Origin of the sequence: Mesorhizobium sp. B2-4-12, assembly GCF_006441575.1 — a bacterium.
GTDB lineage: Bacteria > Pseudomonadota > Alphaproteobacteria > Rhizobiales > Rhizobiaceae > Mesorhizobium.
This window is the reverse complement of the sequence record NZ_VFVC01000029.1, coordinates 1-57,076: the sequence shown is the minus strand read 5'-3', so window position 1 is coordinate 57,076 and position 57,076 is coordinate 1. Positions and strand designations below refer to the sequence as shown.

Below are 57,076 nucleotides of genomic sequence, written 5' to 3'. Positions count from 1 at the left end.
CGCGACATGCTACAGTCGCGCATCGACATCGCCGTGACGTTCGACCTCGGTCTCGACGCAAGTTTCCTGCGTCGCCCGCTCACATCCGTTCAACCCCACGCCCTGATGCGGATCGATGATCCCTTGGCTGACTTGCGGGAAGTCAGTCTCAAGGACCTCAGCCAACGCGCTTTGATCCTCTTCGAAGAAGGGCTGTCGGTTCGGCACGTCCTGGGCCTCTTCAGACGGATCGGTGCGGAGCCGGTCGTCCATCACAGAGTGCGGGCGCTAGAGGTCATGCGCAGCCTGGCCGCTCATGGCGAGGGCATTGGCATCGCCTATTCGGGCCCGCTGGGCGGATCCGCTTATGACGGAGAGCCGCTTGCCAGCGTTCCGATTACCGAGGATTTCGCCTGGGAGCCAATCATTCTCGCTCGCTCGCTCGACGGGGCGAAGAGCGCGATCGTGCATCCGGCTTCGCAAGCCATCGTTGACGCGTTTGACCATGCATGAGCAGGCCCTGCCCAATGCCTTCTATCGTCACTGCCTTGATGAGGTTCGCCAAGCGTCAGCTTGTCTTCTCAGATCGTTCGGGCAAGATCTTTCCCGGGTTCATGATGTTCTTCGGATCGATCGCAGCCTTGATGGCCGCCATCACGTCCAGCGCCGGGCCCATCTCGCGCTCCATGTAGGAGCGTTTGCCCTGCCCCACGCCGTGCTCGCCCGTACAGGTTCCTTCCATGGAAAGAGCGAGCTCGTTCAACCAGCCGATATAGGATTTGGCGGCGGCCCGCTCTGCCGGGTTCTGCGGATCGATGAGGATCAAATTGTGGAAATTGCCGTCACCGACATGGCCGGCAATCGGGGCAAGCAACCCCAGCGATTGCGCCCTCTCGGTCGCCGCGCCGATGCATTCGGCCAATCGCGAGATCGGCACGCATACATCGGTGCTGATACCCTTGGCGCCGGGCCGTAGACCCAGGACCGCCCAGAACAGGTCATGGCGCGCCTTCCACAGCCGCCTCCGTTCCTGCGGATCGGTCGTCCAGTCCAGAGCGGTGGCGCCGAACTCACGCGCGACCTCGCCAAAACGCACCGATAATTCGGCGACAGTGTCAGGTGTGCCGTGGAACTCGGCCAGCAACAATGGCATCTCCGGAAGGCTCAATTGCGAGTAGGCGTTGACCGCTTTGACCGTGGCTGCGTCCAACAGTTCGATCCGTGCAAAGGGGAGGCCGAATTGGAGTCCGCCGATGACGGCGTTGCTCGCATCTTCGACGGTTGGGAAGGAGCAGCGAGCCGCCGACACCGCCTCCGGAATGCCGCGTAACCGAATCGTCAGCTCCGTGATGATGCCGAGCGTGCCTTCGGAACCGACCAGCAGCCTCGTCAGATCGTAGCCTGCCGCACTCTTGCGCGCCCTGTGGCCGGTGCGGATCACCCGGCCATTCGGCATCACGGCCTGAAGCGACAGGACCGCGTCCTTCATCGTCCCATAGAGCACGGCTGTCGTACCCGAAGCACGGGTGGCGGCCATGCCGCCTAACGTTGCATCGGCACCAGGGTCTAGTGGGAAGAAAAGGCCAGTATCGCGCAGATAGTCGTTGAGGCGGCTGCGTGTCACGCCTGGCTGGACGACGCAGTCCATGTCTTCGGCATTGACCGAAAGAATGCGGTCCATCCGCGTCAGGTCGACGGAAATACCGCCGCTTGGTGCATTGACCTGACCTTCGAGCGAACTGCCCGCACCGAAGGGAATGATGGGCACGCCGGCGCCGCCACAAAGCGTGACGATATCCGCCACCTCCTCGGTGCTCTCGGCAAAGACCACGCCATCCGGGGGCTGGTTCTCGATCCAGGTGGCCGTGGAACCGTGTTGAGCACAGATGGCCGTACCGGTCTGGAAACGATCCGCAAACCGGTCGCGCATGGTTTGCTCGAACGCGTTGGGAAGGGTGGTTTGTCTCGACATGGCGCTCAACTGATTGTTAGTCCGCAGCCTGCTGGAAGGCTCTGGAATGGATCGAGGGACCACGGTTTGCGGCCGTGAAAAAATATCCTGTCGGGGTCATGATGGGCGACAAGGTAGCCGACCCGCGGGCGCCGGTGGATGGCTGTCCCGCGCCGCTTGCCTCATCTCGACATCCACGCCGCCGCCGCTGTGAGCAGGGCCTGGGTATCTGCGGCCGTCCCCGTTGTGACACGCACCCCCTCGCCATGAAAACAGCGCACCGCTATGCCGGCCGCATGCAAGTGAAGGGTCAGCGCCCCCGCCTCCTCGCCGACCGCCAGCCATACAAAATTGGCTTTCGAGAGCGCAACCTGGAACCCAAGAGCTGCGAGACCTTCAGACATGCGCCGTCTCTGCTCAACGCTGGCCGTTATTCGCGCCGTTACCACGTCCCCCTCGGCAAGCGCGGCAAGTGCCGCCGCCTGCGCGGTCATCGGCAACGGAAAGGGCGGCGCAACCGTGTTCGCCGCGGCAACGATACTGCGATCCGCGAGGCAGTAGCCGACCCGCATGCCGGCAAGCCCCCAAGCCTTGGAAAAGGTGCGCAGCACGACCAGGTTTCGATGTCGGGAAAGACGTCGCGCGGGAGAGGATGCAACCATGCCCGCCTCGTCGGCATAGTCGGCATAAGCCTCATCGAGGATAACGAGCGTTTGCGCGGGTATGGCATCCAGCAAAGCCTCCAATTCAGCCGGCCCAAGCATGGTGCCGGTCGGATTGTTGGGATTGCAGATGATCACCACTCGCGCCTGGGACCTGCAGGCGTGGAGGATCGCTGCCATGTCTAACCGATGGTCGCTGTCCAGCGGCACTTCCAGGAGGCGCGCCCCCGCTCCGCCGACAATGATCGGATAAGCCTCGTAGGAGCGCCAGGCGGTGATGACCCTGTCGCCCGGGTCGCAAAATGCTCGGACGAGCTGGTCCAGCATGGTGACCGAGCCCGCGGATACCGCAATCATGTCGGAGGGCAAGCCATGCCGGCTTGCCAACGCTTCCACCAGCATTTCGCCACGCAGGTCCGGATAGCGGTGTGCACCCGCCATTGCCCTTGCCACGGCGGCCTGAATGGCGGCGCTGGGTGGGTCCGGCGCCTCATTGGAGCCGAGCCTGTGCGCAAAAACGACGCCTTGCCCCGCCCGCCCCCGACCGTAGCTCGGCAATCCCGCCAGCCGGCCGCTAGGCCTAGGGGCCTCAGATCCCTGATCGCCAACGGCAAAGATTGGCTCCCACATGACGACATCCATTGCACATAGTTGTATAGGTGACTTAGATATCTTTCACTTGCCCTGCAACTGTCAAGACGGGTGAGCGTCGCCTCCGAGAGCACTAACTAGCGACCAAAGGACATGCGCGCGGCAAGACTGAAGCGAGAGCCCGGATGCAGGAAGCGTGCGCTGGATGCAATCATACCGCGCGACCATGTGCGGCGGCGCAGCAGAAGCAAGGGCTCTCCCTGCTTCATTTCGAGCAACTCACAGTTGAACTCGTCAACCAGGACGGCCTGGATGATATGCTCGACCTCCTCCAGGGGAGCAACGGCCATCAGATGAACATAGGGCGTTATTTTTGTGAAGTCTTGCTCCAGATAGTCCGGAGAAAACTGCGGGTTTACGTATCTGTCTTCAATCTGCAGCGGCCTTCCATTCTCTCTATGAACCAACAGCGAATGAAATACCGTGGTGCCTGGCACCACATTCAGTTCCGTCGCGATATTAAGGTCGCTATCGACCTCCTCCATCTTGATGACATCAGTCGTATGGCGATTGCCGCGCGCTTCGATCTCGGACTGTATGTTGCGCAATTCCATGAGCGTGGATTGACCCTGGCGGGCGGCGACGAAAGTGCCGGCACCCTGTCGGCGCACAAGAATGCCTTCGGCGGAGAGATCCCGCATGGCAATATGGATTGTCATGCGGGAGGCGCCCAACTGCTCTGAAAGACGCGATTCAGACGGGATTCGATAGCCTTCCTGCCATTCCCCCGAATTAACTTTCTCCAAAACATGGTTGCGCACCCGCTGCCCCAGCGAAACTCCGATCTCGCCATTGCCGTGGGTCAATTCCTTCTCGGTCCTAGTCGTCGTCTTGCTCATGTCGCCACTTGCCGATGCGTTTGAGATCGAATGTGTCCACATATTAGTACAAGTTGATCATCTGTGTCAGAATAAAACTGGCCTCCCGCTATGATCGCGCTTGACAAGGCTGATTCTGGAAAGTTGTATATATTGCTATAGGTGTCTTGCCTCTGACGTGCGGCCGGAGTGAAGGATTCGATGGAAAGATCGATAGGTAAACTTTGTCTTCGCCTGCGGCACAAGGGCAAACGCCTGGAACCAGAGAGCTTGAGGCCGGGAACATCGTGCGCCTACCGAAGAGTGAGGCGTTAGCGACGGTCAGCCGCCTTCACCGGTCAAAAACTGCGAGCTTCAAGACGGCATCAACAGGGGAGATAAACGCATGCGCAATGAACATTCTAGTCGAGCTCGGTTCGCCTCGAGCATCGCGGCGGCTTTGTTTTTGGCTGGATCGATACTTGCGGGCTCGGCTCACGCCGAAAGCGCTATCTCAACCAAAATGGATCCGAAGCTCAACGCCATGCTCCCGGCCAAGCTGAAAGACGCCGGAACGATCAGGGTCGCCAGCAACGTCGAATATCCACCATTCGAATATTACGACACGGACAACACCACCATCATCGGTCTCGACAAGGATCTGGCGGAAGCAATCGGCCAGAAGCTCGGGGTCAAGCTGGAATTCGAGAATATGAGCTTCGACGCCATTATTCCCGCGCTTGCGGCCAAGCGCTACGACATGGCGATGTCGGCGATGACCGACACCGACGAACGTCGCAAGAAGGTCGATTTCGTCGACTATTTCACCTCCGGTGGAGGCTTCCTGGTCAAGAAGGGCAATCCCAAGAACGTCCACAGCCTCGCCGATATCTGCGGCGTCACCGCCGCCATCGACAAGGGCACCACGGAAATCGAGGATGCCAAGAAGGCTTCCGAGGATTGCGTGAAGGCCGGCAAGGCGGAAGTCAATGCCAAGGTCCTGCCCGGCACCAGCAAGATCGTCCTGGCGTTGCAGTCGGGCCGGGCCGATGTTGCCATGATAGACACCTCCGCGGGCGCCTATATTTCGCAACAGCACAAGGGCGCCTTCGAGGTGCCAGGCACTTCCTATGCGCCGCGGCCCTACGGGCTGGTGCTGCCGAAGGAGTCCGACGAGCTGACCAAGGTATTGCAGGCCACCGTGCAGGCGCTGATCGATGAAGGCACCTACGGCAAGATCCTGGCGAAATGGGGCCAGGAGGTCGGCGCCATCAAGCAGGCCACGATAAACGACGGCAAGTAAGGGGCCACCCGGCAGCCAAAATCCTGGGAGTTCGCCATGTCCATCAAGGAGACCGGTTCTACGGAAATGGGCGGCGATCCCACGATCGACCTGGTAATCAGGCCGGCCCGGCACCCATGGCGCTGGGTGGCCGTCGCCTTCGTAGCGCTGCTTGCGGCCTTGACGGTGCACACGTTCTTCACCAATCCCCGCTTCGAATGGTCCGTGGTGGGGCAATACTTTACCTCCGACACGATCCTGCTGGGAGTGCGGCGCACGCTCGAGCTCACGGCCATCGCCATGGTGATGGGCGTCGTGCTCGGCGTGATGCTCGCCGTCATGCGGCTATCCCCCAACCCGGTCCTGTCGGGCTCCTCATGGCTGTTCGTGTGGTTCTTCCGTGGCTCGCCGCTGCTGGTGCAACTGCTGTTGTGGTACAACCTCTCGGCGCTGTTTCCGAACATTTCGCTCGGCATTCCTTTCTTCGGTCCGGACTTCGTCCAGCTTGACGCCAACGCGCTCATCACCCCCTATATCGCGGCCATCCTTGGCCTCGGCTTGAACGAGGCCGCCTACAGCGCCGAGATCATCCGGGCGGGCATCATCTCCATCGACCATGGCCAGACTGAAGCGGCCCAGTCGATCGGCATGTCGCGTTGGCGGCTCTTGCGGCGTGTTGTGCTGCCGCAGGCGATGCGCGTCATCATCCCGCCGCTCGGCAACGACACCATCAACATGCTCAAGATGTCGGCGCTGGTCAGCATCATCGCCGTGCCGGAACTGCTCTTCGCGGCGCAGACAATCTATACGCGCACGTTCGAGACGATCCCCCTGCTGATGGTCGCGGTGATCTGGTACCTGATCATCGTCTCGGTGCTCAGCGTCATCCAATATTACATAGAGCGTCACTACGCCCGCGGCAGCAGCCGCAACCTCCCTGCCACGCCATGGCAAAGCATCGGCTCCTTTCTCGGGCTATTACGCGCCCGTCCACTCGCGGCCAGCGAGAAAAGGAGGCCGTCATGACCCTTCAGACAAGGCCACAGAGCAAGCTGATGGTGCAGGCGACAGGGATAAGAAAATCCTTCGGCTCTCTAGAGGTTCTCAAGGGGATAAACCTGTCCGTTTCGAACGGTCAAGTGACATGTCTGCTCGGTCAGTCCGGTTCGGGTAAAAGCACCTTTCTGCGTTGCATCAACCACCTCGAGCGTATCGACCATGGCCGCATCCGAGTGGACGGCGAACTGATCGGCTATAGGGAGCACAATGGCTACCTGCAGGAAATGCACGAGCATGAGATAGTGCGCCAGCGCATCCACATCGGCATGGTGTTTCAGCACTTCAACCTGTTCCCGCACATGACTGTTCTCCAAAATATCATGGAGGGACCAGTCGGAGTGAAGCGGCAAGCACGCGAGGAAGTGAAAGAACATGCGCATGCCATCCTGAAGCGGGTCGGTCTCGTTGAAAAGGTCGACGCTTATCCCCGCCAGCTTTCGGGCGGCCAGCAGCAACGCGTGGCGATCGCGCGCGCCCTCGCCATGCAGCCCAAACTCATCCTCTTCGACGAGCCGACCAGCGCACTAGACCCGGAACTGGTATCGGACGTGCTCGATGTGATGCGCGATCTGGCGGAGAGCGGCATGACGATGATCGTGGTGACCCACGAGATCGGCTTTGCTCGCGAGGTGGCTGATCGCATCGTCTTCATGGCGGGCGGCGAGATCATCGAGGAAGGAAGGCCAGCGGACGTGCTCGGCAACCCCTCTCATCCTCAGACGCAATCCTTTCTCGCCAAAGTGCTTGCTTAGGTAGAGGCTTGTAGCAGACCTTTGAGCAATTCACTCCGACACCGACCGTGGCACTCAGGATGGTGAGATAGCCATATCGGCTTCGCCACATGATCGGCTTCGAAACACAGAAACTTTCTTCAGGCGATAAGGTTGCTTCGGCCGTTTTTTTAGGATGTCATGATGGCGCATATGGCGCACGAACTCGTCCACAAATACGATATTCAAGTGGACGAGGCGCGTCGCGGGTCGTTGAAAGTCCCGCCCGGCCAGGCCAGCACCATGGTCTGACGGCGAGATTCCGACTGGCTACAAACAGGCGTCCCCACAGCTTGCGTCCAGGCAAAGAACAGGAGCAGGACGATGAAATCGCGCAGGTCGAGAATCTCGGTCAAGTGCCTTTTCCCGATCCCAGCGTGCTTGCGCTGCCGCAAGGATGGTCTCGGTTTCCGCCAGCCCGGCTTCCACGCGGGTCTGTCTGTCGGCCACTTCGATGCCGATCGCTGCCTCGCGGCCAATGATACCGCACCTTGAGCGCCTGGCGGCGGCGCAGGATGTCCTCGACCTCGGCCGGCTTGAGATCCGGACGCAGCTGGTCCAGTTGTTTGTGACAGGTTTATGACGCACAATGCGAAGCGACGCTGCGCCGAGGACACTATGCAGGAAACGGAACTGAAGCTCGAGCTTTCGCGGTCGGGTGCGGGATCGCTCCTCAAGAAAAATCCGTTCGGAGCCTCGCCCACCATTCTCCAGCAAAGATCGATCTATTTCGACACCCCGGGAAGGGACCTGTCCAAGCGCGGCCTGTCGCTTCGCATTCGCAAATCGGGAAATGAACGGATACAAACCGTCAAAGCCAGCAATGACGCCGCGGCCGGATCGTTCGCACGCGAGGAATGGGAGCGGCCGGTCGCCGACGATATTCCGGTGCTTGACGATCCGCAGATCCGAGGCCTGCTTGCGGAGGCTGGCCCAAGGCTGGCGCCCTTGTTCGAGGTTCATGTCAAACGGCATCGTTGGAATGTGACGGACAGCGGCGCCACAGTCGAAGTCGCCTTGGATCTTGGCAAGGTCGTTGCAGCCGATCGCGAGGCGCCGGTCTGCGAGATCGAGTTGGAAAAGAAGGTAGGCTCGCCGAAGGCGCTGTTTGCGCTCGCCCGGAAAGTCGACCTGATCACGCCGGCGCATCTCGGGGTGCTGAGCAAAGCAGAACGGGGTTATCGTCTGCTTGACTCGGCGCCGGGTGCTGTGAAATCGGCGGCGACCCCGCTCTCGTCCGAGATGAGCGCGGCAACGGCTTTCGCGCGTATCGCCGCAGCCTGTCTCAGACAGTTTCGTCTGAATGAAACGGCGCTGGGCTGGTCCCACGATGCAGAGGCCCTGCACCAGGCTCGTGTGTCGCTGCGACGGCTGCGATCTCTGTTTTCGATCTGCAAGTCCCTGTTCGACGACAGCCGTTTCGACCACCTGCGGGAAGAATTTAAATGGCTTACCTCGGAACTTGGCGATGCGCGCAATATTGACGTGATGATCGACCGCGCTTCGAGCGAGGCTCTTTCAAGCCGTCTTCAAGATGCGCGCGACGACGCCTATGTGGCGGTCGAAGCATCGCTCTCCTCGGTGCGCGCCCGCTCGTTGATGATCGATGCCATCGAGTGGATCTCCATCAGAGACTGGCGAACCCAATCGGACGAGCAGTCGTTAAGCGATTTCGCCTCGAGTGTCTTTGATAAATTTTGGAAAAAGGTGGCGAAGGGCGGCAACAACCTCATTGATGCCGATGACGAGACCCGCCACAAAGTGCGCATTGCCGCAAAGAAACTGCGCTACGCGGCGGAGTTCTTTGAACCCCTTTACAACAGCAAGGCGGAAGTCAAACGCCATCGACGATTCATCGAGGCGATGAAGAGCCTGCAGGATCAGCTCGGCAACCTCAACGATATCGCCACCGCCCCCGATTTGCTGGCAGCGCTGGAGCTTTCGGATGTGGCCGGTGCGAAGGATCTCTTCAGCGCCGAGGAGAAATCCAAGCTTCTCGATGACGCCGCGGAAGCACACGACACCTTTGTCAACACTAGGCGCTTCTGGCGTTGAGGCAGCATGCAGAGCGACGAAGCTGCAGCACCGGCTAGCCCGGACAACATGCTAGTTGGCGGATGTCAGCCAACCCACATCCTATGACCTCGTATGGTCTGGCGAACCTATGAGCGAAGCAGCTAGGGTTCGGAACGAAAGCGACCGTCGCGCCGCCTAGCACCGCGCCTAAGGCACTGCGCTCGACAACATTAGAACGATGCCGACCGCTATCATTAGCAGGCCTGGCCAGTTGCGCGAGAAGCCGAGAAACCCGAACCCACGCCGTCGCGGTTCGAGAGTTGGGCCAGGCGTTGCCAGCCTTGAGGCCGACCGGTCGGCTGGAGTGCCGAGCGGTGCCAAATTGCTGAGCCGGCCGTATGAGAGTGCCGCGCCTGCCATGTAGACAATGCCGGCGACGATGAGTAGCGCACCGATGAGAATGACAGTCAATTTTCATCCTCCTCTGTTTAGCTTTCCAAGCCTGGCCCGCATATGAATGAAAACGGTCGTGACGGCTGTCAGTTCCGGCAGGAGCGCCTTATCGGCTTGGACGTGTCGCCTGAATCGAACGGAACGGGCCCGGTGAACGCCGGAGGTCTGCCGTGGGGAACAAAGCTAGGCTGATCATTGAAGCCGTGTCGGAGGAATCATTGGCCGAGGCGGATTACTACGCCAGAAAGTGCGGCATCCCTCTTGAAGACGCGTTGCGGACCATTGAAGGTGCCTACAGTTCCAAGCCTGACAAGAGCAAGAAACCAAAGCGCGGCAAGCGCAGCAGGCACTGATCAGGGCCGGCCGTCCTTTTTGGGCAATCAGTAGTGCGCGACGCACCTGCGAAGCAGTTGTTACCGCTGTGCCCCAAGAAGCAGCCGACCAATGATCGGTCATAGCCTCAAGGAGCAGACGCCAGCCCTGACCCGTTCGTGTCATCTGCGATCAGGCAAGTCCGTCCCTATCCGCAGACGCTCCATATAGGCTCGATAGGCAAAGCTGCGGTCACGCTTCTTGCCGGTCGTTTCGACGAGAATGCCAGCTTCAGCCAGCACTTCGATCGCGCGGGTTGGCGTTGACTTACTTGCATCAATCATCTTCGCCGCCCCCGCGTCTCTCACAATGCTGCTTTCAGTGCCAGAAATTTCGAACATGAACCTGTTTTCCGTAAAATGTCCGATTTCCGGCTCATTTCAGATCAAAGCGCACATGTTAGCTGGGTTTCCGCTGCGCCTTTCGATCAAGAATATAATTGCGAAAGCAGTTCTGCATTTCTTTGAAGGACCTGAAGCCAAGGCGCGGAACGAGGCGAGACAGGGTTGTCGTGGAGACGTTGCACCGGCGTGCGATCGAGGCCGACTTCTCGAAGGCGACGTAGTCCGGCTCTGCAAACATCATACGGGTGACAGTTTCCAATTCGTCGGAAGGATGAGTTCCCGCTTGGCAATCAGCGTTTTGAGTTCATCGAGCGTCGGCGCCCTGGTGTTGCGAACCACGACTTGTCCGGCATCCGCTCGTGATGAAATGGGTAGCCCCAAAGGCATTGTTTCACCGTTTTGCTGCTTGCATGAAGCTGTCGAACTCGGCATCCCCAATCGAAACGGTATGTTCGTAACCGGGGTACCGGCCGGAATCGACGTCGGCCTTGTATTCCCTGAAGGCCGCAACGCGCTCGTCCTGGATCTTTTGCAGCTCCGGGCTGAGGTTTCGGTATACCTTTCCGTGCCGCGGCTTGTGGTTCTTGCCGTAGCCGCAGACATCTTCGGTGAACAGATACTGCGCATCCGCATATCTGCCGGCACCCATACCGAGCATGACCAGCGATGAGTTTTCGGTCAGGAATTTCGCAACGCGGTCGGGCACGACTTCCAACTCCGCCCCGAAGACGCCGATCTCCTCCAGTCTCTTCGTATGTCGCCAGAGGCGGAGCGCTTCGTCCGCCGTCTTGCCGACCGCTCGCCAACCCGTCCAGGTGATGTAGGAAGGGATCAGGCCGATATGGCCGACGACAGGGAGGTGGTTGTCGCAAAGCGCCTTCTGGATATCGTAGGACGCGGCACAGTAGAAGGCGTCGCCTCCGATGCCGGCAAAGTGGAAGGCCGCACGCAGATAGTCCTCCGCCGTCGCGAGCGGACGGCCGGCAAAACTGCCCCAGCCGCCATAAGGCAGACCGACCTGCACGAAACAGTTGCCGGCTGCATCCCGCATTTCCTGATCGAAATACCGGCCTTCGATCGAAAGCATGTGAATGCCCGCTGCCGCTGCTGCCGCGGCTTCGTCGGGCGTGCTGACGAAGAGCATGGAGATCTTCTTTCCATTCCGCTTCATCTTTCGGATGTCCTCGACATGAGGACGGTTGTGATACATGCCCATGGTCAGCCTCCCCTATAGTTCATCGCTCACCGTGAACGCCCGCCGGAAAGCGTCCAGCGCCGCCCCGGGATCGTGTTGGGCAAACGCTTCCAGACCCACTGGCCCGCGATACCCCATGTCGAACAGGGCTCTTGCGATGTAGGGCCAGTTCATCTCGCCCGTTCCCGGCTCGCAACGACCCGGGTTGTCGGCCACCTGCACCTCGCCGATGAACGGCAGGCACTTCTCGCACCAGCGCACGATATCGCCTTCGCCGATCTGCGTGTGATAGAGGTCGAGATTGATCCGCAGTTGGGGTCTGTTGATCGACGACACCAATGCCAGCACCGATGCCGTCGAGCCAAACGGGCAGCCAGGGTGGTCGAGCAGGTTCAGATTTTCGAGCGTGAAGACGACACCTTCGGCCTCGGCCATGTCGCAGATGCGGTTCAACGTGTCCCGCGCCTTCAGCCACATCGGACCGGTCTCGACGTCGGTCTTGACGATGGGAATGCCACCCTCGCCGAGCCCGGTGCCGTGCAGGTTCAACCGGGCAATGCCGAGGCGCTTTCCAACCCTTGCGGTCTCGAGCGCCGATTTCAGGAGAATGTCGGCGCCCTCTTCGTCGGCGAGCCGTCCTTCGAGATAGCCGTTCATGATCGTGAAGGTTGCGCCTGTCTTCTCGAGCGCCGCGAGGTCATGGTCCGGCCAATTCCACAATCCGACGCCGAAACCCATTTCATGCAGCCGCGCGACGCGCCAAGCCATCGGACGATCGCGCCAAAGCATTTCGGCGCAGGCTGCCAGTTGGAACGGTTGGCTCATGACGGCTCAAACCTCGACCATGACGCGGCCGTTCTCGACCTTCGTCTTGTAAATCCTGAGGTTCTCGCAGGCCGGTGGCGTCTCTACCTCGCCGGTCGTGAAATCGAAAACGGAAGCGTGCTTGGGGCACTCCACCGTGTTGCCCATGACCAGGCCGTCGGCAAGGTGGATCGCCTCGTGCGTGCACAGTCCGTCAGTGCAGTAATATTCATCGGCGTCGTTGCGGAAGATTGCGAAGGCCCGGCCGCCATTGTCGAACCGCCTGGCTTCCTCGGCTTCGATGTCATCGGCGGCGCATGCGTCGACCCAGGGCATTGAGTGTCTCCTCAGATATTTTGTGGTTTGAAGTCCGCGGGGGCTGATGGCATCACGCCCTGGAGCAGCGCGACGGACTTCTCCAGCCCCTCGAGCGAATTGAGAAGTACGTCCTCGTGCTCGATGGAAAGCCAGCCGTCATAGCCAGCCATCTTGAGCCGATAGCAGAACTGCCGCCACCACTCCTGGCCATGGCCGAACCCAAGCGTGATGTAGCTCCAGGAGCGGGCCGGAATGTCCATGAGGCTGCCATTCTCGAGCAGCGAGGTCGTGGCCTGAACGGGCCGGTTGAGCATCGTATCCTTGGCGTGAACATGGTACACGGCCTCGCCCAGCGCCTCGGCGGCGGCGAGTGGGTCGGCGCCCATCCAGAACAGGTGCGAGGGGTCGAGATTGGCGCCCACGACAGGCCCGACCGCTTCTCGCAATTTCAGAAGCGAGGGCACGTTGTATACGCACTGATTGCCGTGCAGTTCGAGTGCGATGCGCTCGACACCGTTTTCCTTCGCCAGCGCCACTATCTCGGACCAGAACGGGATCAGCCTGTCTTCCCATTGATATCTGAGAATGGTCTGCGTTTCCGGCGGCCAGGAGGAGACGACCCAGTTTGGCAGGCTGTCGCTGGCGCTACCGGCCGGCAGACCGCTCATCGTGCAGACGGTGCGGATGCCCATTTCGCCGGCGACGCGGATCGTGTCTTTCAACCCCTCGCCCTGGGACGGATCGGTCGGATGCAGCGGATTGCCGTTCGCGTTCAGGCTGATGATCTCCAGCCCGCGTTCCTCGAACGCTCCGGCGAACCGCTTCTGGGCTTCCCTGTCGCCCAGCATGGACGACAGCCGGAAATGCGGGGCGGTCGACCAGCCACAGGTGTTCACCTCGATGCCGGATACCCCCATGCGCCGGGCATGATCGAGCACGGCGTCGAACGGCAGGTTGCCGAGACTGTCTGAAACGAAACCCAGCTTCACGCGTAGAACTCCGGCTTTGCAATCATCTGGATGGGTGTGTGACGGGCCTCCCTCAGCGCCACCACGCCAGCCTCGGCAACGACGGCGGCGCAATAGCCGTCCCAGCAATCCGAGGCGATCGCGGGGAACTCGCCAGTCATCACGAAGCGAAGGAAGTCGCGGTTCTGGCGGCGATAGGCGTCGTAATAGCGGGTCCGCCAGTCTGCGTCGTAGCTTGTGTTTTGGGTGAGCGCGGACTCGGTGCGGGTGTACGCAACATTATTCGTCGCAACGGCTCCCCGCTCGCCGATCAGCTCGGCACGGACGTCATAGCCATAGGCTGCGTTGTTGTTGATCTCGATGTTGACGAGCTGGCCGTCCACCGTTTCCAGCACCATCACGACGGGCGCGACCCGCGCGTCCGAGCGTCTCGGCTGAAATGCGGAAATAGAGGCATATTCCGTCCCCAGCACGTAACGCACGACGTCGAATTCGTGCGGGGCGGAATTGGTAATAGCCATCGCACCGGTGAAATCGGCTGCAGGCGTTTCAACATTGCGGTGGAAATTATGCATCATCAGCGCCCGGCCGAGGTGGCCATCATCCAGTGCCCGCTTCATCTCCTGGTAGGAACGATCGTAACGCCGCATGAAGCCGAGCTGGACGAACTTCGCCCCCGCCTTCTGTTCGGCTTCCATCACCGCGACGCAGTCAGCCGAGGCTTGTGACAGGGGCTTTTCGCACAGCACCCGCTTGCCGGCGGCGATGCAGGCCATCGCAAGCGGCGCATGCGTGAAATCGGGACTCGCAATGATGACGGCGTCGACGTCTTGCCGCGCGATGGCGTTCTTGGGGTCGGTCGCAATGTCGAAGGCCCCGCACGCATCGGCGACGCGGCGAGCGCGCTGCTCATCCATGTCGCAAACCAATTGAAGGGTTGCGCCGGGCAGTTCCTCCGCGACTACCTTGGCATGATCCGCGCCCATCAAGCCGGCGCCGATTACTGCAATACGAACTGTCATTTCTGTCCTGTTTTTGCTTTCGAGTTTACGGGGCCGCGACAAGCGGCGAGATGAAGCCGAGCCGGACTGGATAGCCTCCCAAGGAGGTCTAGTAAGCGGCTGGGACCTCCAGCACCTGCGGGGACGGCGGATGCCCCTCATGGGTCTCCATGTAACCCTCAACCTGCGCTTCGAGGTCAGCCATGGTCTCGCCGCCAGCCATCAGATCTGTGATCTCCTCGCGGGACTTTTCGCCCTTGCGGAAATCGGCGGCGATGGCGCCACGGATCAGCACTGCGAAATGATCGCCGACAGCCATGGCGTGCATGACCTGGTGAGTAATGAAGACCACCGCCAGGCCGCGCCTCTTGGCCTCGTTGACGATACGCAGCACGTGCGAGGCCTGCTTGACGCCGAGCGCGGCGGTCGGCTCGTCCAGGATCAGCACACGCGCTCCAAAATACACGGCGCGGGCAATGGCGAGCGACTGGCGCTCGCCGCCCGACAGGCCCCCAACCAAGCGGTCACCGTCATCAATACGGGTGATGCCGAAATCCCGCACCGCTTTCACCGCGATTTCGTTGGCGCGCTTGCGGTCGTAGATCCTGAACGGTCCCCAACCTTTGGTCGGCTCGACCCCAACAAAGAAAGACCGCCCTATGCTCATCAGCGGGAACGTGCCGCCGAACTGGTGCACCGTGGCAATACCCCGCCCCTGCGCGTCACTCGGTCCGACGAAAGTTACTGGCTGACGGTCCATCAGTATCTGCCCGCTGGTGGGCTTATGGACACCAGCCAAGGTCTTGATGAGGGTCGACTTGCCGGCTCCGTTATCGCCGAGCAGACAAAGCACCTCGCCCGCACGCACCTTGAGCGAAATATCGTGCAGGACGTCGATTGGGCCGAAGGATTTGTTGACGTTCTTCAGTTCGAGAATGGCAGGTTTGTCGTTCATGGCGTGCTCAGCCCTTCATATCGCGCCCGGTGTGATTGATGCTGCCGACTAGCCAGGCTGTTCATCGAAACCCTATCCTTGGCCAACCATGTGACCGCGGGCTTGGACTGCTCTAACAACTCATTTCTCATGGGTTTGCTGGCTCCCGCGGCAGGCTTCGCTTGCTCCGCGGCCTGAAGTACAGAGCCAGGTCACGGAACGACTGGTTCATCAGCACGGCTATCAGGAGCATCACGCCGATGATCAGGTTCGACCAGTTTCGGTCGATCTGCGTAAAGTAGATGCCCTGGCTGACAATGGCGAAGGTGATGGTGCCAACGAAAATGCCGAGGACGGACCCGAAGCCGCCGGTCAGCAGGACGCCGCCCACCACCACGGAGACGATGGCGTTGAAGATGAAGTTCATGCCGCCGGAGACTTGGGCGGAATTGAACAGGATCGCCTGGCAGATGCCAACGAACGTTGCACTGACAGCGGACAACACAAACAGCGCAATGGTCATGCGGTCTGTCGGAATGCCAGCATTGCGGGCGCTGACACGGTCGCCGCCCATTGCAAAAAGCCAGTTGCCGTAGCGGGTTTTGTGCAGGACGAAACCCATGATTGTGGCGAATGCCACCCACCAAATGATGATGACTTGGTGACTGCCGCCGATCAGCTGGCCGAACAGGAATTTGGCCCAGTCCGGCGCGGTCACGGCAACACTGGCATTGCCGGTCAGAAGCACCGACGCACTGAGCACCACCCCTTGCATGGCGACCAGCGTGGCCAGGGTAATGATAAGCGAGGGCACGGAGGTACGTATCGTCAGCAGGCCGTTGACCAGGCCGACCGCCACGCCTATCGCCAGCGCTCCTGCTATTCCGACCGATATGGGCAGCCCGTAATAGCCAGTGAGGATGGCAGTGGTCATCGAACCCGCCGGGATCAGTGCGCCGATGGAGATGTCGAGCTCGCCTGAGATCATCAACAGGCCGACGGGAATGGCGACAATGCCGAGATTGGCCGCGAAATTGACCCAACTCGCCGCGCCAACGAGTGTGCCCAGATTGGCGCCGCCGAACAAAACGAAGAACAGCACCACGCCGATGAGACTGAGGATCGACCCGGCTTCCGGACGCCGCAACAAGGATCTGATTGCGTCCATCATGACCGCCCTCCCTTCTTCGACGAATAGCTGAGCGCGAGTTGCCGGAAGGTGTCGTTGGTCACCACCGCAATCAGGAGGAGCACGCCGATGATGACGCTTCCAACATTGGGGTCCAAACTCGTGAAGTAGATGCCCTGGTTCACGATCGAGAAGGTGAGAGTGCCGAACACGATGCCAACGACCGAGCCGAAGCCACCGGTGAGCAAAACGCCGCCGATGACCACGCACATGATGGAATTGAAGATGAAGGACTGGCCCGCCAGAACCTGCGCACTCTGATAGACCATCACCTCGCTGACGCCGACGAAAGCGGCGCTGAAGCCGGACAGCATGAAAAGGCCGATGCTCAGGCGCTTGGTTGGGACGCCGACATTGCGCGCGCTCTCCTTGTCGCCGCCGAGCGCATAGATCCAGTTGCCTATCGGCGAGATGTGCAACAGCCAGAACAGGCCAACCACGAACACCACCCACCACAGGATCGTGACCTGGAACATGCCACCGAGATAATCACCGAGGATTTCCTTGGTGAACGGATCCGGCACAAGCGAGACCCCGGTACTGCCAGCGATCTTGACGGTGAGACCCAGCGTCAGACCCATCGTGCCGAACATGGTGCCGATGGTGATTATCAGGGATGGGATGGACGTTCTCGTAACGAGCAGGCCGTTGAGGAGGCCGACGGCGAGACCGAGTCCGAGCGCGGCCGTTATGCCAAGCCAGTCGGGGAGCCCATAGTGACCGGAGATGATGGCAGCGGTCAGCGATGCCGCCGGGATCACGGCGCCGACCGAGATATCTAATTCGCCAGCGATCATCAGCAACCCTATCGGCAGCGCGATGATGCCGATCTCGGAAGCGATGTTCAACCAACTCGCCGCGCCGGCTGCTGACATAAAGCCGCTTCCGCCGAACACGCCGAAGAAAAGAAGAACAGCGATCATGCCGAGAAACGAGCCCGACTCTGGTCGTCGCGCCAGGCGGCCGAATGCCAGTCCGGACTGCGGGCGGTCAATCGCCGGCGTTGATGTGGACGTCACGGGATGTGCCATTAGGGTAATCCGCGAGCTTACGGCCAGCCTTGATGTCGCCGCCGCAGAGAGAGGAAAAAGGGCCGCCGCCGCAAACGCGAAAGCGGCCCAGGCGGGAGGATTATCGCGTCCCGGCCTTCACGCCAGCGATGGTGGCGTCGACATTTGCCTTGTCGATGATGCCTGGTCCCGTAAGGATCTCGCGGGTGGGCACCGACAAACCATAGTTGACGTGGCCATTCAGGATCGCAACGGCCAGGTATCCCTGCAGGTAGCCTTGCTGATCGATCGCGCAGGCCTGCTTGCCATCCTTGATGTTGTTCAGGATGGTTTCGTCAAAGTTCATGCCGCAGAGTTGCACTTTCCCGACCTTGCCGGCCTGCGTAAGACCGTTCATGGCGGAGTTGGCGTCGACGTTGCCGATCGTAAAGACAGCGTTCACATCCTGGTGCTGCAGCAGATAGGCTTTCACCGCCTGCGCGACGGCCGTGGCCGAGCCGAAGGATGTAGCAGGCAATGGCAGGACGTCGGCTTCGCCGCCGCCATTGGTCATGCCTTCCTTGAAACCGCCGCAGAAGGCCTCGATGTTGGCGGCGCCTGGCAGCGTGTTGATGCAGACGCCCTTCTTGTTGCCGCCCTTGGCAAGGTACTCGCCAGCCGCGACACCGCCCTTGTAATCGTCCGAGCCGACATAGTTCATGGCGCCAAGACGATCGGCCGCTTTCAGCCCGCCGGCATTGTAGATGAGCAGCGGAATGCCAGCATCCCTGACAGCCTTGAACGCAGGGTCCATCGCTTCCGGCACCCAGTCCGGGCCGACAATGGCGTCCGCCTTCTGGTCGATGGCTTGGCGGATCAGTTCGGCGGCGTCGACGCCTAGATTGTCGTAGTTCTGCGGCCCGAGCCAAGTGACCTTGCCACCCTGAGCCTCGACCACCTTGCCGGCGTCTTCGGCGCCGCGCTTGACGATCGACCAGAACGGATCGTCGGGCTTGCCGCCGACGACGAAGATGTTGGCGGCAAGCGTCGCGCCGGTGCTGAAGCCGACCAGCACCGCTGTCGACACAAGCATCTTGAAAAGCTTCATGGTTTTTCCTCCCAGATTAACCCGTAGGGTTTCGACAAAAGTCTTCCTGTTCCAGGCCCGCTCCTCACGGACTCAGCCGAAACAGCGCTTGGTTTCGTTATTCGGCCGGCATTCCAGACGCTGGATCGCCGCGGCCTTCCTGTCGGCTCCGTACCTTTTCCTTTTTCTTGCGAAAGCGGGTCTTCATGACTTCGTCGGCTTCCTTACTTCCGTCGTGCCAAGTGCCGAACAGCTTATCGAGGGGCACAAGCCCGTCGCCGCCGTAATTCACCTCGAAGTATTTGTGGTGCAGGTAATGCACGTAAGAATGGCTATCGAGATTGATCTTGTCGGTGATTTCAAACGTCTCGAAGCCGAGATGGCCGTTGACCGCGCCGAAGCCCGCTCCATGCAGCGTGAAATAGGCGCAGACCGGGTTGGACGGGATCAACAGGTGCAGCCAGGCTTCGGCATGATAGAGGAAGCCCTCAACCGGATGCATCGACAGCGACGACCACGGGCTCGGATTGATCGAATTGTGGTGGACCGAGTGCACCCATTTGTAGAGCGGAGGCCAATGGATCGCCCGGTGCAGGAAGAAGAAATAGACCTCATGCACGGCAGGCGCGATAAGCACCAGGAACGACAGGTAAAGCCAGTTCGTGGTCCATGGCAGCCAGACCGCCCAGCTGTTGGCATAGACCCACAACATCACGATCTCGACTACCGTCCACAGTGGTATGGTGACGAAAAACGAGCGGGCGAAATTGTCGATGTTCTGGCTTTGAAACCAGAACACATCGGACGGCGCGTCCGAGGGAAACTTTGGATTGTACTTGAAGCGGTTCTGTTGTTTGCGCTGGACATAGTAGCGCAGCTCGAAGAAGCCGTAGAAAAGAAAAATCCCAGCGGCGTTGAGGCCGTATAGCCAAAGGTAGTTTAGCAGCGAAAGGCTCGCGAGGCTCTGCCAGCTCGGGATCAGCAGGTTGACCCAAATGAGCGACGTGGCGAGGTGGAAGGTATTCCACGGCCAGAAGAATTCAGGAATCCAGGCCAAGACCTTTTTCGCATTGAACGGACGGTGCCAGATCGGTGCCGGCGCGGCGCGCAGGTGCGGGGCCCAATTGCCGCGCTTGTCGCGTGTTCCATACTGAAGGTCATCCATCATAACAGCGCCTCCTCGCCCGGTTCATTCTGGGGTTCGGACCCCGCCCCAGGGCTCAGCCGATCGAGCCCCTATTCGGCGCAATTCATATCGGAGGGTTGATATTCGGAGAAGCTAGAAATAATATCAAAATTGCATTTGTATCATTTAGCTTCAATCATGATGATACAGCCAAGGGACGGGTTTGGTGAAGCGGCCGACAATCCAAGATCTGGCTACCGCGGCAGGCGTATCGGTGGCGACTGTGAACAGAATTTTGGGTGGCACCGTTTCCGTGCGGCCGAAAACTATCCAACGCGTCCAGAGCGCTGCGGAAGAAATTGGCTTTTACGGGATCGGCGCAATCGACGATCGGGCCCGTAAAATATCGCCGCATTACCGATTGGGTTTCCTGCTCCAGCAGTCGACCCGTGACCTCTACCAGTTGTTCGGGAAGAAGATCGTTACCGCCTGTCGCGAGCGTCGGGACGAGGTCATCGACCCTGTCGTCGACTTCGTCGATATTTTGACGCCGGATACTATTTCGAACCGCCTTATCGCGCTCGGCGAGAAATGCGACGCCGTCGCGGTGGTCGCGGCGGATCACCCGATCATTGGCCAAGCCATCCGTTCCCTGAAGGAGATGGGAAAACCAGTTGTTTCCTACATCACGGATCAGTCGGCGCCTGAAAGGGCGGCCTATGTGGGCACGGACAACTGGAAGCTGGGGCGTACAGCTGCATTTTTGATTGCCCAAACCACCCACGGTCCTGGTCGAATTGCGGTTTTCATTGGCAACCATCGATATCAGTGCCAGGACGTCTCAGACGCCAGCTTCCGTTCGTATTTGCGCGAACACGCTCCACGGCTCACGGTGGAGGAAAGCCGCCCAACCCACGAGGAATCGAATGAGGCTTACCGAATGGTCGCCGAGTTGCTTAAGACAACCGCCGATCTCGTGGGAATTCTGATCGTCGGCGGCGGAATTACCGGTGTCCTTCGTGCATTGAGAGAGGTCCCTTCGGAAAGGCGTTCGGGCATCAGGGTAGTATGCCGCGACATTGGTCCTGAGACTCGCAGGGGATTGTCGGAAGGGTTAATCACTGCAGCTCTCTGTCACCCGCTTGAGGCGACCTCCGCCCTTCTCGTGCAGACCATGATCGATGTCAGCGGACCACAAGCACCGCTCGCAACTCTTCAACGGTCCATACCGTTCGAAATAGTCACGCCGGAGAATATCTGAGGGTGGCTGCTAGGTCACACTCGGACATCTGATTAGGAGTCTGCTTTCAGGTGACTGGCGGCTTCTGGCCTGAGAGGTCCATGTCCGGACGTTCAGATCTTAAGGCTTGAGGCTGGAACCGGTCCAGTTGGAGATACATAGGGAACAACCGTGCAATGGTTGAATTGTCGACGAAAGCACCGGACTATCCGAGAGTTTGGCTCGCCAGAGCATAGGTCTTCGGCGTAGCCGAGCCGCCGACGGAGAAATCGGCGAGGCGTTTGCCCAGCGACATGGTCAGCACCGTATCGAAGACCGGCATTCCGGCGTTCGAGAGAAAGGCGGCGAACTCGCCGCTGTCCATGTGGGTGTCGACCCGAAGGAAAGACCCCGAATGGTCGGCGACGTGCGGCCGCACGATAGCTACGGCGTCGGTATCGCTTTCGGCCACGACCGGTCCCACCACGTGGCCGCGCCCGAACGGCCGGCAGAGCGCGAAGGCGCTCAGCCTGTCGCCCTTGAAAAGCCCATAGCCGGCCGAATGCGCGAAGAGCATTTCAATAAGCCGCGTCCGCTTCACGCCAAAGCCGGCCGCGTCGAGCGCGATCCCTGCCGGAATATCGCTTGCCGCCAAAGCCCGGATGTCGCCGCGCGCGCCCGGCTCACTATCCGTTGTTGGTATGCGGGCTATGCCCTGGCATTGATAGACGGTCTTCTCAGGCTGGAAGTCGAGCGAAAGGTAGAGCCGCCTTGCCGCCCTGGTCGCGTTGAGGCGCAGGTCGCGCCCTGCGACCTTCTCGAAGACCCGCTGCATCAGCCATTGCCCCGCACCGAGCGTCTGCAGTCGCGGCGAGGTGATGACCATTCCAACGGTCGCGAAATCGGCGCCATGCGCGAACCACATGGCCGAGCCCAGAACACGGCCAATCTCATCAAGCGCCACGAGCCCTTGCCCCACTTCGCGCAGGAACTGCCAGTCTTCGGCTCGGTGCGGCCATCCCACGGATAGGGAGTGCGCGTGCAACCGGTCGAGTTCGATGCCCTCGATGTCGCCGATGCGCATCAAGAAGGCATCGATTTTGAAACTTCCGGACGGCTTCAATTTCATGCCTCAGAACGATTGCATAACGGGTGACACACAATGGCCGCCCGCCCCTGCCAACGCTAGACAACCAGGTCGATACGATTTGCTCGAAAGGCGCGCGCCAACGCAAGATTCGACTGAAACATTTCCGCTTTCAGCACGCAATCGCGAAAGAAGCCGCACATGCTGTTCCAAGTTGTTGCAGCATACGGTCGACGGCACCCATCCGGCGCAACCGAAATCCGTTGAGGGCTGGAATGGACGTCTTTGATATCCTCGACCGTCTCATCGCCTTTCCATCGGTCGCTGGCAAACCCAACGGTGATATCGCCGGCTGGATCGAAACCTATCTCATGGAACATGGGACGCAGGTCACCGTCCTCCCCGGACCGGAAGGCGATCGTTCCAATCTTTTCGCGACGATCGGCCCTGCTGATGCCCCCGGCTACATACTGTCCGGCCACATGGACGTCGTCCCCGCCGCCGAGCCGCAATGGACCTCGGCCCCTTTCGCGCTGCGGCAGGAGGGCGAAAGGCTCTACGGACGCGGCACCACCGACATGAAAGGGTTTCTTGCCGCGGTGCTCGCGGCTGTGCCTGCACTGACGGGACTGCGCCTCGCCAGGCCGATCCATCTCGCCTTCTCCTATGACGAGGAGGTGGGGTGCCGCGGCGTACCGCATCTGATTGCCCGCCTGCCTGCCCTTTGCGCGAAGCCGCTCGGCGTCATCGTCGGCGAGCCGAGCGCCATGCGCGCCGTGTGCACCCACAAGGGCAAGGCCGCCGCCCGCGTGACGATCAACGGGCGCTCCGGCCATTCCTCGCGGCCCGATCTCGGGCTCAACGCTATCCATGCCATGGCCGAGGCGCTGAGCGCGGCCGTGAGCGAAGCCGAGCGGTTGACGCATGGTCCGTTCGACCCTGCCTTCGAGCCGCCCTACTCCTCGCTGCAGGCGGGCGTGGTGGCAGGCGGACAGTCAGTCAACATCATTCCAGACACCTGCACTTTGGACCTGGAGGCGCGCGCCATACCCGGCGTCGATCCGGCCAGCCTGCTTGCGCCCGTCAAAGCGCAGGCAGAGGTTCTTACGGCCGACGGCTTCCGGGTCGAATGGACGCCGATCAGCGCCTATCCGGCGCTATCGCTTCCGCGAGACGCGGCGCTGGCGACCCTGATGGGCGAGTTGACCGGCGAAGCGCCGCTCGGCGCCGTCAGCTACGGCACGGAGGCCGGCCTGTACCAAGCCGCCGGCTTGGACGCGATCATCTGCGGCCCAGGCGACATTGGCCGCGCCCACAAGCCGGACGAGTACATCCTTGCGAGCGAACTCGCCGCCTGCCAGCGATTGATCGGGGCGCTGGGCACGCGCTGCGCGTCGTGACGAGGCAACCACGATGACATTCCTGTTCAATTCCGATGCGCGCCGCGGTGCCGTCTTCGCCGAGGCGTTCGCGGGGGAACTACCGGACGTCCCCTTCACGATCGATGCCGCAACAGTCGATCCCGACGCCGTGCGTTACCTGATCAGCTGGACCGTGCCGGACAACCTCGCCCGCTACAGGAACCTGGAAATCCTGTTTTCCATCGGCGCCGGCGTCGACCAGTTTCGCCTCGATGCGGTGCCTCAAAACGTGAAGGTCGTGCGTATGATCGAGGAAGGCATCGCGCGCATGATGCAGGAATATGTGACGCTGGCCGTGCTCGCGCTCCACCGCAACCTGCCGGCCTATCTGGCGCAGCAGCGCGCCGGCCAGTGGAACGATATCGCGCAACTTCAGGCCCGGTCGCGCCGGGTCGGCGTGCTCGGCCTCGGACAGCTTGGCCAGGCCGTCCTGGACAGGTTGAAGCCCTTCGGATTCCCGCTTGCCGGCTGGAGCCGCTCGCCGCGACGGATCGAGGGCGTTACCTGTAATCATGGCGAGCTCGGGCTGGAACAGATGCTCGCGGCCAGCGACATACTGGTCTGCCTGCTGCCGCTGACCGAGGAGACGCGTGGGTTCCTCAATGCCGACCTGTTCGCGAGATTGCCCAAGGGCGCGGCTCTCGTCCACACTGGGCGCGGACCGCAGCTCGACCATAAAGCGCTTGTCGCCGCGCTGGACAGCGGCCATCTGTCGTCGGCGATGATTGACGTGACGGATCCCGAGCCGCTGTCCGCTGGCCATCCGTTCTGGTCGCATCCGAAGATCATCCTGACCCCGCATGTCGCCAGCGTCACCCAGCCCGCGACTGCCGCGCGCGCCGTAATCGACAACATCAGGCGCCACCGCGCCGGACTCGATCCCATCGGGCTCGTCGACCGCTCGCGCGGCTATTAAAACCTCAACTGGAAGGACTATACCTTGCTCCTGCTCAAGACCGTCGACACCAATCCAGCCTTTTCACCGCGCGAATCCAAGGCGTTGCCCGAACGGCTGATTGCCGGCAATCCCGCCTTCAAGACCTGGGCACAGGACGTGGCCAGGGACGACCTCGTCCATACCGGCATCTGGGAGGCGACGCCTGGGGAGACGCGCTCGATCAAGGGGGAGACCTTCGAGTTCTGTCACATCCTCTCCGGCATGGTCGAAATCACCCCCGACGGCGGCAAGCCGGTGACCTACCGCGCCGGCGACAGCTTTGTGATGAAGCCTGGCTTCACCGGAGTTTGGAAGACCATCGAAACGGTGCGCAAGATCTACGTAACCGTGGGGTAGAGGGCGTGGGCGACAGGCGCCGACCTGCGCGGAAGATTTTGCCGTCCCCCGCGCCCAGCACGCAACATTCGTCGGCGACGGGCCGCCGAACAGCGCAAGCTGCGTGCTGGCACGCGCTACGCTCCGGTCAATGCAGGAAAGTGGTCGCCCATGAGCCTAAGCTTCGATCCGGATACAGTTCCCTTCCCCGTTGGGCATTTCATTGGCGGAGAGCTGATCGCGGCCGAGGGTGCGATCGAGATGCGCCGACCGTCCGACGGCAAGTCATACACCGCCTGCCCCATTGCCGGCAGCGACATCGTCGCCCGCGCGGTAGAGAGCGCCAAAGCCGCACTGAAGTCCAGCAACTGGGGCGGCATTCGGCCTCGCGAACGCACCAAGGCGCTCCAGGCCTGGGCAGACCTGATCGAGGTGGAAGCCGAAACGCTCGCCAGGATCGAGGCCATGAGCTCGACCCGGCCCGTGGGACAGCTCATCGCCGGCGACATCGCCGTCACCGCCGAGCAGATCCGCTTCTTCGCCGAGTTCGCCGACAAGGAAGGCAGCGAGCTCGTGCCGACCGACGATGCCAGCCTCGGCATGATCATGAGCGAACCCTATGGCGTGGTCGGCGCGATCACACCGTGGAACTTTCCCATTTCCATGGCCGGCTGGAAGCTCGGCCCGGCGCTGGCCGCCGGCAATGCCGTCGTGCTGAAGCCCTCCGAGATGACGCCCTTCTCGGCAGTCTACATGGCGCAGCTCGCCGTCAGAGCAGGCTTGCCGGCCGGGCTCATAAACATCGTGCTCGGCGACGGCCCGACGACCGGCACGGTGCTCACCGGCCATCCAGAGATCGCCAAGGTCAGCTTCACCGGCTCGACCCGCGCCGGCTCGGCCATCATGGAGAATGTCGCGCGCACCGGCGTCAAGCCGATGACGCTGGAGCTCGGCGGCAAAAGCCCGCAGCTCGTCTTTGCGGATGCCGATCTCGACAAGGCGGCGACAGCGATCGCCGGCAGCGTCACCTTCAACGCCGGCCAGGCCTGCGTCGCCGGCACGCGCCTGATTGTCGAGAAGACCGTTGCGGACAGGCTGACGGCCGCGATTCTGGAGCGGATGAAGGCGGTGCGCCCGGGCCCTACCTGGGACGAGGCGACGCACTATTCGCCCATTATCTCAGACAGGCAACGGACACGTGTCGATGGCATCGTGCGGGCCGCCATCGAGGCCGGCGGCGAATGCCTGACCGGCGGCGGGGCGATGGAGAACCCCGGCTATTTCTACGAGCCGACGCTGATTGCCAATGTCGACCAGGCCAATCCGGCGATCGTCGAGGAGATCTTCGGTCCGGTCCTGACCGTCCAGACCTTCGAGACCGAGGACGAGGCGCTGGCGCTCTCCAGCCATCCGACCTACGGCTTGGCTTCCGGCCTGTTCACCGCCGACCTGTCCCGCACGATCCGCATCGCGCGCAAGCTCGAAGCGGGCACCGTCTGGGTCAACCGCTACAGCCGCTCGCGCGACCACATCCTGCCGACCGGCGGCTACAAACGCTCCGGCATCGGCAAGGACCTTGGCCGCGAGGCCTATCTCGCCAATCGCAGGACCAAAAGCGTCCTGGTCAGCCTCTAGAGAGATGCCGATGAAGTCCTATTCGATCGCCCTGATCCCCGGTGACGGCATCGGCAGCGATGTGACCGCCGCCGCGTGGACGGTGCTGGAAACGGTGGCCACGCAGTCCGGCTTTGCGCTAGGGGCAACCGAATTTCCCTGGTCCTGCAAATTCTACAAGGAAACCGGCCGCATGATGCCGGCGGATGGCATTGAGACCCTGCGCGGCTTCGACGCCATCCTGCTCGGCGCGGTCGGCTGGCCGGCGGAGGTGCCGGATTCCGTCTCGCTCCACGGCCTGCTGCTGCCAATCCGCAAGGCATTCGTGCAGTACGCCAACATACGGCCGCACCGCCTGCTTCCCGGCGTCACGGGACCGTTACGGGCGGAAAACTTTGACATCCTGTGCATCCGCGAGAACACCGAAGGCGAATATTCCGGCGCCGGCGGGCGCGTGCATCAAGGCACTGCGGACGAGGTCGCCGTAGAGACCTCGATCTTCACCCGCGCCGGCGTGGAGCGCATCCTTCGCTTCGGCTTCGAGCAGGCACGGGCACGGCGGGGCAAGCTTGCGTCCGTCACCAAATCCAATGCGCAGAAATATTCTATGGTGTTCTGGGACGAGATCACGCGAAAGCTCGCCGCGGAATACTCCGACGTCGCCGTGACCAGCTATCATGTCGATGCGCTTGCCGCGCGCATGATCATGGCACCGGAAAGTCTGGACGTGGTCGTCGCGTCCAATCTCTTCGGTGACATCCTGACCGATATCGGCGCAGCGATCCAGGGCGGGCTGGGCTACGCCGCCTCCGCCAACATCAACCCCGACCGCTCGGCGCCATCCATGTTCGAGCCGGTGCACGGCTCCGCGCCTGACATCGCCCATCTCGGCATCGCCAATCCGATCGCCGCCATCTGGTCCGGCGCCATGATGCTCGATCATCTCGGCGAAAAGGCTGCGGGCGGCCGTGTCATGAAGGCGCTCGAGGCGACGACCGCCAGAGGCATCGGCACCATTGCCGGCAAGGACCGGACGGAGGCCATCACGGCCACCGTCATCGCGGCACTCACCTGATTGCAAGGTCGATTTCGATGAAAAACTTGAAGGACAAAACTCTTTTCCGCCAGGCAGGCCTGATCGGTGGCGAATGGGTCGGGGCCGGCTCCGGCAGAACGGTCGATGTCGTCGATCCGGCGACGCAGACCGCGATCGGCGCGGTGCCCGACATGGCCGGCTCCGAGACCCGCGCGGCCATTGACGCGGCGGCTTCCGCCTATCGGGATTGGCGGAAAAAGACCAACGCCGAACGCGCTGGCCTCCTGGAAGCTTGGCACGGCCTGATGCTCACCCATCTGGACGATCTGGCACTGATCCTGACAACGGAACAGGGCAAGCCACTGGATGAGGCCAGGGGCGAGATTCGTTATGGCGCATCCTTCGTCAAATGGTTCGCCGAGGAGGCGCGCCGCATCAACGGCCACACCATCCCGGCGCCAACATCCGACCGCCGCATCATCGTGTTGAAGGAACCGGTCGGGGTGTGCGGCATCATCACGCCGTGGAATTTCCCGAATGCGATGATCACCCGCAAGGTCGCGCCGGCGCTCGCTGCCGGCTGCACCGTGATCGTCAAGCCGTCCGAGTTCACGCCCTATTCGGCGCTGGCGCTCGGCGTGCTCGCCGAACGGGCGGGCATTCCCGCCGGGGTCATCAATATCGTCACCGGCATGCCGGCCGAGATCGGCAACGAGATCATGGCGAACGAGACCGTGCGCAAGATCTCCTTCACCGGCTCGACGCGAGTCGGCTCGCTGCTGATGCGCGGGGCGGCCGACAGCGTGAAGCGGCTCAGCCTGGAGCTCGGCGGCAATGCGCCCTTCATCGTCTTCGACGACGCCGACCTCGACCTCGCCGTCGAGGGCGCGCTCGCCTCGAAGTTCCGCAATGGCGGTCAGACCTGCGTTTGCGCCAACCGCATCCTCGTCCAGGCCGGCGTCTACGAAACTTTCGCCGCGAGGCTTTCCGCCCGCGTCAACGCCATGACAGTCGGGCCAGGCACACAGCCCGGCGTCACCATCGGGCCGATGATCAACATGGCAGCGGTCGAGAAGATCAACCGGCACGTCGAGGACGCGCTCGCCAAAGGCGCCGCAATCGTCACGACGAGCCCGGCACTGCCGGAGGGAGCTCAGTATGTCGCGCCGCTGGTGCTGACGGGCGCGACAAAGGATATGCAGCTCGCCGGCGAGGAGACCTTTGGTCCGGTCGCGCCGCTTTTCCGCTTCGAGACGGAAGAGGAGGCAATCGCGCTGGCCAACGGCACGCCCTATGGGCTTGCCTCCTACTTCTACACCGAAAACCTGCAACGCGCCTGGCGTGTCGGCGAGGCACTGGAGTTCGGCATGGTCGGGCTCAACACCGGCTCGGTGTCGATGGAGGTGGCACCCTTCGGCGGCGTCAAGCAGTCCGGCCTCGGGCGCGAGGGGGCACAGGCCGGCATCGAGGAATATCTCGAGATGAAGAGCTTCCATATCGGCGGGCTGGGCTGAGGCCCGGCCGCGCCGGATTGCTGATTACCGTATCCGGTCGAGCGCCTTGTAGTAGAGCCCGACCATCGGCAGGAACCAGGGCTTGCCCGAGTAGCCTGGAATAGATGGCCACTCGAGCCCCCTCATCGGATTGCGGTCCTCGCGGCCAAGCATGGCGTCGGCCAGGATCATGCCGAGATGGGTGGAAAGCTGCGCGCCGTGGCCGGAATAGCCCATCGCGTACCAGGCTCCGTCCTGGTAGCCGGCGCGCGGGAAACGGTCCTTGGTCATATCGACCAGCCCGCCCCAGCAATAGTCGATCTCGATCTTGGCGAGTTGCGGGAAAATCGCGGCGAGGCCCGCCTGCAATATCTGTCCGCTCTTGGCGTCGGAGCGCTGGTCGGATGTCGCCGAAAAGCGCGCGCGGCCGCCGAAGATCAGGCGCTTGTCCGGCGAAAGCCGGAAATAGTTGCCGATGTTCATCGAGGTCACGCATGTCCGGTTGCCAGGCATGGTCGCTGCGATCTCGGCATCGCTCAACGGTCTGGTGGCGATTATGAAGCTGCCGACGGAGATGATCCTGCGGCGGAAATAGCCGAAATTCGGCGTGGTGTAGGCCCCGGTCGCCACCAGCAAATTGTCGGCGCTGATCCGGCCGCGGGAGGTGGTGATCTGATGCCTGTTGCCGGCCTGCTTGCGGTCAGTCACCACTGCGTTCTCGTGGATGACGGCGCCGTGGCGGACGGCGGCCGTGGCGAGGCCGGCCACATAGCGGCCCATATGCATCATGGCGCTCTTCTTCGACAGCATCGCGCCATGGAAGGGAGAGCCGATCTCGGACTTGAGATCGGTCGCCGACAGCAGCGCCGTGTCCGGATCCACCTCGGCATGAATGGCTTCGAAGTTGCGCGCGATCGCTTCGAAATGCTGCGGCTTGGAGGCGAGTTTCAGCTTGCCGGCGCGGCGGAAATTGCAATCGATGCCTTCCTCGGCGACCAGCGCCTCGATAGTGTCGATGGAACTGTCCAGCGCGCGGTAAAGTGCGATCGCCCGTTCCTTGCCGAGCTCCGCCTTGGCCGAAAGGTAGCTATGCGCAAGGCCGTTGTTCAGGTGCCCGCCATTGCGCCCCGACGCGCCCCAGCCCACCCGCTCCGCTTCCAGCACTGCCACCTTCGCGCCCGCCTTCGCCAGATGGCGCGCGGCGGCGAGACCGGTGAAGCCGCCGCCGACGATGGCGGCGTCGTAGTGCCCCTGGACCGGGCCTTGCGCGCCGCCGGAAAAGACTGGGGCGGTATCGTGCCAGTAGGAGACCAACTTCATCGGCATCCTGCCTGTCTCAAAGCCCGACCACGCTCGGAAGACTCGAAATATCGGCGATCTCGACATAGCCGTAATACGGGTTGGCCGGTTCGTGGCCGCGATTGACCCAGACCTTGTTCTTGATGCCGAGGTCGTGTGCCGACATCAGGTCGTAGCGGAACGACGACGAACAGTGAAGCACCTCTTCCGGGCCGCAGCCCAGCATGTCGAACATATACTCGAACGTCCTGAAGCGGGGTTTGTAGGCCTGCGCCTGTTCGGCCGTGTAGACGGTATGGAATGGCGCGCCGAGCTTTTCGACATTGGACATGATCTGCGCGTCCATGGCGTTGGAGAGGATGACCAGCGGGATTTCCTTGGCGACCTTCGCCAAGCCGGCCGGGACGTCAGGATGCGGCCCCCAGGTCGGGACGCGCTCATAGACCATTCTGGCGTCCTCGGCGCTGAAGGCGACGCCGTTGCGCTTGCAGGCGCGTTCGAGCGCGTTGTGGACGACATCGGCATAGGGCTTCCAGTCACCCATGATCTCGTCGAGCCGGTAGGCCGCGAAGTTCTTGATGAACTCCTGCATGCGCGGTTCGTCGAGACGGCTGCCGTAGAGATCGCGCGCCGCTTCCGCCATCTGGAAGAAGGTCAACGTGCCGTAGCAGTCGAAGGTGATGTATTTGGGCCTGAAGGAAGCCATGTCCGTCGATCTCCGGTGGAAGCACATCCGCATTCGGGATGCCTGATCATATGCCGGCACACGGCGAGTCACCTGACCGAAATGAACCTCCCGAAAGCAGAAAGTTCCGTATCCGCCATCCCGTTTGGCACGCTGTAGCATCTTGCCTGGCGATGGCAGCGCGGTTTCGTGGCGTGGCGCGTTCGCTTCGGATGGCGCCGGCACAAGATGCGGCGCGCCCGTCGCGCTACGGCGAAAGATACTGCCAAAGCCGAGGTCTTCAGACGATCTGCTGCGCGCCGATGGCCGAAACTTGGCATCAGACGAAAGGACGCTCAATGCAGCAGGGCGAGATCGAACTCCAGGCCTTCCGGCCCGACCACATCGAGGGCGCGGTGGCGCTTTCCCGCCAGGAGAAATGGCCGCATCGGCAGCAGGACTGGCAGATGGCTCTGCAGCTTTCGAGCGGCGCGGTCGCGCTCGACGACCAGGGCCGCGTCGCCGGAACCATCCTGGTCACGCCCTACGGCAAGGACTGCGCCATGATCAACATGGTGATCGTCGACAGGAACGCGCGGGGCAAGGGGCTCGGGCGCCGTCTCATGGAGCAAGCCTTCACCCTCGCGGGCGAACGTCCGCTGCGGCTCGTCGCGACGACCGACGGCATGCCTCTTTATCAGAAGCTGGGCTTCGTGCCCTCCGGCACCATCATGCAGCATCAGGGCAAGGTCACCAAGCTTGAGGCGCCCGACGGCGTGGACGCAGCAAGCGCCGATAACCTGCCGGAAATCAAGGCGCTGGACCGCGGTGCCTATGGCGCCGACCGTGAAGCCCTGATCGATGCGCTGGCCGAGCGCGGCCAATTCGCCGTGATCCGCCGCAACGGGGCCATCGAGGCCTATGCCGCGATCCGACCGTTCGGACGCGGCGAGGTGATCGGTCCGGTCATCGCGGGAAGTGCTGACGCCGCGAAGGCCCTGATCGCGTTCTTCGCCGCGACCCGCCCCGGCGCCTTCCTGCGTGTCGATACCGACAGCAGGACCGGCATTGCCGGCTGGCTCGAGGAAATCGGCCTCGCCCATGTCGGCGGCGGGGTGGCCATGGACCGTCCGCCCAAGAAAGATTCTGGACAGTCCAGGCCAAAAATTTTCGCCCTCGCCAACCAGGCGCTTGGCTAGTCCGGAGGACAACAATGCTCGCCAATTCCCTGATCGAACTCGACCGCGCCCATCTCATCCATCCGGTCGCCTCCTATCGCGGCCATGAGGCGGTCGGCGTACGCGTGCTGAAATCGGCCAAGGGCGTCACCGTGACCGATGCGTCCGGCCGGCAACTTCTCGACGGTTTCGCGGGATTGTGGTGCGTCAACGCCGGCTATGGCCACGACAGCATCGTCGAGGCGGCAGCCCGGCAGATGCGCGAACTCCCCTACGCCACCGCCTATTTCGATCTCGGCTCGGAGCCGGCCATCCGGCTCGCCTCGGAACTGGCCGAGCGCGCCCCAGGCGACCTCAACCACGTCTATTTCACGCTCGGGGGGTCGGACGCGGTCGACAGCACGATCCGTTTCGTCCGCTACTACTGGAATGCCAGGGGCGAGCCGAAACGCGATCAGTTCATTTCCATCGAGCAGGGTTATCACGGCTCGTCGGTGGTCGGCGCGGGCCTGACCGCCCTGCCCGCCTTTCATGCCGGCTTCGGCATTCCCTTCGAATGGCAGCACAAGATCCCTTCCCCCTATCCCTACCGCAACCCGGTCGGCGAGGACGGCAACGCGATCATCGCCGCATCGCTCGCCGCACTGAGGGCCAAGATCGAGGATCTCGGGCCGGAGCGGGTCGCCGCCTTCTATGCCGAGCCGATCCAGGGCTCGGGCGGCGTCATCGTCCCGCCGAAAGGCTGGATCAAGGCCATGCGCGAACTCTGCCGGGAGTACGGCGTCCTGTTCATCGCCGATGAGGTGATCACCGGCTTCGGCCGCACCGGGCCCCTGTTTGCCTGCACGGACGAGGACATCGTTCCCGATTTCATGACGACCGCGAAGGGCCTGACCTCGGGCTATGTTCCGATGGGCGCGGTGTTCATGGCCGACCATGTCTACGAGGTCATCGCCGATGGCGCGGGCGCCTCGGCGGTCGGCCACGGCTATACCTATTCCGCCCACCCGGTCAGCGCCGCCGTCGCCCTCGAAGTTTTGAAGCTCTACGAAGACGGTCTTCTGGAGAACGGCATCAAGGCCGGCGCCCGCCTGATGGCTGGCCTGTGGGGCTTGCGCGATCACCCGTTGGTCGGCGATGTGCGCGGTCGCGGCATGCTCGCGGCGATCGAACTGGTCGTCGACAAAGAGAAGAAGACGCCGCTTCCGGCGTCGGCCATGCCGGCGCGGCGGGTCTTCGACAGGGCATGGGACAACGGCCTCATCATCCGTGCGTTTGCGCATGGGGTTATCGGCTATGCACCCCCGCTGTGCTGCACAGACAGCGACATCGACGTGATCGTCGAGCGCACGCGCCGAACGCTCGACCAGACGCTCGAGGACCCGGATGTTCGCCAGGCCCTGCCATGACGAGCAGCGAATATTTCGTGTCTCGAAATATCGCCGGGGCAGATGATTTCGCAATTTTGTGCCGCCCCCTTACGCCTTTTCGGCGAATCCAGCGCGGGGGAAGTGCCAGACTGCTCTTAAGACAAGGCCAGAAGACCCGAATTTCCGGGCCTTTGAAAAGGCCGACGCCCCGGACAGCACGGAATTTTGTTCTGTTCAGCACGATTAATTCGGCCGCGCGCAGAGGAGAGCCAGTCTTGGCCAGGGGCTTCAGCGAATTCAAATATATGACCTTCGACGTTGTCGGCACGCTGATCGACTTCGAAGGCGGCATTACGACCTGCATGGCCGGGATTGCCGCCGAGGCCGGCGTTGCCATCGATGGCGAAGCCGCGCTGGCTCTGTACCGGCAGGCTCGCTACATGCCCGATGCGGGCCTGTTTCCCGACGATCTCGTGCGTGTCTACATGGTTATCGCGCCACAGCTCGGCCTGCCGGCCGAGGAGAAATATGGCGTCCGGCTGCGGGACTCCGCCAGTGCCTGGCGAGGTTTCCCCGACAGCGCGGCGGCATTGGCCGAGCTTGCGAAGTCACACAAGCTGATTGCCATGACCAATGCCCGGCGCTGGGCGCTCGATCATTTCGAGAAGCAGCTCGGATCACCCTTCTTCGCCACCTTCACGGCCGACGATACCGGCACGGAAAAACCCGACCCTGCTTTCTTCCAGAAGGTCTTCGATTTCGTGGCCTCTCGCGGCGACAGCAGGGACGACATCCTGCATGTGGCGCAAAGCCAGTATCACGACATCGGCATCTCCCGGGCGCTCGGCATGACCAATTGCTGGATCGAGCGCCGGCACGCCCAGAAGGGCTATGGCGGCACGATCGAGCCCGAGCGCTTCACCGTACCAGACCACCACTTCACCTCGATGGCCTCCCTTGCAGCGGCCGTTCGGGAAAGCCTGAAGGAACGAACCTGAGCCAAAGCTCGGAAAGCCGCAGCAAGACGAGCATCCTGACCAAACAAACAGAAAGGGGAATGAACATGACCGACAAGATCACGAACTGGACCAGCGCAGACGATGCCATGGTCGAAAATGCCATTCGGCGGGGTGCAAGCCGCCGCGAACTTCTCAAGATGCTGTTGGCTGGTGGCGCCGCGGTTGCCGCGGGCAGCCTGGTGCTCGGCCGCGCCACCCAGGCTGTAGCCGCCACGCCGGTCTCCGGCGGAAATTTCAAAGCCGCCGGCTGGTCGTCCTCGACCGCCGATACGCTCGATCCGGCAAAGGCGTCGCTCTCCACCGACTATGTCCGCTGCTGCTCGCTTTACAACCGACTGACTTTCCTCGACAAGGATGGCGTCACGCAGATGGAGCTGGCCGAAAGCTTCGACAGCAAGGACGCCAAGACCTGGACCGTGAAGCTGCGCAAGGGCGTCACCTTCCACGACGGCAAGGACCTCACCGCCGACGACGTCGTCTTCTCGCTGAAGCGCCATCTCGACAAGTCGGTCGGTTCCAAGGTCGCCAAGATCGCGGCGCAGATGACCGGCTTCAAGGCGGTCGACAAGTCGACCGTGGAAATCACGCTCGCCGACCCGAATGCCGACCTGCCGACCATCCTGGCGCTGCACCATTTCATGATCGTCGCGGACGGCACCACGGACTTCTCCAAGGGCAATGGCACCGGCGCGTTCGTGCTGCAAACGTTCGAGCCTGGCGTGCGTTCGGTGGTCACCAAGAACAAGAACTACTGGAAATCGGGCAAGCCCTACCTGGATTCGTTCGAATTCATCGCCATCAGTGACGACAGCGCCCGCGTCAACGCGCTCTTGTCCGGCGACATCAGCTTCGCCGCCTCGATCAATCCGCGCGCGATGAAGCTCATCAGCGGCCAGCAGGGCTTCGAAGTGTCGAAGACGACCTCGGGCAACTACACGGATCTCAACATTCGGCTCGATATGGACCCCGGCAGCAAGGCCGACTTCGTGGCCGGCATGAAATATCTCGTCAACCGCGAGCAGATCGTCAAATCGGCGTTGCGTGGCCTCGGTGAAATCGGCAACGACCAGCCCGTCTCGCCGGCCAATGTCTTCCACAACGCCGACGTCAAGCCGAAGGCTTTCGACCCGGACAAGGCGAAGTTCCACTTCCAGAAGGCAGGCCTGCTCGGCCAGTCCATCCCGGTGGTCGCTTCCGACGCCGCCACCTCGTCGATCGACATGGCTGTGATCATCCAGGCCGCCGGCGCGGATATCGGTATGAAGCTCGACGTCCAGCGCGTCCCGGCCGACGGCTACTGGGACAATTACTGGCTCAAGGCGCCAATCCATTTCGGCAACATCAATCCGCGCCCGACGCCGGACATCCTGTTCTCGCTCCTCTACGCATCCAACGCGCCGTGGAACGAAAGCCAGTACAAGTCCGAGAAGTTCGACAAGATGCTCATCGAGGCGCGCGGCCTGCTCGACCAGGCCAAGCGCAAGGAGATCTATGGCCAGATGCAGGCTATGGTCTCCGAGGAAGCCGGCACCATCATCCCGGCCTACATTTCCAATGTGGATGCCCTCTCCAGCAAGGTGAAGGGTTTGGAGGCGAACCCGCTCGGTGGCATGATGGGCTACGCAATGGCGGAATATCTCTGGCTCGAAGCCTGAGGGAAGCCAGCCGGGGGCCAGTCAGCCAGCCCCCGGCATTTCATTGCGCAAGATTGCTTGGCCGAACAACCGCAGGGAGCGCTTCCATGACGTCTGGGGTTCTCAACCTCGTGCTGAAGCGGCTGGGGATCGCGGCCGTCACGCTTCTGATCGTGCTGTTCGCCGTGTTCTTCGCCACCAGCATGCTGCCTGGCGACACCGCGTCGATCCTGCTTGGCCAGGCGGCGACTCCCGAAGCCGTCGCCGGCCTGCGCGAGGCCATGCATCTCAACGATCCGGCGATCCTTCGCTTCCTGCGCTGGCTTCTCGGCCTGCTCCACGGCGACCTCGGCACCTCCTATGCCAACCAGATGCCGGTCGCGGCGCTGATCGGCGGTCGCTTCGTCAACACCATGGAGCTTGCCGGCATCACCACCCTGCTCTCGGTGCCCCTGGCGCTGACGTTGGGTATCACCGCCGCCATGCTGCGCGGCTCCCTCTATGATCGCACCGTCACCGTCGTTTCGATCGGCGTCATCTCCGTGCCGGAATTCATGGTCGCGACCCTCGCCGTCCTGCTCTTCGCCGTTTATCTTAAATGGCTGCCGGCGCTGTCCTCGGTCAATGAGGCGCATACTCTGACCGACCTCGTGCGCATCTATGCAATGCCCGTGATCACGCTGACCTTCGTCATCTCCGCCCAGATGATCCGCATGACCCGCGCGGCGGTACTCGAAACGCTCTCCGCGCCTTATGTCGAGATGGCGCTTCTCAAAGGCGCCTCACGCGGCCGCATGGTGCTCAAGCACGCACTTCCCAACGCGCTCGGGCCGATCGTCAACGCGGTCGCGCTCTCGCTGTCCTATCTGGTCGGCGGCGTCATCATCGTCGAGACGATCTTCAACTATCCCGGCATCGCCAAGCTGATGGTCGATGCCGTCGCCACCCGAGACCTGCCGCTGATCCAGAGCTGCGCGATGATCTTCTGCCTCGGCTATCTCTTGCTCATCACCGCCGCCGATGTCGTCGCCATCATGTCCAACCCGAGGCTCAGATGACGGTTGCGCGCGCCACAACCTCCCGTCGGTCCTTCCTGGGCCACAGCTACAGTCTCGTGGGCATCGTGGCCGCTTTGGTCATCCTGGCTTGGACGCTCGTCGCGATCCTCGCGCCCTACATCATTCCTCATTCGATTGGAGACATCGTCGACGACGATTATTTCGGCCCGATGCGTCAGGGGTTATGGCTCGGCTCGGACTATCTGGGGCGCGACATGCTCTCGCGGGTGCTCATGGGTGCGCGCTACACCGTCGGCATATCGCTCGCCGCCGTCGCCATCGCCTGCTTCTCGGGCGTCGTGCTGGGGATGATCGCGGCCGTCACCGGCGGCTGGCTCGACACCTGCCTCAGCCGCTTCCTCGACGCCTTGAATTCCATTCCCAGCAAACTGTTCGGCCTTGTGGTCGTCGCCGCGGTCGGCTCGTCGATCCCGGCGCTGATCCTGACGCTGGCCGTCATCTATATACCAGGCGCCTACCGCTTCGCGCGGGCGCTCGCCGTCAACATCAACACCATGGATTTCATGACCGTCGCTCGCGTCCGTGGCGAGAGCATCGTCTATCTCATCGGGTCGGAGATCCTGCCCAATATCATCCGCCCGGTGCTCGCCGACTTCGGCCTGCGCTTCGTCTTCATCGTGCTCCTGCTCTCCGGCCTCTCGTTCCTGGGGCTCGGCTTGCAGCCGCCGCTCGCCGACTGGGGCGCGCTGGTGCGCGAGAACATCGGCGGCCTGCCCTTCGCGGCGCCGGCAGTCATCGTGCCTTCGCTGGCGATCGCCAGCCTCACCATCAGCGTCAACCTGCTGATCGACAACCTGCCGCAGAAGATCAGGGACAGGAACGCATGACCAATCTCGTCGAGGTCCGGAACCTGAGGATCGAGGCGACGACCGACGCCGGACGTGTCGTCGAAATCATCAAGGGCGTCAGTCTCGATATCGCCGACGGCGAGATCGTCGCCCTGATCGGCGAGAGCGGCTCCGGCAAGACAACGGTGGCGCTCTCGCTCATGGGGCACGCGCGACCGGGCTGCCGGATCACCGGTGGCGAGATCAATGTGAACGGCAAGAACATGGCCGCACTTTCCGAAAAGCAGCGCGCCAGGTTGCGAGGCACCGACATTGCCTATGTTCCGCAAAGTGCCGCAGCCTCGTTTAATCCCTCGTCGACCATCATGGAGCAGGTGATCGAGGTTACGCGCATCCACAGGCTGATGCCCCCCCAGAAGGCGCGAAAGCGGGCTGTCGAGCTGTTCAGGGCCTTGTCGCTGCCGGATCCGGAAGGGATCGGCGCCCGTTATCCGCACCAGGTTTCAGGTGGGCAATTGCAGCGGCTGTCGGCGGCCATGGCCCTTATCGGCGATCCCAAGCTGGTTATCTTCGACGAGCCGACGACGGCACTCGACGTGACGACGCAGATCGACGTGCTGAAGGCATTCAAGTCGGTCATGCGGGCGGGTGGGATAGCTGGAGTCTATGTTTCCCACGATCTCGCCGTCGTCGCCCAGATCGCCGACCACATCGTCGTGCTGAAGGGCGGCGAAGTGCAGGAGACCGGCAGCACGGTTCAGATTCTTTCGGCTGCCCAGCACGCCTACACGCGCGAACTGCTTGCTGCCTTCGAACCGAAGCCGCGGCAAGCGCATGCGGACGCAGATGCCGGCGCGAAGCCGTTGCTGCGCATCGACAATGTGACGGCCGGCTATGGCGCGCTGCGAGATGACGGACTGCCACTTATCCGGGCCGTCGATTCCGTCAGCCTCGTCGTCAAGAAAGGGCGCAACCTCGGCGTCATCGGCGAATCCGGCTGTGGAAAATCGACGCTCGCGCGCGTCATCGCCGGCATTCATCCGGCCGCGGCCGGCGACATCATCTTCGACGGCAAGCAACTGCAGCGTGCCGCAGGCAAACGCAGCCAGGACCAGCTGCGCGAGATGCAGATCGTGTTCCAGTATGCCGACACCGCGCTCAATCCAGCCAAGCCGATCGAAGACATCATCTCCCGTCCGCTGGCCTTCTATCACCGGCTCGACCGGCAGGCGCGCTCGAAGCGCGTCGACGAACTGCTTGACATGGTCCGCCTGCCGCGGGCGTTGCGCTACCGTCGCCCGTCGGAGCTCTCGGGCGGCCAGAAGCAGCGGGTGAACTTCGCGCGCGCCCTGGCGGCCGGGCCCAAGCTCATCATCTGCGACGAAATCACCTCGGCGCTCGACACGGTAGTGGCGGCCGCCGTGATCGAACTGCTCAAGGACCTGCAGCGCGAGTTGGGGCTTTCCTACATTTTCATCAGCCACGACCTCTCGGTCGTCGAAGCGATCTGCGACGAGATCATGGTCATGTACAATGGCGAGCGGGTGGAGCAGATTACGCCCGACAAATTGAAGGCGCCCACCCACCCCTATTCGAAGCTTCTGTTCTCCTCAGTGCCGAAGCTCGATCCGACATGGCTCGATGGCCTCGTCCGAGACCCCGAGCTGGTCAGCCAGTACGGCCATCGCTGACTAAAAGGGAAAGAGGCGGGGCAGCGGCATATGCGCCGTGACGGTGGGAGACCTCAGCACCGGGAAGCTGAAACACCTGTCAATGCCGATATCCATGTGGTGAGCCGCTCATGAAGCTCGATGTCAATTCGATCGAGTTCCATGAACTGCCCAGGAATAGAGGTGTTGGGAGCCGCCGTCAGGCTCCGCCGTCATCCGTGACGCGGAACTCTCCCGACGCTACAATTGCGAGCAGAGCCGGTAGGCCTCGTAGATCGACGAGTAGATGTCCCGGCTGGCAACCGCGTCTCCAATGCGGTGCAAGACAAACGATCCAGCGGCTTGGGCATTATCAGCTTCCTTTGTCCCCGCTCCGGTCATGAGTGCTATGTCGGTGACGCCGTCGTTGGCTGAGCGCGCACGCAACTCCTGGTAGGTATCCTCCATGGGCGCGGTGCCGCGCTCGACAATGAGTTGGGCTGCGGGCACTTCCGTTTCCGCACCGGTGAGTTCGTGCCGGAACGTGGCGGCGATTCCGTTGCCTTGGCGTGCTGCCTTGACCAGGCGCACGTCGCTGATGACGCGGATGCCGCGTTCCGCGGCACGTTTGCGAAAACTCACCCTGTCCGGATAAGGCGTCTCGATCGCCAGGGTGTCGTCCGCTATGGCCAGGCTGACCAAGCGTCCCAGACGGGCAAGATGCAGAGCACAGGAAATTGCGGCCTGGCGTCCGGTCTCATCGTAGATGAGCACATCGTCCTTCGCCGGCACCACCCCGGTCAAAACGTCCCAGACGCTGTGGCAATGTTCAGCGCCCTCCAGCCACTCCATGTCGGGAACGCCGCCGGTGGCGATGATGACCGCATCCGGTTTATCGGCGAGGACCACTTCTGCGTCCGCATAGATGTTGAGACGAACTTGCACACCAAGGCGAGCGAGTTCGCCGGTACGCCAGTCGACTATGCCGATGAGATCCTTGCGGTCGGACGCGGAGGCCGCGACGAGCACCTGTCCGCCAAGCCGTGCTCCGGCTTCAAGCAGGGTCACTTTGTGTCCGCGCTCGGCGGCGACCCGTGCCGCTTCCATCCCACCCGGGCCACCGCCGACCACGACCACCCGTTTCGGCGTTTCTGCACGGTCGATGATGTGGTTGATGATCGTCTCATGGCCGCTGGCCGGGTTGTGGATGCACTGCACCTTCTTGTACAGGCAATAGGATGCGCCGACACACGGGCGGATGCGTTCTTCTTCTCCGCGCATCACCTTGTTGACGATATGGGGGTCGGCAATATGCGCCCGGGTCATGCCAACCAGGTCGACAAGGTTTTCGCGGATGGCATGTCGAGCCGTGGCTACATCCCGGATTGCCGCAGCGTGGATGACGGGCAGTTTGGTTTCCCGCTTGAACCTGCCGACCTGAGGCAAAAACGGGGCGCTCGGGCTAAACATGCCGGGCATGTTCTGCTCGGCCAAAGATAATTCGGTGTCCATGCGGCCGAAGATGCAGTTGAAGAAGTCAATGTGGCCTTCCCGCTCGAATAGCCGAGCGAAATCAAGGCATTCCTCGAAGTCCGGTCCGTCTTCGGCCGCCTCGTCGATTACGAAGCGGATACCCACGGCGAAGTCGTCGCCGACTGCGCGGCGGATCGCCTCGTGAACCATCAAGCCGAAGCGGGCCCGGTTTTCCAGCGAGCCGCCGTAGGCATCCGTGCGCTTATTGGTTCTGCGCGACAGGAATTGGCCGATCAGATGGCCGCCGGTAACGGTTTCGATGCCGTCCAGACCTCCGTCACGGCAGCGCTTGGCGGCGCTGGCGTAATCCTCGATGATCCTGTCGATGTCGGCGCCGTCCATCTCCTTCGGGAAGTTGCGGTTTCGCGGCTCGCGAATGCGTGACGGTGCCACCGGCGCGAGCCAGTTCCCGGCATAGGCGGTGGCGCGCCGCCCAAGATGTGAGACCTGGCACATGACGGCGGCGCCATGGCGATGGATTCGCTGCGACATTAACTGGAGATGAGGGACGATGCGATCGGTCGAAAGGTCCAGCTGACCGCCGCCCCAACTGGAGTCGGGCGAGGTCATGGCCGAGCCGCCCGCCATGGTCATCGCCAGGCCGCCGCGCGCCTTTTCCTCATGGTAGCGCTGATAGCGCTCGAGTGGCAGGCCGCCATCGTCCAGCATCGAGGCGTGACTGGTGCTGACGACACGATTGCGCAGCGTCAGACCCTTGAGCCGAAACGGTTGAAGCAGAGGATCGCCGGATGTGCCGGCTGCTGGAGATGCCGCTGTGTTCACGTCGTGCCCCTCCCATTCATGACGGTTATAGTCCGTCATTTGTGAGGCCGGAGAAAGCTTGAAAATTGTTAGGGTGGCTATACGCTGGGCGTATGGCCGGTTTCGCAAAACTCATCCCTTCCGCGCGCGGATTGCTCGTTTTCGAAGCTGCTGTCCGCTCCGGCAGTTTCACCGCCGCCGCGCGCGAATTCAATGTCACGCAACCATCGGTCAGCCGCAGCATCGCCCAGCTTGAGGCCGATTTTGGGGTCGCGCTTTTCACGCGCAGTCCAGCGGGATTGGCCCCGACCGCAGAAGGGCGTGCGCTCTATTCGGCCGTGCGGGAGGGATTTGACGGCATCGACGAGGTGATCCGGAGAATCAAGCAGAGCGGTGCTGCAAAGCCGGTGGTCACCCTCTCTCTTTCTAGTTCTCTGGCAACATATTGGTTCGTTCCCAGGTTAGGAGCTTTCAATACGAGGTTTCCTGATGTGGACCTGAGGTTCGAACTGATCGCAGGCGTTCTGAGAGGTCCCGCCGAGAATGTCGACCTTGCCACGAGGATCCTGTCGGACGACGACACCCACTATCACCGCTGGGCGTTCTCGCCGGAAATCATTGTTCCGGTATGCAGCCCATCCTATTTGTCAGCCCACGGTCGGTTGATGCATGCCGGGACTGGGGAGGGCCATGTCCTGCTGCATCTCACGGACGCCAAGGAGCAGTGGCTGGACGCTTGGGGCAACGTGGCCAACCGCAAGACCAGAAGGGCAAAGTGGCTCGAATTCTCGGACTACGCGGTCGTGCTTCAGGCCGCGATGAATGGGGAAGGCGTGGCGCTCGGCTGGCTCAGCAACGTCTCAAGGGCGTTGCTTCAGGGAACCCTTGTCCCAGCTTCGGACCGGCAGATCAACACGGGCCGGATCCATCAGCTGATTGCACCGCGCTCACGGCCGGTACGACCGATCGTTTCTGACATCCGCGCCTGGATGATCGCCGAGATGCAAGCCGAATTAAAAGCACTGCACCCGATTTTGCGGACTGACATCTTGTAGCGAGGCGACAAATGCAGTGCGGCACGGCAGCCGCTGACTACATCGGAAACAGGCTGGGCAGCGGCATGTGCGCCTTGACGATCGGAGACTTCAACACCACGAAGCTGAAATACTTGTCGATACCGATATCCATATCGGTCAGCCGCTCCATGATCGTCTGGTACTCGCCGATGCCGGCGGTCACGAATTTAATCAGGTAGTCGTAGCCGCCCGAGACGAGATGGCATTCGATGACCTGGTCGATCTTCTCCACCACGGCGAGAAAGCGGGCGAAGTCCACCTGGCGATGGTTCCTCAGGGTGACCTCAGTGAACACGGTCAGCATCTGGCCGAGTTTGCCGATATTGATCTGCGCGGAATAGCCTTCGATATAGCCTTCCGACTGAAGTTTCTTGACCCGCATCAGGCACGGGCTCGGCGACAGATGCACCAACTCGGCCAGCTCTACATTGGTGACGCGGCCGTTCTTCTGCAGTTCGTGCAGAATCTTGATGTCGATCCGATCCAGTTTCATGGCCGTCTCCGAACAACGCAAGCCACAGCACAAAATGCTGCCGTGTCAACAACCATCGACACTACCACAGCCCGTATGCCTGTCCATCCGAACGAACACTGCTTTGAAACGCAGGGACTTCCGATTTCCACGGGCTCGTCGGAATAAAATTCTGCTTCGCCTTCAACTGCAGCAGCGGCTGCCTGCGCAACGCGATAGATTGAAACGTCAAATGAGAGAGGATCATGCGCGCGCCGCTGCAGCAAATCGAGACATCCGGCGAACTGCCGCAATCCGCGGACGCGGTGGTAATCGGCGGCGGTATTGTTGGCGTCTTTGCGGCTTATTACCTGGCGGGGCGCGGCATGAAGGTTGCCCTCATCGAAAAGGGGCGCATCGGCGCCGAGCAGTCCTCCCGGAACTGGGGATGGTGCCGCCAGCAGAATCGCGACGCCCGCGAACTGCCGATGGCGACACGAAGCCTCGATTTGTGGGAGCGTTTTGCGGCAAACACCGGGGAGGACACCGGCTTTCGCCGCTGCGGCCTGCTCTACCTCAGCAATGACGAGGCGGAACTGGCCGGGTGGGCGCGCTGGCGCGACTTTGCCAGAACGGCTGGCGTCACGACGCAAATGCTCGACGGCGCCGAGGCCAGCGAGCGGGGCGGCGCCACGGGCCGGACGTGGAAGGGCGGCGTCTTCTCGCCGACCGACGGCACCGCCGATCCGTCGCGAGCCGCGCCCGCGGTCGCTCGTGCCATCCTGAAGCTCGCAGGCACGGTGCACCAGAATTGCGCCGCACGCGGCATCGAGACCGAGGGCGGACGCCTGAGCGCCGTGGTCACCGAAAAAGGGACGATCCGCACGAAGGTGGCGGTCCTGGCTGGCGGCGCCTGGGCCTCGTCCTTTTGCCATCAGTTCGGCTTCCGCTTCCCGCAGGCCTCGGTCCGCTCCTCCATCCTGTCCGTGTCGCCCGGGGCGGAGGGCCTTCCGGATGCGCTGCACACGGCACGGATCTCGGTTACACGTCGCGGCAACGGCGGCTTTACGCTCGCCATAAGCGGTCGCGGACGCGTGGATGTCACGCCGCAGCAACTGCGCTTTTCGTCGCAGTTCGTGCCGATGTTCCTGAAGCGGTGGCGCAGCCTCGCGCCCGGCGGCCTGCAGGGTGTGCGTTCTGGGCACGAAACGCTTCAGCTTTGGCGGCTCGACCAACCGACACCGATGGAGCGCATGCGCATTCTCGATCCGGCCCCGGACCAGGCGACCATCCGCCTGACCCATGCCCGTGCGCTTGAGTTGTTGCCGGCGCTGCGCAAGACGACGATCAGCGCGGCCTGGGCCGGCTACATCGACAGCACGCCGGACGGCGTGCCCGCCATCGGCGAGATCCCTACCCTTCCGGGTTTCTTCCTGGCTGCCGGATTTTCGGGGCACGGCTTCGGCATCGGGCCTGGCGCTGGACACCTCGTCGCCGATCTGGTGGCCGGATCGGAACCGACCGTCGATGCGACACCCTACGATCCGCGCCGCTTCGACGCTTCGGCTTGGGGCAAGGTCGCCGACTTCTGATAGGCGATTCATGCCCGTCCCCAACGCCGTGGCTTTAGCAATCGCATCAGCTTTCCCGAAGAAAGGCGCCGACCGGCGTTGGTCGGACAGGCGCCTGCCCGCGAAACCGGCCAACGGCACCAGGCGTGCAGCCGGTCTGCGCCGCGATGAGTTCGACGGCGGCCAACTGACAATAGCGTCCCTGGCATCGCCCCATGCCGACGCGCGACAGCGATTTCACCCTATTTGCTTCGCCGCCGCCGAAATCCACACTTTCGCGTACATCTCCGGCGGTCACGTTCTCGCAACGGCAGACGATCGCGTCGTCGGGGAGTGCCCGCATCATCGCAGCAGGCCATGGAAAGGCGGAGGCCAGGCCGCAGGCAAAGCGCTCGAGCCGCGCAAGCTTGTGCAGGTCGGCGCTGGCGGAAGGCGCCGGGCGTCCTAGATCGGCAAGGCAGGCGGCCGCGGCAAGGCATCCAGCGATTTCCGCGCCGTCCGCCCCGAGGAGACGGACCCCATCGCCGGCTAGATAGACCCCATTGCCGGCCCGACCCATCCCATCGATCTTTGGCAGCCATTGCCGCCACTGTTCGTCATAGGTGAAGGCGCATCCTGCCAGGTCGGCGAGATGCGTCTCGGCCCGCAAATGCCAGCCAATGCCCACCATGTCGCATGAGGTTGCGCGCTGCCTTCCGCCAGCGTCGCGCCAGCGCACCGCCGCCACGCCCGACCCGTCGGTCTCGATCCGTTCGAGCGTCACGCCCGCATGATAACGGCCACCAAGCCGCGCTCGCATAACCAAGCCGCGCAACGCGACGACTGGCCGAGCGGCAAGCTCCCACAGCCCTCGTAGTTGCTGGCGCCAGGGAGAGGTGTCGAGCACCGCCGGCACATGGGCGCCGGCTTTGACGAGTTGGGCGCCAACCAGGGTCAGCAAAGGCCCGGATCCCATCAGGACGATCCGCTGCCCGAGTGCCACGCCCTGTGCCTTCAGCGCGATCTGCGCCGCGCCAAGGCTGTAGACGCCGGCGCTCTGCCAGCCGGGGACGGGAGCGACGCGGTCGGATGCGCCAGTGGCAAGGATCAGGCGGTCATAGAAGATCACCTGGACGCCGCTCTCCCCCAGAACATGAAGACGACCCTCGTGCACGGCAATGACCGAGCTGCGCGCGTAATGGGTGAGCCGCCCCTCTGCGGCCAGCTGGTCGAAGAGCGAATGTAGCGCGTGCGCCTTCTGCGCCTCCGACCCGTAGAGCTGCTGCGAGGGGCGGGTAAACCCGGCAGGCGGGCGACGATAGATCTGCCCGCCCGCGCGCTGCCCCTCGTCGATCACGATCGGATGAAGGCCAGCATCAACCAGCGTCGCCGCAGCCCTTATACCGGCGGGGCCTGCACCCACGATCACGATCCGCGGCGAGGCAAGATCGCTCACGGCCAGTTCTCCGGCGGTGTCGTGCGCAGCCGCATGCCCTCGACAATCAGGGTTGTGCACGCGCGCAGACGCGGTCCCTCCTCTTGCCAAACCCAGCAGTCCTGGCAGGCGCCCATCAGGCAGAAACCGGCGCGCGGCTCCGATCCGAACTCGGAGTTCCGCAAGGCGTGTCCTGATGCCAGCATGGCGGTCAGCACGGTGTCGCCCGCGAGCGCGCCGCGCATCTCACCGGCGAGAAGGAAATGCACCTCTGCCCGGTCGCGCTCCGCCAGCCGGACGATACGGCCGGGCGTGATCATTCCGCGGCCTCTCGCACCGGGCAAGGACGCGGCAGTTCGGGGAAGCGTTCGCAGACCGCATCGAAGGCCGCCTGAACGCCCTCCGGCCCGGCGCGTCCCTTCATGCGCCGGAAGATTTCTGTCTTGGCGAAGAACCGCCAATGGATCGGCAAGGCATCCAACAGGGCGTGGAGCCGATCATAGGAGGCCGGCGTCCACTGTGCTTCGTAGCCGTCGCGCTCCGGACCGAAATGGAAATGGCCGGCAGGGGGCCCGTGCCGTGCGCGCTGCTGCGTCGTCGCCTGCTCGTCGACCTCGCCGCCGCGCAGGACGACGCCGTAATCGCGCTCGGCCGCTGCCGCCGAGACATAGCCGCGCCGCACGTCCCGCGCCACCCGCCACGGCTCGCGCTGATACGGATCGCCACGCCCACCGCCCCCAGCGGAGCGGATCTCGAGCATGTCCCCTGGCTGCAGGACCGCTGTGTCGATATTGCCCAGCCGCCGCTCGTGCTCGGTCCCGGGATTGACGATCATGTCCGACAGGCCGGCTGCCCTGCCGCCCAGCACGCCCCAGGGACGGAAGAAGCTGCGGTCGCGGTTGCGTGCTGTAATCCTGGAGTCGGGGGCGAAGACGCGGAAGGCCATTTCGGTCGCCAGCCCGCCGCGCCAGCGGCCCGCACCGCCGCTGTCCCTGGCGAGCCCGTATTTCACGAATTCGACCGGGGTTTCGGTTTCGGTGATCTCGATCGGCGTGTTCTTGAGATAGGCGGCATCCGCGCCCGATCCGTTTGTCCCATCGCGATGCGGCATCGCCCCGCCGCCACCCACCACGGGGTTCACCGCCGCGATGACGGTCCGGCTGGTGCGCTCATCCGTGGTCATGACGTTGACGATGCAGTTGTTGCCGGCCGGTGCTGCGGGCAGCCGCTCTGGCACGGCCTGCGAGAAAGCGCCGAAGATAACCGAGCGTAGCCGGGCGCAGGTAAGCGAGCGCATGCCCACGGCGGCCGGGTGGACCGGATTGAGCACCGAACCCAGGGGCGTGATGCAAGTAAACGGCCGGGTGAGACCCGTGTTGAGCAGGATCTTCGGGTTCAGCGTGTAGAGCACATAGTAGACGCCTACCAGCAGCATGGTGTGGCGCGGATCGCCGCCCGAGGGCACGTTGAGCGAGGAGCCGAGCTGCGGATCGGAGCCGGTGAAGTCGAGCACCGCCTCGTCGCCCCTGATCGTCAGCGTCAGCTTCAGCCGGCAAGGATTGGCTTCGACCGAATCCTCGTCGGCATAGTCGGCGAACTCCCATGTGCCGTCGGGCATGGAGCGGAGCACGTCACGCGCCTGCGCCTCCGCCTGATCGAGAAGCGCGGCGACGCCTTCGACGAAGCCGGCCCTGCCGAACTTCTTCACCATCGCCTGGATCTTGCGCTCGCCGGTGTTGAGTGCGCCGACCAGCGCCTTGATGTCGCCGATGTTGAGGTCGGGCTTGCGCACATTGGTGCTCATGATGCGCAGGATGGTTTCGTCGAAGACGCCCTCCTTCACCAGCTTCATGGGCGGAAAGCGGATGCCTTCCTGGTGGATTTCGGTCAGCGCCCGGCTGAGCGAGGCCGGCACCGCCCCGCCCATGTCGGTGTTGTGGATGTGCCCGCCGGTCCAGGCGACGATCTCCCCGTCGACGAAGACCGGCTTCCACAGATGCGTGTCGGGCGCATGCGTGGCGACGTGGCCGGAATAGGGATCGTTGGTGAAGGCAACATCTCCCGGCCGGTAGTCGCTGACCATCGCGATCGCGCGGTGGTACGAAAGCCCCGGATACCAGGTGGCACCGAGTTCCATCGGCACAGCGAAGGTCGCGCCCGTGGTGTCCATCAGCATCACCGTGAAGTCCTGCGTCTCCTTGACGAAGGCGGAGTGCGCGGTGCGGTGGAGCGTGTGGGCCATGTTTTCGGCCGCCGCGCGGGCATGGTTCGCCAGAACCTGCAGGTTTGTGCGGTCAAACATGGCGTCACTCCGGGAAGGTCAGCAGAAGGTTGAGATGGCGGTCGACCCGTGCCTGCGCTCCCGCGGGGATTGCAAACGTTGTATCTTCCTGAACGACCACGGCAGGCCCATGGAACGTGCTGCCAGGCACGAGGGTCTGCCGGTCGTGAAGGTCGACGGTCTCGACGCCGAGGCCCGTATAGACCGCGAGCCGTCGTGCCGGATTGGCCGGGGCGTCGACCGCATCGGTTTGCGGAAAGGAAAGTTTCGGCCCCGCGCCTATGGCGGACAGCCGGATGTTCACAAGCTCAATGTCGCCGTCCGGATCGTGAAAATCGTAGAGCTGCTGATGGGTGAGGTGAAAAGCCTGCACGATGGCGGCCATATCGCCATCCGCCAGCCATTGCGGCGAAAGGACGACTTCGATCTCATAGCTCTGCCCGACATAGCGCATGTCACAGAAGAGATTGAGTTCCGCGGCCGCATTATGCCCCTGCGCTGCGAGCCAATGACGGCCCTCGCCCGCAAGCGCGTCGAAGGCCTCGCGAATTGCCGGCAGCGACGCGTCCGATAACGGGCTGAAGACGGTCCGGATGAAATCTCCGCGCAGATCCGCCACCAGCCCACCCAGGGCCGACACCACGCCGGGGCGGCGCGGCGCGATGACGCGTTTCATACCAAGTTCGCGGGCAAGGAAGGCGCCGAGCATCGGGCCGCCGCCGCCGAACGGCATGAGCGTGAATTCGCGCAGGTCCACGCCGGCGCGCGAGGCGAGTTTCTCGACCTCGACGAACATTTCCGACACCGCGATGTCCAGGATCGCCTGGGCCGTCTGCTCCACCGGGCGGCCGAGCCGGGCGGCAAGGTCACCGACCGTGCGATACGCCAGCCGGGTATCGATGCGAAGCTGTCCATAGGCCATCTCGCTGTGACCGAGCCAACCGCACACCACCATGGCGTCCGTCACTGTCGCCCGCTCGCCGCCCCGGCCATAGCATGCCGGCCCAGGTGTCGATCCAGCCGATTCCGGCCCGACGCGCAGCACACCCTGGGCGTCGACACAGGCGATAGAGCCGCCGCCGATGCCGATCGAGCTCACCGACACGGAGGGGATATGGAGCGGGAATTCGCCAATCAGCTCGCCGGTGCCGAATTGCGCCTTGCCGCCGATGATGAGCGCGAAGTCGGCCGAGGTCCCGCCGATGTCGAGGGTAAGAACCTTGTCCTCGCCAGCCTGGCGCGCCAGCCACGAGGCGCCGATCACTCCTGACGCCGTCCCCGACAAGAGCATGTTCACGCAGGCGCGCTTGCCTTCCGCAGCGTTCATCAGCCCGCCGTTCGACTTCGTCAGCATCGGGCGCGCCGGTACACCGCGGCTCTTCAGCCGCTCTTCCAGCGCGGTCAGATAGCCCGAGACGCGCGGATGGACATAGCCATTGAGAATGGCGGTCGAGCTGCGCTCGTATTCGCGGATGACAGGCCAGACCTCGGCAGAGGTGAAGACGAACAGGTCGGGCGCAAGGCGCGTGATCGCCGCCTTGACGGCAGCTTCCTGCGCAGCATTGCGCCAAGCATGAAGGAAGGAGATGATGATCCCTTGCGCGCCGTTCGATTTCGCCGCAGCGACCGCGCTTTCCACCGCCGCCATGTCCGGCGCTCTGGTCTCGCTCCCGTCGGCGCGCATGCGAGCTGGAATGCCGAAGACCATGTCACGCGAGATCAGCGGATCCGGCCGCGAGCAGAACAGCGAATACATGTCCGGCATGCGAAGCCGCGCCAATTCGATGACATCCTCGAATCCGGCATTGGTGAAGAGCGCGAGCGGCGCGCCCTTGCGCTGGATGATCGTGTTGATACCGACGGTCGTGCCATGCACGAAGCGCGTCATACGGACTGGATCGAAGCCTTCGCGCTCGGCCAGAAGGGCAAGACCCGTCATCAGTTCGGCGCCGGGATCCTCCGGCGTCGTCAGCACCTTCAGCGAAGCGACGCGTCCGGAGTTTACTTCGAGCGCGCAAAAATCGATGAATGTTCCGCCAATATCGACGCCGACCTTCCAGTCAGCCTCTTTCAGCGCCTCATTCGCCGTGATCGTACCGTCCATGATGCGTCCCTTCCTGTCCGCGGACCAGGACTGGCACGAGCGGACGGTCAGGGTCCAAGATGGATGACGAGCAAAGATATAAGCCTTGCTTATGCTTCGGCGCGATGTTCGCCGAGGACGGCCGAACAGGCAGCACGGATTTCGTCGCGCATCATCTCGTCGGCCCGCGACAGCCCCCGTGTGCGCGAGGTGAGCAACGCGATCGGAAATTCCGGCCCTTCGACCAGCGGCCTGACGGCAAGCCCGGCAAACTGGTGCCATGGCAGCAGCGCGTCGACCAAGGCGATGCCGAGACCGGCCTGGACGAAGCCGACCGCGGAAATGGAGACGTCGATCTCGAGCGACGGCGAGAGCGTGACGCCCTGCGCGCGGCCGGCGTGGGCCAGTTCGTCAGCGGGACGGGTGTTTCCGCGATAGGATATCAACTCCTCCCCGACGAGATCAGCGAGAACCAGCTCGGTTTTCCTTGCCAACGCATGTCCAGTGGGCAGCAGGCAAGCGAAGCCTACGCTTCCGATCACTTCGGCCTCGATGTCGGGAGGCAGGCGGTCGTCCATGGCCACGCCGAGGCTGGCATCGCCGGCGCGCAGCATGTCGACGATCGCGGCGATTGGCGCCATATGGGAACGCAGCAGAATATCGGGATGCTGCGCCCGGAATTTGGTAAATGCGCGCGGCAATATCGCCATCGCCGGCGGCGGCGAGGCCGCGACCCTCACCAACCCGGTCCGGCCGAGACGCAGGTCGGTGGTCTTGCGGCGCAAACCCTCCAGCCCCGCCGATAGCCTTTCGGCATCGGCGAAGATCTCGAGCGCCTCCGGCGTCGGACGCAGCCGGCCCTTGACACGTTCGAACAGCGTGAAGCCGAGTTCGTCCTCAGTGTGGAGCAGGATTTGGCTGAGCGCAGGCTGGGAGATGTTCAGCATCCGCGCCGCGGCGGTCACAGTGCCCGCCCGCATGATTGAGATAAACACTTCGAGCTGCCGCGCCCGCATTGCCACTCCATAGGTAAAACTTATGGCTCTTGTCCAAACCCATCTTTGACGCAATGCCGCCGGGCGGACAAGATCGGCATGTTCAAGGATATCCGCTCTGGGCTAAATCAGGATGAAGTTTGGTTAAGTCGTCATCCTGATTTAGCTCTTCGTTGGAGCAGATCTTTTCCGAAAACCGGTTCCCACTTTCGGAATCATGCTCTGAGAAACGACTATGGATGTGATCGTGCTGGGCGGCGGATTGATGGGGACGGCTTCGGCCTATTTCCTTGCCAGGCGCGGCGCGCGCGTGACGTTGATCGAGCGCAATCGGATCGGCACGGGGGCAACCGTCGCTTCCTTCGGCAATATCCGGCGCACCGGGCGCCATCTGTCCCAGCTTCCGCTGGCCCACCGCTCGCTCAGTCTGTGGGGCGAGGCCGAGAAAATGCTCGGCCGCGACGTGGAATTCCGCGCCACCGGCCATGTCCGGCTGATCTTCGATGAAGGCGGTCTCGCCGACATGCGCGCCTATGCTCAAGCCGCGCGGCCCTGGGGGCTTGAACTGGAAGAACTTGGTCCGCGCGAAATTCGTGCCCGTTTTCGCGGACTCGGTCCCGACGCGATCGCGGCCTCGTTCTCGCCCCGCGACGGCAGCGGCAACCCGCGGCTGATTGCGCCAGCCTTTGCCGAGGCTGCGCGCAAGCTGGGCGCGGAAATTGTCGAGGGAGCTGAAGTCCAGACGATCAAGCATACGGATTCCGGCTTCCTTGTCGCCACTGGAAAGGGCACGTTCGCCGCCGAGTGCCTGCTCAACAGTGCCGGCGCATGGGGCGCGCGCATCGCTGCGCAGTTCGATGAAGAGGTGCCGCTCGACGCCCGTGGCCCGCAGATGGGCGTGACCGAGCCGCTGCCGCATCGGATCCTGCCGGTAGTCGGCATCTGGACGCGCGACAAGGACCATGGCGCCTATCTGCGCCAGGTCGAGCGAGGCAACATCGTCTTCGGGGGCGCGGCCGAAAGGGTGACTGTGGACCTCGATCCTGGCCATGCGGTCGCCGATCCGATGCGACTTCCGGTGCAGTTGCGTGCTGTCGCGCGGCTGCTGCCGGCGATCACGCGGGTTGCAGTCATCCGCACCTGGTCCGGATGCGAAGGCTATGTGCGAGACATGCTGCCGGTCATGGGACGCTCGGCGACGACGCCAGGGTTGTTTCACGCTTTCGGCTTCAGCGGACACGGCTTCCAACTCGGCCCCGGCGTTGGTGACGCCATGGCCGAACTGATCGTGACCGACCGTTGCGAGATACCGATCGACGATTTCAGAATCAATCGCTTCAGCCGCGCAGCCTAATGAAGCGAACCGACCAGGGTTGGCCTCCCCGAAGCAATTAGCAATGGTCTTTTTTAGGAAACACCAGAGCTTACCGCAACGGGCGATATGAGGCGCGCAAAGCCGCCATTCGCTAGAAGATAAAGGCGATCGGCGAGTGGCGGACCGGCTTCTTGAATCGACTTTGGCGAACTATCCCGTAAGCAATTGATAAATAACGATAATGGTGGGCCCGGAGGACGTGTTCAAACTTTTGATTTAATTGAGTTTTTCGTGGGCCGTTTTCAAAACTCCTCCCGCACTACTCCGCATGGTTCCGTAGGCATCGTACAGCCAAATCCAGCCGAGATCGCGGCGATAACTTCGCATTTGTCCCCGCGCAGCCAACATTGATTTGCGCCGGATCAATTTCGCAGAGCTGCCGTAGGGTACAAACTAGTTCCTTCGACGAATTGACAGGTCGGTGACCGACTTGGGAAACACTCGTGGCCCGGACATATCCGCGAGCAAGGCCAAGCAGACAGGCAAAAGGGAAAGTTGCGAAAGCGGGAGGACAGCATGAAAGGAGACTCAGCTGGCCATCATGAAGGCCGCGTCCGGGCGGCGATCAATTCCGACGCGGCAGCAAAATCAGCATTGGTCGCCTCGTGGCAACGGTCGTCGAGACTGCATCGGCTTGATCCAGCCGAACGGAAGTCGCCCAATCGGCTAACAGATGCCGAGCTTAGAACAGCTAGGCAGAGGATCGAGCCACTGCAAATGGCGGCGCAGTCCAGCCTCGACAGGCTCTATCTTGCGGTGGGCGGGGTTGGCTGCTGCGTGCTGCTGGCCGACCGCGATGGGGTGCCGGTGGATCGCCGCGGAGCTGATTGCGACGATGAGACCTTCAAGAGTTGGGGGCTTTGGCCAGGTTCGATCTGGAGCGAGGAGAGCGAAGGCACCAATGGCATCGGAACCTGCCTAGCAGAGCGTCGTGCGCTGACGATCCATCGCGATCAGCATTTCTATGCGCGCAACACGTTACTGAGCTGCACGACAGCACCGGTCTACGATCACGAAGGCAATTTGGCAGCGGCGCTCGACGTTTCGTCCTGTCGCGCCGATCTCACCGAGGGATTCACAAACCTGATCTCGATCGCCGTCGCGGACGCCGCCCGAAGAATCGAGACGGAAAACTTTCGCCAAGCATTCCCGCGTGCTCGTGTGCTTCTCCTTCCGGAAGCGAGTAGTGGGCTCGGCGGGCTGATCGCGGTCGACTCCGACGATCTCGTGGTCGGAGCGACGCGGTCGGCACGGATCGCGCTGGGCATCTCCCAGGAATCGCTGACAAGAAGCCTACCCGCCATCGATGTATTGAGCGGTGCCGAAGGAGTAGAAGGAAGCCTCGGCAGCGCCGAGCGCGCTGCGCTTCAGAGAGCCCTGGCGCGAACCTCGGGCAATATTTCAGCGGCCGCCGAGGCGCTCGGAATCAGCCGGGCAACGCTGCATCGCAAGTTGAAACGTTTCGAATTGCGGCGCGCCCACTAGGTTTGGCAGCCCAACTGTCTCAGTTTTGCGACACTCGCACGAAAGATCAGGTTTCAACGGCCTGACAATCAGCCCACACACAAGCATATGTCCTGCCACGCGCCGCATCCCGCGGCGTCAGCTTTGGGAGGAAGATGTGAACAAGGTTGAATTCTCGCGCTCGGTCAAGATGCCCTTCGACAAACGTTATGGAAATTTCATTGGCGGCAAATGGGCAGAGCCGCGCTCCGGCCACTATTTCGAAAACTTCTCGCCGGTAAATGGTCAGTTGCTATGCGAAGTCGCGCGCTCGGACGCTCAGGACATTGAGGCCGCCCTCGACGCGGCGCACGCGGCCAAGGACGCCTGGGCGCGCACCAGCGTGGCCGAGCGGTCGCTCATCCTCAACCGCATCGCCGATCGCATGGAGGAGAACCTCGATCTGCTGGCGTGCGCCGAAACTTGGGATAACGGCAAGCCGATCCGCGAAACCACCGCGGCCGACCTGCCGCTTGCCATTGACCATTTCCGCTATTTCGCCGGCGCCCTGCGCGGCCAGGAAGGCAGCCTTTCCCAGATCGACGACGACACCGTTGCCTACCACTTCCATGAGCCGCTCGGCGTGGTTGGTCAGATCATCCCGTGGAACTTTCCGCTGCTGATGGCATGCTGGAAGCTTGCCCCCGCGCTTGCGGCCGGCAATTGCGTCGTGCTGAAGCCTGCCGAGCAGACGCCAGCCGCCATCTTGCTCTGGGCCGATCTTGTCGGCGACCTGCTGCCGGCGGGCGTGCTCAACATCGTCAACGGCTTCGGCCTCGAGGCCGGCAAGCCGCTCGCGTCCTCGCCGCGTATTGCCAAGATCGCGTTTACCGGCGAGACCACGACGGGCAGGCTTATCATGCAGTATGCCAGCCAGAACCTCATTCCCGTCACGCTCGAACTGGGCGGGAAGTCGCCCAACATCTTCTTCAAGGATGTCGTCGCCGAGGACGACGATTTCTTCGACAAGGCGATCGAGGGCTTCGTCATGTTCGCGCTGAACCAGGGCGAGGTCTGTACCTGCCCGAGCCGCGCCCTCATCCATGAATCGATCTATGACAGGTTCATGGAGCGTGCTCTCAAGCGCGTCGAGGCGATCGTGCAGGGCGATCCGCTCGACCCGGCCACGATGATAGGGGCGCAGGCCTCGTCCGAGCAGTTGGAAAAGATCCTGTCCTACATCGACATCGGCCGCCAGGAAGGCGCCGAGGTGCTGGCAGGCGGCGCGCGCAATGTCCTGCCTGGCGATCTGGCGGGCGGCTATTACGTCAAGCCCACCGTGTTCAAGGGCCACAACAAGATGCGCATCTTCCAGGAGGAGATCTTTGGGCCGGTGGTCTCGGTGACGACCTTCAAGGACGACGATGACGCGCTGTCGATCGCCAACGACACGCTCTACGGCCTCGGCGCCGGCATCTGGACGCGCGACGGCAACCGGGCCTACCGCTTCGGCCGGGCGATCCAGGCGGGCCGCGTCTGGACCAATTGCTACCACGCCTATCCGGCGCACGCTGCGTTCGGTGGCTACAAGCAGTCCGGCATCGGCCGCGAGACGCACAAGATGATGCTCGACCACTATCAGCAGACCAAGAACATGCTGGTCAGCTACAGCCCGAAGAAGCTCGGCTTCTTCTGATACCCTCCGAGATACACTGAACAGAGGGCGCGGCTTGCCGCGCCCTCTCGCCAAACATCAGGGACGAGATCGTGGACAAGATGTCGCTGGGCAAAGTGTCCGCCACGCCGGAGGCCGAGGCGCTGCTTGCCGAGATCATCGCCGATCACGGCCCGGTGCTGCTTCACCAGTCCGGCGGCTGCTGTGACGGGTCTTCGCCGATGTGCTATCCGCGCGGCGATTTCATCATCGGCGACAATGATGTCAGGCTGGGCGAAATCGGCGACACGCCGGTCTATATCAGCGCCTCACAGTATCAGGCATGGAAGCACACCGATCTCATCATCGACGTCGTACCCGGTCGCGGCGGAATGTTCTCGCTTGAGAACGGGCGGGAGAAGCGGTTCCTGACGCGGTCGATGATTTGTACGGTTGAGCCAGGAGCCAGCTGATCTGCCGGCCTGCGGGTTTTTCCGGAGCGCCGGCCCCCTGAGGCGACATGTGCCTCCTCCCAGCCAAGCAGGCTGCTCCCTGTTTGTTTCAGCGCAACGAGCAGTCCGGAAGGACGGCGCAAGATGTTCGCTTTCAAACGCGGGCGAGCGGCATGAAACACAAATTCGGCGACGATGCGATGATGGACGAATTCA

At 62.6% G+C, this 57,076-nt stretch carries 52 protein-coding genes and 2 pseudogenes (1 of these 54 cut by a window edge); 26 read left to right on the top strand and 28 right to left on the bottom strand.

Translation table 11 applies throughout. The annotated features are described in order from the left end of the window. On the top strand, positions 1–492 hold the 3' portion of the coding sequence (locus FJ934_RS17880) for a LysR family transcriptional regulator (RefSeq protein ID WP_140610900.1). It extends 408 nt beyond the left edge of the window; only the last 492 of its 900 coding nucleotides appear in the window; its start codon lies beyond the left edge, outside the window; its stop codon occupies positions 490–492. A 55-nt stretch (positions 493–547) separates the two neighbouring features. Here FJ934_RS17880 and FJ934_RS17875 read toward each other — a convergent pair whose 3' ends face one another. From FJ934_RS17875 to hutC, 3 genes are all read right to left on the bottom strand, one after another. Further along, on the bottom strand, positions 548–1,909 hold the full coding sequence (locus FJ934_RS17875) for an FAD-linked oxidase C-terminal domain-containing protein (RefSeq protein WP_246671548.1): 1,362 nt from the start codon (positions 1,907–1,909) through the stop codon (positions 548–550). A gap of 203 nt (positions 1,910–2,112) precedes the next feature. Beyond that, positions 2,113–3,222: a histidinol-phosphate transaminase gene (hisC, locus tag FJ934_RS17870; RefSeq protein ID WP_246671551.1), complete on the bottom strand. Its 1,110-nt coding sequence runs from the start codon at positions 3,220–3,222 to the stop codon at positions 2,113–2,115. A 98-nt stretch (positions 3,223–3,320) separates the two neighbouring features. After that, positions 3,321–4,082 carry a histidine utilization repressor gene (hutC, locus tag FJ934_RS17865; protein ID WP_140610897.1) on the bottom strand — a complete coding sequence of 254 codons (762 nt, stop codon included), beginning with the start codon at positions 4,080–4,082 and terminating at the stop codon, positions 3,321–3,323. Positions 4,083–4,584: 502 nt separating this feature from the next. Between hutC and FJ934_RS17860 the strand changes: the two genes are divergently transcribed. Genes FJ934_RS17860 through FJ934_RS17850 form a run of 3 tightly spaced genes read left to right on the top strand, consistent with a single transcriptional unit; the run spans position 4,585 to position 7,133 of the window. Beyond that, positions 4,585–5,343 (top strand): ABC transporter substrate-binding protein, encoded by a 759-nt coding sequence (locus FJ934_RS17860; RefSeq protein WP_181165662.1) that lies wholly within the window; start codon positions 4,585–4,587, stop codon positions 5,341–5,343. 36 nt (positions 5,344–5,379) lie between these two features. Further along, positions 5,380–6,348, top strand: a complete 969-nt coding sequence (locus FJ934_RS17855) for an amino acid ABC transporter permease (protein WP_246671547.1) — start codon at positions 5,380–5,382, stop codon at positions 6,346–6,348. Then, positions 6,345–7,133 (top strand): amino acid ABC transporter ATP-binding protein, encoded by a 789-nt coding sequence (locus tag FJ934_RS17850; protein ID WP_281407615.1) that lies wholly within the window; start codon positions 6,345–6,347, stop codon positions 7,131–7,133. The genes FJ934_RS17855 and FJ934_RS17850 overlap by 4 nt, the downstream gene beginning before the upstream one ends. Positions 7,134–7,336: 203 nt before the next feature. Here the strand turns inward: FJ934_RS17850 and FJ934_RS28040 are convergent, their stop codons facing one another. Further along, the gene (locus FJ934_RS28040; protein WP_181165661.1) at positions 7,337–7,507 is read right to left on the bottom strand and encodes a hypothetical protein; all 171 of its coding nucleotides are present in this window, start codon (positions 7,505–7,507) and stop codon (positions 7,337–7,339) included. Then, positions 7,506–7,686 (bottom strand): annotated as a pseudogene (locus FJ934_RS28445) (hypothetical protein); the annotation flags it as partial. The pseudogene FJ934_RS28445 and the gene FJ934_RS28040, both read right to left, overlap by 2 nt. A 44-nt stretch (positions 7,687–7,730) precedes the next feature. Between FJ934_RS28445 and FJ934_RS17840 the strand changes: the two are divergent. Next, the gene (locus tag FJ934_RS17840; protein WP_348642498.1) at positions 7,731–9,206 is read left to right on the top strand and encodes an inorganic triphosphatase; all 1,476 of its coding nucleotides are present in this window, start codon (positions 7,731–7,733) and stop codon (positions 9,204–9,206) included. 168 nt (positions 9,207–9,374) lie between these two features. Here FJ934_RS17840 and FJ934_RS17835 read toward each other — a convergent pair whose 3' ends face one another. Then, positions 9,375–9,638, bottom strand: coding sequence for a hypothetical protein (locus FJ934_RS17835; RefSeq protein WP_140610895.1), 264 nt, complete (start codon positions 9,636–9,638; stop codon positions 9,375–9,377). Between the two features lie 200 nt (positions 9,639–9,838). Here FJ934_RS17835 and FJ934_RS28680 point away from each other — a divergent pair, with 200 nt between their 5' ends. Further along, the gene (locus tag FJ934_RS28680) at positions 9,839–9,973 is read left to right on the top strand and encodes a hypothetical protein (protein WP_281407614.1); all 135 of its coding nucleotides are present in this window, start codon (positions 9,839–9,841) and stop codon (positions 9,971–9,973) included. Between the two features lie 141 nt (positions 9,974–10,114). Here FJ934_RS28680 and FJ934_RS17830 read toward each other — a convergent pair whose 3' ends face one another. The 11 genes from FJ934_RS17830 to FJ934_RS17775 form a co-directional block, all read right to left on the bottom strand. Continuing rightward, positions 10,115–10,333: a hypothetical protein gene (locus FJ934_RS17830; RefSeq protein ID WP_246671546.1), complete on the bottom strand. Its 219-nt coding sequence runs from the start codon at positions 10,331–10,333 to the stop codon at positions 10,115–10,117. A gap of 394 nt (positions 10,334–10,727) precedes the next feature. Beyond that, positions 10,728–11,507: a 3-methyl-2-oxobutanoate hydroxymethyltransferase gene (locus FJ934_RS17820; protein WP_246671545.1), complete on the bottom strand. Its 780-nt coding sequence runs from the start codon at positions 11,505–11,507 to the stop codon at positions 10,728–10,730. A 57-nt stretch (positions 11,508–11,564) separates the two neighbouring features. After that, a complete protein-coding gene (locus FJ934_RS17815) occupies positions 11,565–12,356 on the bottom strand; it encodes a TIM barrel protein (protein ID WP_140610893.1) in 792 nt (263 codons plus the stop codon). 6 nt (positions 12,357–12,362) lie between these two features. Continuing rightward, on the bottom strand, positions 12,363–12,671 hold the full coding sequence (locus FJ934_RS17810; RefSeq protein WP_140610892.1) for a MocE family 2Fe-2S type ferredoxin: 309 nt from the start codon (positions 12,669–12,671) through the stop codon (positions 12,363–12,365). An 11-nt stretch (positions 12,672–12,682) separates the two neighbouring features. Next, complete coding sequence (locus FJ934_RS17805) at positions 12,683–13,642, bottom strand: sugar phosphate isomerase/epimerase (RefSeq protein ID WP_140610891.1); 960 nt, start codon at positions 13,640–13,642, stop codon at positions 12,683–12,685. After that, positions 13,639–14,643, bottom strand: coding sequence for a Gfo/Idh/MocA family oxidoreductase (locus FJ934_RS17800; protein WP_140610890.1), 1,005 nt, complete (start codon positions 14,641–14,643; stop codon positions 13,639–13,641). Before FJ934_RS17800 ends, FJ934_RS17805 begins: the two co-directional genes overlap by 4 nt. Before the next feature lie 88 nt (positions 14,644–14,731). Further along, positions 14,732–15,577, bottom strand: a complete 846-nt coding sequence (locus FJ934_RS17795) for an ATP-binding cassette domain-containing protein (protein ID WP_140610889.1) — start codon at positions 15,575–15,577, stop codon at positions 14,732–14,734. Positions 15,578–15,704: 127 nt separating this feature from the next. After that, positions 15,705–16,724, bottom strand: coding sequence for an ABC transporter permease (locus tag FJ934_RS17790; RefSeq protein WP_140610917.1), 1,020 nt, complete (start codon positions 16,722–16,724; stop codon positions 15,705–15,707). Further along, positions 16,724–17,668, bottom strand: coding sequence for an ABC transporter permease (locus FJ934_RS17785; RefSeq protein WP_246671550.1), 945 nt, complete (start codon positions 17,666–17,668; stop codon positions 16,724–16,726). Before FJ934_RS17785 ends, FJ934_RS17790 begins: the two co-directional genes overlap by 1 nt. A gap of 208 nt (positions 17,669–17,876) precedes the next feature. Beyond that, the gene (locus tag FJ934_RS17780; RefSeq protein WP_140610916.1) at positions 17,877–18,827 is read right to left on the bottom strand and encodes a sugar ABC transporter substrate-binding protein; all 951 of its coding nucleotides are present in this window, start codon (positions 18,825–18,827) and stop codon (positions 17,877–17,879) included. A 112-nt stretch (positions 18,828–18,939) separates the two neighbouring features. Next, entirely contained in the window at positions 18,940–19,986 is a 1,047-nt protein-coding gene (locus tag FJ934_RS17775) for a sterol desaturase family protein (RefSeq protein ID WP_140610915.1), read from the bottom strand. Between the two features lie 187 nt (positions 19,987–20,173). Here FJ934_RS17775 and FJ934_RS17770 point away from each other — a divergent pair, with 187 nt between their 5' ends. Further along, positions 20,174–21,208 (top strand): LacI family DNA-binding transcriptional regulator, encoded by a 1,035-nt coding sequence (locus FJ934_RS17770; RefSeq protein WP_140610887.1) that lies wholly within the window; start codon positions 20,174–20,176, stop codon positions 21,206–21,208. A gap of 184 nt (positions 21,209–21,392) precedes the next feature. On the opposite strand, the gene FJ934_RS17765 is transcribed toward FJ934_RS17770, so the two are convergent. Then, on the bottom strand, positions 21,393–22,295 hold the full coding sequence (locus FJ934_RS17765) for a GNAT family N-acetyltransferase (protein WP_140610886.1): 903 nt from the start codon (positions 22,293–22,295) through the stop codon (positions 21,393–21,395). A 233-nt stretch (positions 22,296–22,528) separates the two neighbouring features. Here FJ934_RS17765 and argE point away from each other — a divergent pair, with 233 nt between their 5' ends. The 6 genes from argE (at position 22,529) to FJ934_RS17735 (ending at position 29,111) form a co-directional block, all read left to right on the top strand. Beyond that, complete coding sequence (gene argE / locus FJ934_RS17760; protein WP_140610885.1) at positions 22,529–23,653, top strand: acetylornithine deacetylase; 1,125 nt, start codon at positions 22,529–22,531, stop codon at positions 23,651–23,653. Between the two features lie 13 nt (positions 23,654–23,666). After that, positions 23,667–24,590, top strand: a complete 924-nt coding sequence (locus FJ934_RS17755) for a glyoxylate/hydroxypyruvate reductase A (protein ID WP_140610884.1) — start codon at positions 23,667–23,669, stop codon at positions 24,588–24,590. A 24-nt stretch (positions 24,591–24,614) separates the two neighbouring features. Then, entirely contained in the window at positions 24,615–24,968 is a 354-nt protein-coding gene (locus FJ934_RS17750; RefSeq protein ID WP_140610883.1) for a cupin domain-containing protein, read from the top strand. Positions 24,969–25,118: 150 nt separating this feature from the next. After that, positions 25,119–26,582, top strand: a complete 1,464-nt coding sequence (locus tag FJ934_RS17745) for an aldehyde dehydrogenase (RefSeq protein WP_140610882.1) — start codon at positions 25,119–25,121, stop codon at positions 26,580–26,582. Between the two features lie 10 nt (positions 26,583–26,592). Then, positions 26,593–27,636 carry a tartrate dehydrogenase gene (locus FJ934_RS17740; RefSeq protein ID WP_140610881.1) on the top strand — a complete coding sequence of 348 codons (1,044 nt, stop codon included), beginning with the start codon at positions 26,593–26,595 and terminating at the stop codon, positions 27,634–27,636. 17 nt (positions 27,637–27,653) lie between these two features. Beyond that, on the top strand, positions 27,654–29,111 hold the full coding sequence (locus FJ934_RS17735; RefSeq protein ID WP_140610880.1) for an NAD-dependent succinate-semialdehyde dehydrogenase: 1,458 nt from the start codon (positions 27,654–27,656) through the stop codon (positions 29,109–29,111). A 24-nt stretch (positions 29,112–29,135) separates the two neighbouring features. On the opposite strand, the gene FJ934_RS17730 is transcribed toward FJ934_RS17735, so the two are convergent. Continuing rightward, positions 29,136–30,410, bottom strand: a complete 1,275-nt coding sequence (locus FJ934_RS17730; protein WP_140610879.1) for an FAD-binding oxidoreductase — start codon at positions 30,408–30,410, stop codon at positions 29,136–29,138. A gap of 16 nt (positions 30,411–30,426) precedes the next feature. Continuing rightward, positions 30,427–31,095, bottom strand: a complete 669-nt coding sequence (locus FJ934_RS17725) for a haloacid dehalogenase type II (protein WP_140610878.1) — start codon at positions 31,093–31,095, stop codon at positions 30,427–30,429. A 317-nt stretch (positions 31,096–31,412) separates the two neighbouring features. Here FJ934_RS17725 and FJ934_RS17720 point away from each other — a divergent pair, with 317 nt between their 5' ends. The 7 genes from FJ934_RS17720 to FJ934_RS17690 all read left to right on the top strand — a co-directional run bounded on the left by FJ934_RS17720 (position 31,413) and on the right by FJ934_RS17690 (position 39,812). Beyond that, positions 31,413–32,252, top strand: coding sequence for a GNAT family N-acetyltransferase (locus FJ934_RS17720; RefSeq protein ID WP_140610877.1), 840 nt, complete (start codon positions 31,413–31,415; stop codon positions 32,250–32,252). A gap of 14 nt (positions 32,253–32,266) precedes the next feature. Continuing rightward, entirely contained in the window at positions 32,267–33,640 is a 1,374-nt protein-coding gene (locus tag FJ934_RS17715) for an aspartate aminotransferase family protein (RefSeq protein ID WP_140610876.1), read from the top strand. A gap of 236 nt (positions 33,641–33,876) precedes the next feature. Further along, a complete protein-coding gene (locus FJ934_RS17710) occupies positions 33,877–34,599 on the top strand; it encodes an HAD-IA family hydrolase (RefSeq protein ID WP_140610875.1) in 723 nt (240 codons plus the stop codon). A 65-nt stretch (positions 34,600–34,664) separates the two neighbouring features. Next, positions 34,665–36,275, top strand: coding sequence for an ABC transporter substrate-binding protein (locus FJ934_RS17705; RefSeq protein WP_140610874.1), 1,611 nt, complete (start codon positions 34,665–34,667; stop codon positions 36,273–36,275). 86 nt (positions 36,276–36,361) lie between these two features. Next, the gene (locus tag FJ934_RS17700; protein ID WP_140610873.1) at positions 36,362–37,312 is read left to right on the top strand and encodes an ABC transporter permease; all 951 of its coding nucleotides are present in this window, start codon (positions 36,362–36,364) and stop codon (positions 37,310–37,312) included. Then, a complete protein-coding gene (locus FJ934_RS17695; protein ID WP_140610872.1) occupies positions 37,309–38,160 on the top strand; it encodes an ABC transporter permease in 852 nt (283 codons plus the stop codon). Before FJ934_RS17700 ends, FJ934_RS17695 begins: the two co-directional genes overlap by 4 nt. Further along, positions 38,157–39,812 (top strand): ABC transporter ATP-binding protein, encoded by a 1,656-nt coding sequence (locus FJ934_RS17690; protein ID WP_140610871.1) that lies wholly within the window; start codon positions 38,157–38,159, stop codon positions 39,810–39,812. The genes FJ934_RS17695 and FJ934_RS17690 overlap by 4 nt, the downstream gene beginning before the upstream one ends. Here FJ934_RS17690 and FJ934_RS28440 read toward each other — a convergent pair. Together FJ934_RS28440 and FJ934_RS17680 are read right to left on the bottom strand one after the other, a co-directional pair. Beyond that, a pseudogene (locus FJ934_RS28440) lies at positions 39,813–39,908 on the bottom strand (Lrp/AsnC family transcriptional regulator); the annotation flags it as partial. Positions 39,909–40,031: 123 nt separating this feature from the next. Continuing rightward, on the bottom strand, positions 40,032–42,125 hold the full coding sequence (locus FJ934_RS17680; RefSeq protein ID WP_140610870.1) for an NADH:flavin oxidoreductase: 2,094 nt from the start codon (positions 42,123–42,125) through the stop codon (positions 40,032–40,034). Positions 42,126–42,178: 53 nt separating this feature from the next. Between FJ934_RS17680 and FJ934_RS17675 the strand changes: the two genes are divergently transcribed. Continuing rightward, positions 42,179–43,120: a LysR substrate-binding domain-containing protein gene (locus FJ934_RS17675; protein WP_140610869.1), complete on the top strand. Its 942-nt coding sequence runs from the start codon at positions 42,179–42,181 to the stop codon at positions 43,118–43,120. A 37-nt stretch (positions 43,121–43,157) separates the two neighbouring features. Here FJ934_RS17675 and FJ934_RS17670 read toward each other — a convergent pair whose 3' ends face one another. Then, complete coding sequence (locus tag FJ934_RS17670; RefSeq protein WP_140610868.1) at positions 43,158–43,634, bottom strand: Lrp/AsnC family transcriptional regulator; 477 nt, start codon at positions 43,632–43,634, stop codon at positions 43,158–43,160. 224 nt (positions 43,635–43,858) lie between these two features. On the opposite strand from FJ934_RS17670, the gene FJ934_RS17665 reads away from it, so the two are divergent. Next, a complete protein-coding gene (locus tag FJ934_RS17665; RefSeq protein ID WP_140610867.1) occupies positions 43,859–45,184 on the top strand; it encodes an FAD-binding oxidoreductase in 1,326 nt (441 codons plus the stop codon). Between the two features lie 46 nt (positions 45,185–45,230). On the opposite strand, the gene FJ934_RS17660 is transcribed toward FJ934_RS17665, so the two are convergent. The 5 genes from FJ934_RS17660 to FJ934_RS17640 form a co-directional block, all read right to left on the bottom strand. Continuing rightward, positions 45,231–46,598: an FAD/NAD(P)-binding oxidoreductase gene (locus FJ934_RS17660; RefSeq protein ID WP_140610866.1), complete on the bottom strand. Its 1,368-nt coding sequence runs from the start codon at positions 46,596–46,598 to the stop codon at positions 45,231–45,233. Further along, positions 46,595–46,897, bottom strand: a complete 303-nt coding sequence (locus FJ934_RS17655; protein WP_140610865.1) for a (2Fe-2S)-binding protein — start codon at positions 46,895–46,897, stop codon at positions 46,595–46,597. Before FJ934_RS17655 ends, FJ934_RS17660 begins: the two co-directional genes overlap by 4 nt. After that, the gene (locus FJ934_RS17650) at positions 46,894–48,879 is read right to left on the bottom strand and encodes a hydantoinase B/oxoprolinase family protein (protein WP_140610864.1); all 1,986 of its coding nucleotides are present in this window, start codon (positions 48,877–48,879) and stop codon (positions 46,894–46,896) included. The genes FJ934_RS17655 and FJ934_RS17650 overlap by 4 nt, the downstream gene beginning before the upstream one ends. Before the next feature lie 4 nt (positions 48,880–48,883). Beyond that, positions 48,884–50,962, bottom strand: a complete 2,079-nt coding sequence (locus tag FJ934_RS17645; RefSeq protein ID WP_140610863.1) for a hydantoinase/oxoprolinase family protein — start codon at positions 50,960–50,962, stop codon at positions 48,884–48,886. An 89-nt stretch (positions 50,963–51,051) separates the two neighbouring features. Continuing rightward, positions 51,052–51,957, bottom strand: coding sequence for a LysR family transcriptional regulator (locus FJ934_RS17640; RefSeq protein WP_140610862.1), 906 nt, complete (start codon positions 51,955–51,957; stop codon positions 51,052–51,054). Between the two features lie 214 nt (positions 51,958–52,171). On the opposite strand from FJ934_RS17640, the gene FJ934_RS17635 reads away from it, so the two are divergent. The 4 genes from FJ934_RS17635 (at position 52,172) to FJ934_RS17620 (ending at position 56,881) form a co-directional block, all read left to right on the top strand. Continuing rightward, on the top strand, positions 52,172–53,290 hold the full coding sequence (locus tag FJ934_RS17635) for an FAD-binding oxidoreductase (RefSeq protein WP_140610861.1): 1,119 nt from the start codon (positions 52,172–52,174) through the stop codon (positions 53,288–53,290). Between the two features lie 537 nt (positions 53,291–53,827). Then, positions 53,828–54,796 carry a helix-turn-helix domain-containing protein gene (locus tag FJ934_RS17630; protein ID WP_140610860.1) on the top strand — a complete coding sequence of 323 codons (969 nt, stop codon included), beginning with the start codon at positions 53,828–53,830 and terminating at the stop codon, positions 54,794–54,796. A 136-nt stretch (positions 54,797–54,932) separates the two neighbouring features. Beyond that, complete coding sequence (adh, locus tag FJ934_RS17625) at positions 54,933–56,450, top strand: aldehyde dehydrogenase (protein ID WP_140610859.1); 1,518 nt, start codon at positions 54,933–54,935, stop codon at positions 56,448–56,450. 80 nt (positions 56,451–56,530) lie between these two features. Continuing rightward, a complete protein-coding gene (locus tag FJ934_RS17620; RefSeq protein ID WP_140610914.1) occupies positions 56,531–56,881 on the top strand; it encodes a DUF779 domain-containing protein in 351 nt (116 codons plus the stop codon). The last annotated feature ends 195 nt before the right edge of the window (positions 56,882–57,076 follow it).

Bases quoted from the DNA above. Each gene is read 5' to 3' on its own strand.
- FJ934_RS17875 (WP_246671548.1), bottom strand. From the start codon at position 1,909: ATGCGCGACCGGTTTGCGGATCGTTTCCAGACCGGTACGGCCATCTGT.
- FJ934_RS17730 (WP_140610879.1), bottom strand. From the start codon at position 30,410: ATGAAGTTGGTCTCCTACTGGCACGATACCGCCCCAGTCTTTTCCGGC.
- FJ934_RS17675 (WP_140610869.1), top strand. From the start codon at position 42,179: ATGGCCGGTTTCGCAAAACTCATCCCTTCCGCGCGCGGATTGCTCGTT.
- argE (WP_140610885.1), top strand. From the start codon at position 22,529: ATGGACGTCTTTGATATCCTCGACCGTCTCATCGCCTTTCCATCGGTC.
- FJ934_RS17635 (WP_140610861.1), top strand. From the start codon at position 52,172: ATGGATGTGATCGTGCTGGGCGGCGGATTGATGGGGACGGCTTCGGCC.
- FJ934_RS17820 (WP_246671545.1), bottom strand. From the start codon at position 11,507: ATGAAGCGGAATGGAAAGAAGATCTCCATGCTCTTCGTCAGCACGCCC.
- FJ934_RS17655 (WP_140610865.1), bottom strand. From the start codon at position 46,897: ATGATCACGCCCGGCCGTATCGTCCGGCTGGCGGAGCGCGACCGGGCA.
- FJ934_RS17700 (WP_140610873.1), top strand. From the start codon at position 36,362: ATGACGTCTGGGGTTCTCAACCTCGTGCTGAAGCGGCTGGGGATCGCG.
- FJ934_RS17640 (WP_140610862.1), bottom strand. From the start codon at position 51,957: ATGCGGGCGCGGCAGCTCGAAGTGTTTATCTCAATCATGCGGGCGGGC.
- FJ934_RS17715 (WP_140610876.1), top strand. From the start codon at position 32,267: ATGCTCGCCAATTCCCTGATCGAACTCGACCGCGCCCATCTCATCCAT.
- FJ934_RS17780 (WP_140610916.1), bottom strand. From the start codon at position 18,827: ATGCTTGTGTCGACAGCGGTGCTGGTCGGCTTCAGCACCGGCGCGACG.
- FJ934_RS17725 (WP_140610878.1), bottom strand. From the start codon at position 31,095: ATGGCTTCCTTCAGGCCCAAATACATCACCTTCGACTGCTACGGCACG.
- FJ934_RS17740 (WP_140610881.1), top strand. From the start codon at position 26,593: ATGAAGTCCTATTCGATCGCCCTGATCCCCGGTGACGGCATCGGCAGC.
- FJ934_RS17620 (WP_140610914.1), top strand. From the start codon at position 56,531: ATGTCGCTGGGCAAAGTGTCCGCCACGCCGGAGGCCGAGGCGCTGCTT.
- FJ934_RS17670 (WP_140610868.1), bottom strand. From the start codon at position 43,634: ATGAAACTGGATCGGATCGACATCAAGATTCTGCACGAACTGCAGAAG.
- FJ934_RS17810 (WP_140610892.1), bottom strand. From the start codon at position 12,671: ATGCCCTGGGTCGACGCATGCGCCGCCGATGACATCGAAGCCGAGGAA.
- FJ934_RS17755 (WP_140610884.1), top strand. From the start codon at position 23,667: ATGACATTCCTGTTCAATTCCGATGCGCGCCGCGGTGCCGTCTTCGCC.
- FJ934_RS17775 (WP_140610915.1), bottom strand. From the start codon at position 19,986: ATGGATGACCTTCAGTATGGAACACGCGACAAGCGCGGCAATTGGGCC.
- FJ934_RS17855 (WP_246671547.1), top strand. From the start codon at position 5,380: ATGTCCATCAAGGAGACCGGTTCTACGGAAATGGGCGGCGATCCCACG.
- FJ934_RS17860 (WP_181165662.1), top strand. From the start codon at position 4,585: ATGCTCCCGGCCAAGCTGAAAGACGCCGGAACGATCAGGGTCGCCAGC.
- FJ934_RS17765 (WP_140610886.1), bottom strand. From the start codon at position 22,295: ATGAAATTGAAGCCGTCCGGAAGTTTCAAAATCGATGCCTTCTTGATG.
- FJ934_RS17645 (WP_140610863.1), bottom strand. From the start codon at position 50,962: ATGGACGGTACGATCACGGCGAATGAGGCGCTGAAAGAGGCTGACTGG.
- FJ934_RS17830 (WP_246671546.1), bottom strand. From the start codon at position 10,333: ATGTTCGAAATTTCTGGCACTGAAAGCAGCATTGTGAGAGACGCGGGG.
- FJ934_RS17680 (WP_140610870.1), bottom strand. From the start codon at position 42,125: ATGACGGACTATAACCGTCATGAATGGGAGGGGCACGACGTGAACACA.
- FJ934_RS17790 (WP_140610917.1), bottom strand. From the start codon at position 16,724: ATGGACGCAATCAGATCCTTGTTGCGGCGTCCGGAAGCCGGGTCGATC.
- FJ934_RS17735 (WP_140610880.1), top strand. From the start codon at position 27,654: ATGAAAAACTTGAAGGACAAAACTCTTTTCCGCCAGGCAGGCCTGATC.
- FJ934_RS17795 (WP_140610889.1), bottom strand. From the start codon at position 15,577: ATGAACGACAAACCTGCCATTCTCGAACTGAAGAACGTCAACAAATCC.
- FJ934_RS17690 (WP_140610871.1), top strand. From the start codon at position 38,157: ATGACCAATCTCGTCGAGGTCCGGAACCTGAGGATCGAGGCGACGACC.
- FJ934_RS17800 (WP_140610890.1), bottom strand. From the start codon at position 14,643: ATGACAGTTCGTATTGCAGTAATCGGCGCCGGCTTGATGGGCGCGGAT.
- FJ934_RS17630 (WP_140610860.1), top strand. From the start codon at position 53,828: ATGAAAGGAGACTCAGCTGGCCATCATGAAGGCCGCGTCCGGGCGGCG.
- FJ934_RS17815 (WP_140610893.1), bottom strand. From the start codon at position 12,356: ATGAGCCAACCGTTCCAACTGGCAGCCTGCGCCGAAATGCTTTGGCGC.
- FJ934_RS17705 (WP_140610874.1), top strand. From the start codon at position 34,665: ATGACCGACAAGATCACGAACTGGACCAGCGCAGACGATGCCATGGTC.
- FJ934_RS17695 (WP_140610872.1), top strand. From the start codon at position 37,309: ATGACGGTTGCGCGCGCCACAACCTCCCGTCGGTCCTTCCTGGGCCAC.
- FJ934_RS17665 (WP_140610867.1), top strand. From the start codon at position 43,859: ATGCGCGCGCCGCTGCAGCAAATCGAGACATCCGGCGAACTGCCGCAA.
- FJ934_RS17840 (WP_348642498.1), top strand. From the start codon at position 7,731: ATGACGCACAATGCGAAGCGACGCTGCGCCGAGGACACTATGCAGGAA.
- FJ934_RS17785 (WP_246671550.1), bottom strand. From the start codon at position 17,668: ATGATCGCTGTTCTTCTTTTCTTCGGCGTGTTCGGCGGAAGCGGCTTT.
- FJ934_RS17745 (WP_140610882.1), top strand. From the start codon at position 25,119: ATGAGCCTAAGCTTCGATCCGGATACAGTTCCCTTCCCCGTTGGGCAT.
- FJ934_RS17650 (WP_140610864.1), bottom strand. From the start codon at position 48,879: ATGTTTGACCGCACAAACCTGCAGGTTCTGGCGAACCATGCCCGCGCG.
- FJ934_RS17720 (WP_140610877.1), top strand. From the start codon at position 31,413: ATGCAGCAGGGCGAGATCGAACTCCAGGCCTTCCGGCCCGACCACATC.
- hisC (WP_246671551.1), bottom strand. From the start codon at position 3,222: ATGTGGGAGCCAATCTTTGCCGTTGGCGATCAGGGATCTGAGGCCCCT.
- FJ934_RS17850 (WP_281407615.1), top strand. From the start codon at position 6,345: ATGACCCTTCAGACAAGGCCACAGAGCAAGCTGATGGTGCAGGCGACA.
- hutC (WP_140610897.1), bottom strand. From the start codon at position 4,082: ATGAGCAAGACGACGACTAGGACCGAGAAGGAATTGACCCACGGCAAT.